This is a genomic window from Kallipyga gabonensis, assembly GCF_001286805.1.
GTDB lineage: Bacteria > Bacillota > Clostridia > Tissierellales > Peptoniphilaceae > Kallipyga > Kallipyga gabonensis.
In genome coordinates this window covers 1,209,337-1,267,007 of record NZ_CXYV01000002.1, presented here as the reverse complement: position 1 = coordinate 1,267,007, position 57,671 = coordinate 1,209,337, and the positions used below count along the sequence as shown (strand labels likewise).

General features: G+C 45.1%; 53 protein-coding genes and 10 tRNA genes (2 of these 63 only partly in view). 60 read left to right on the top strand and 3 right to left on the bottom strand.

Features of this window, described 5'->3' with window-relative positions:
• The 17 genes from BN2373_RS07300 to BN2373_RS07220 all read left to right on the top strand — a co-directional run.
• A protein-coding gene (locus BN2373_RS07300) for a hypothetical protein (protein ID WP_053943418.1) crosses the window boundary here: on the top strand, positions 1 to 1,015 show its 3' portion. The gene continues 104 nt to the left of window position 1, outside the view; the window shows 1,015 of its 1,119 coding nt (coding positions 105-1,119); its start codon lies off the left edge, out of view; it ends in the stop codon at positions 1,013 to 1,015.
• Positions 1,016 to 1,122: 107 nt separating this feature from the next.
• Positions 1,123 to 2,073: a ribose-phosphate diphosphokinase gene (locus BN2373_RS07295; RefSeq protein WP_053943417.1), complete on the top strand. Its 951-nt coding sequence runs from the start codon at positions 1,123 to 1,125 to the stop codon at positions 2,071 to 2,073.
• On the top strand, positions 2,073 to 2,774 hold the full coding sequence (gene pth, locus BN2373_RS07290; protein WP_074017985.1) for an aminoacyl-tRNA hydrolase: 702 nt from the start codon (positions 2,073 to 2,075) through the stop codon (positions 2,772 to 2,774). Before BN2373_RS07295 ends, pth begins: the two co-directional genes overlap by 1 nt.
• Positions 2,771 to 6,295: a transcription-repair coupling factor gene (mfd, locus tag BN2373_RS07285; protein WP_053943416.1), complete on the top strand. Its 3,525-nt coding sequence runs from the start codon at positions 2,771 to 2,773 to the stop codon at positions 6,293 to 6,295. The genes pth and mfd overlap by 4 nt, the downstream gene beginning before the upstream one ends.
• Positions 6,296 to 6,306: 11 nt before the next feature.
• Entirely contained in the window at positions 6,307 to 7,296 is a 990-nt protein-coding gene (locus BN2373_RS07280; RefSeq protein ID WP_053943415.1) for a peptidylprolyl isomerase, read from the top strand.
• Positions 7,297 to 7,491: 195 nt separating this feature from the next.
• Complete coding sequence (gene gap, locus BN2373_RS07275) at positions 7,492 to 8,502, top strand: type I glyceraldehyde-3-phosphate dehydrogenase (RefSeq protein WP_053943414.1); 1,011 nt, start codon at positions 7,492 to 7,494, stop codon at positions 8,500 to 8,502.
• 106 nt (positions 8,503 to 8,608) lie between these two features.
• The gene (locus BN2373_RS07270; protein ID WP_053943413.1) at positions 8,609 to 9,805 is read left to right on the top strand and encodes a phosphoglycerate kinase; all 1,197 of its coding nucleotides are present in this window, start codon (positions 8,609 to 8,611) and stop codon (positions 9,803 to 9,805) included.
• A gap of 9 nt (positions 9,806 to 9,814) precedes the next feature.
• Complete coding sequence (gene tpiA, locus BN2373_RS07265) at positions 9,815 to 10,570, top strand: triose-phosphate isomerase (protein ID WP_053943412.1); 756 nt, start codon at positions 9,815 to 9,817, stop codon at positions 10,568 to 10,570.
• A 9-nt stretch (positions 10,571 to 10,579) separates the two neighbouring features.
• A complete protein-coding gene (gene eno / locus BN2373_RS07260) occupies positions 10,580 to 11,893 on the top strand; it encodes a phosphopyruvate hydratase (protein WP_053943411.1) in 1,314 nt (437 codons plus the stop codon).
• A gap of 241 nt (positions 11,894 to 12,134) precedes the next feature.
• Positions 12,135 to 13,274 carry a glucose-1-phosphate adenylyltransferase gene (locus BN2373_RS07255; RefSeq protein WP_053943410.1) on the top strand — a complete coding sequence of 380 codons (1,140 nt, stop codon included), beginning with the start codon at positions 12,135 to 12,137 and terminating at the stop codon, positions 13,272 to 13,274.
• A 9-nt stretch (positions 13,275 to 13,283) separates the two neighbouring features.
• A complete protein-coding gene (gene glgD / locus BN2373_RS07250; protein WP_053943409.1) occupies positions 13,284 to 14,414 on the top strand; it encodes a glucose-1-phosphate adenylyltransferase subunit GlgD in 1,131 nt (376 codons plus the stop codon).
• Between the two features lie 72 nt (positions 14,415 to 14,486).
• A complete protein-coding gene (gene glgA, locus BN2373_RS07245) occupies positions 14,487 to 15,914 on the top strand; it encodes a glycogen synthase GlgA (RefSeq protein ID WP_053943408.1) in 1,428 nt (475 codons plus the stop codon).
• Complete coding sequence (gene pulA / locus BN2373_RS07240) at positions 15,898 to 17,886, top strand: type I pullulanase (protein ID WP_053943407.1); 1,989 nt, start codon at positions 15,898 to 15,900, stop codon at positions 17,884 to 17,886. Before glgA ends, pulA begins: the two co-directional genes overlap by 17 nt.
• Complete coding sequence (locus tag BN2373_RS07235; protein WP_053943406.1) at positions 17,876 to 19,570, top strand: phospho-sugar mutase; 1,695 nt, start codon at positions 17,876 to 17,878, stop codon at positions 19,568 to 19,570. The genes pulA and BN2373_RS07235 overlap by 11 nt, the downstream gene beginning before the upstream one ends.
• Positions 19,571 to 19,670: 100 nt before the next feature.
• The gene (locus tag BN2373_RS07230) at positions 19,671 to 20,174 is read left to right on the top strand and encodes an FHA domain-containing protein (protein ID WP_053943405.1); all 504 of its coding nucleotides are present in this window, start codon (positions 19,671 to 19,673) and stop codon (positions 20,172 to 20,174) included.
• The gene (locus BN2373_RS07225) at positions 20,167 to 21,438 is read left to right on the top strand and encodes an FtsW/RodA/SpoVE family cell cycle protein (protein ID WP_053943404.1); all 1,272 of its coding nucleotides are present in this window, start codon (positions 20,167 to 20,169) and stop codon (positions 21,436 to 21,438) included. Before BN2373_RS07230 ends, BN2373_RS07225 begins: the two co-directional genes overlap by 8 nt.
• A 1-nt stretch (position 21,439) precedes the next feature.
• Complete coding sequence (locus BN2373_RS07220) at positions 21,440 to 22,831, top strand: peptidoglycan D,D-transpeptidase FtsI family protein (protein ID WP_053943403.1); 1,392 nt, start codon at positions 21,440 to 21,442, stop codon at positions 22,829 to 22,831.
• Positions 22,832 to 22,889: 58 nt separating this feature from the next.
• On the opposite strand, the gene BN2373_RS07215 is transcribed toward BN2373_RS07220, so the two are convergent.
• Positions 22,890 to 23,696 (bottom strand): NAD(+)/NADH kinase, encoded by an 807-nt coding sequence (locus BN2373_RS07215; protein ID WP_074018043.1) that lies wholly within the window; start codon positions 23,694 to 23,696, stop codon positions 22,890 to 22,892.
• Between the two features lie 239 nt (positions 23,697 to 23,935).
• Here BN2373_RS07215 and BN2373_RS07210 point away from each other — a divergent pair, with 239 nt between their 5' ends.
• The 17 genes from BN2373_RS07210 to BN2373_RS07130 all read left to right on the top strand — a co-directional run bounded on the left by BN2373_RS07210 (position 23,936) and on the right by BN2373_RS07130 (position 40,321).
• Positions 23,936 to 25,411: a GH25 family lysozyme gene (locus tag BN2373_RS07210; protein WP_053943401.1), complete on the top strand. Its 1,476-nt coding sequence runs from the start codon at positions 23,936 to 23,938 to the stop codon at positions 25,409 to 25,411.
• A gap of 362 nt (positions 25,412 to 25,773) precedes the next feature.
• Entirely contained in the window at positions 25,774 to 26,277 is a 504-nt protein-coding gene (locus tag BN2373_RS07205) for a YtxH domain-containing protein (RefSeq protein WP_053943400.1), read from the top strand.
• 11 nt (positions 26,278 to 26,288) lie between these two features.
• The gene (locus tag BN2373_RS07200; RefSeq protein WP_053943399.1) at positions 26,289 to 26,750 is read left to right on the top strand and encodes a hypothetical protein; all 462 of its coding nucleotides are present in this window, start codon (positions 26,289 to 26,291) and stop codon (positions 26,748 to 26,750) included.
• 155 nt (positions 26,751 to 26,905) lie between these two features.
• Positions 26,906 to 27,916 carry a LacI family DNA-binding transcriptional regulator gene (locus BN2373_RS07195; RefSeq protein ID WP_053943398.1) on the top strand — a complete coding sequence of 337 codons (1,011 nt, stop codon included), beginning with the start codon at positions 26,906 to 26,908 and terminating at the stop codon, positions 27,914 to 27,916.
• 66 nt (positions 27,917 to 27,982) lie between these two features.
• A complete protein-coding gene (locus BN2373_RS07190; protein WP_019134488.1) occupies positions 27,983 to 28,243 on the top strand; it encodes an HPr family phosphocarrier protein in 261 nt (86 codons plus the stop codon).
• A gap of 91 nt (positions 28,244 to 28,334) precedes the next feature.
• Entirely contained in the window at positions 28,335 to 30,041 is a 1,707-nt protein-coding gene (gene ptsP, locus BN2373_RS07185) for a phosphoenolpyruvate--protein phosphotransferase (RefSeq protein WP_053943397.1), read from the top strand.
• Between the two features lie 161 nt (positions 30,042 to 30,202).
• Positions 30,203 to 31,195 (top strand): metal ABC transporter substrate-binding protein, encoded by a 993-nt coding sequence (locus BN2373_RS07180; RefSeq protein WP_053943396.1) that lies wholly within the window; start codon positions 30,203 to 30,205, stop codon positions 31,193 to 31,195.
• On the top strand, positions 31,192 to 31,869 hold the full coding sequence (locus BN2373_RS07175) for a metal ABC transporter ATP-binding protein (RefSeq protein WP_053943395.1): 678 nt from the start codon (positions 31,192 to 31,194) through the stop codon (positions 31,867 to 31,869). Before BN2373_RS07180 ends, BN2373_RS07175 begins: the two co-directional genes overlap by 4 nt.
• The gene (locus tag BN2373_RS07170; RefSeq protein ID WP_053943394.1) at positions 31,863 to 32,678 is read left to right on the top strand and encodes a metal ABC transporter permease; all 816 of its coding nucleotides are present in this window, start codon (positions 31,863 to 31,865) and stop codon (positions 32,676 to 32,678) included. The genes BN2373_RS07175 and BN2373_RS07170 overlap by 7 nt, the downstream gene beginning before the upstream one ends.
• Positions 32,679 to 32,830: 152 nt before the next feature.
• Positions 32,831 to 33,721, top strand: coding sequence for a YitT family protein (locus BN2373_RS07165; protein ID WP_074017983.1), 891 nt, complete (start codon positions 32,831 to 32,833; stop codon positions 33,719 to 33,721).
• 10 nt (positions 33,722 to 33,731) lie between these two features.
• Complete coding sequence (locus BN2373_RS07160; protein WP_053943392.1) at positions 33,732 to 34,568, top strand: CvfB family protein; 837 nt, start codon at positions 33,732 to 33,734, stop codon at positions 34,566 to 34,568.
• Positions 34,569 to 34,705: 137 nt separating this feature from the next.
• A complete protein-coding gene (locus BN2373_RS07155; RefSeq protein WP_053943391.1) occupies positions 34,706 to 35,110 on the top strand; it encodes a DUF1292 domain-containing protein in 405 nt (134 codons plus the stop codon).
• Positions 35,111 to 35,170: 60 nt separating this feature from the next.
• Positions 35,171 to 35,590 carry a P-loop NTPase family protein gene (locus BN2373_RS07150; RefSeq protein WP_053943390.1) on the top strand — a complete coding sequence of 140 codons (420 nt, stop codon included), beginning with the start codon at positions 35,171 to 35,173 and terminating at the stop codon, positions 35,588 to 35,590.
• Positions 35,591 to 35,697: 107 nt separating this feature from the next.
• Entirely contained in the window at positions 35,698 to 36,660 is a 963-nt protein-coding gene (locus BN2373_RS07145) for an RluA family pseudouridine synthase (RefSeq protein WP_053943389.1), read from the top strand.
• Positions 36,650 to 37,339 (top strand): response regulator transcription factor, encoded by a 690-nt coding sequence (locus BN2373_RS07140; RefSeq protein ID WP_053943540.1) that lies wholly within the window; start codon positions 36,650 to 36,652, stop codon positions 37,337 to 37,339. The genes BN2373_RS07145 and BN2373_RS07140 overlap by 11 nt, the downstream gene beginning before the upstream one ends.
• A complete protein-coding gene (locus BN2373_RS07135) occupies positions 37,321 to 38,778 on the top strand; it encodes a sensor histidine kinase (protein ID WP_082338261.1) in 1,458 nt (485 codons plus the stop codon). Before BN2373_RS07140 ends, BN2373_RS07135 begins: the two co-directional genes overlap by 19 nt.
• A 10-nt stretch (positions 38,779 to 38,788) precedes the next feature.
• A complete protein-coding gene (locus tag BN2373_RS07130; RefSeq protein ID WP_154826145.1) occupies positions 38,789 to 40,321 on the top strand; it encodes a hypothetical protein in 1,533 nt (510 codons plus the stop codon).
• An 8-nt stretch (positions 40,322 to 40,329) separates the two neighbouring features.
• On the opposite strand, the gene BN2373_RS07125 is transcribed toward BN2373_RS07130, so the two are convergent.
• Together BN2373_RS07125 and BN2373_RS07120 are read right to left on the bottom strand one after the other, a co-directional pair.
• A complete protein-coding gene (locus BN2373_RS07125) occupies positions 40,330 to 40,635 on the bottom strand; it encodes a GIY-YIG nuclease family protein (RefSeq protein ID WP_053943387.1) in 306 nt (101 codons plus the stop codon).
• Positions 40,622 to 41,266 carry a regulatory protein RecX gene (locus tag BN2373_RS07120; protein WP_053943386.1) on the bottom strand — a complete coding sequence of 215 codons (645 nt, stop codon included), beginning with the start codon at positions 41,264 to 41,266 and terminating at the stop codon, positions 40,622 to 40,624. Before BN2373_RS07120 ends, BN2373_RS07125 begins: the two co-directional genes overlap by 14 nt.
• Positions 41,267 to 41,420: 154 nt before the next feature.
• On the opposite strand from BN2373_RS07120, the gene BN2373_RS07115 reads away from it, so the two are divergent.
• The 26 genes from BN2373_RS07115 to aspS all read left to right on the top strand — a co-directional run.
• Entirely contained in the window at positions 41,421 to 41,645 is a 225-nt protein-coding gene (locus tag BN2373_RS07115) for a YdbC family protein (RefSeq protein ID WP_053943385.1), read from the top strand.
• A gap of 24 nt (positions 41,646 to 41,669) precedes the next feature.
• Entirely contained in the window at positions 41,670 to 42,221 is a 552-nt protein-coding gene (locus BN2373_RS07110; RefSeq protein WP_053943384.1) for a class IV adenylate cyclase, read from the top strand.
• 86 nt (positions 42,222 to 42,307) lie between these two features.
• On the top strand, positions 42,308 to 42,787 hold the full coding sequence (greA, locus tag BN2373_RS07105) for a transcription elongation factor GreA (RefSeq protein WP_053943383.1): 480 nt from the start codon (positions 42,308 to 42,310) through the stop codon (positions 42,785 to 42,787).
• 46 nt (positions 42,788 to 42,833) lie between these two features.
• Positions 42,834 to 44,753 (top strand): lysine--tRNA ligase, encoded by a 1,920-nt coding sequence (gene lysS / locus BN2373_RS07100; protein ID WP_053943382.1) that lies wholly within the window; start codon positions 42,834 to 42,836, stop codon positions 44,751 to 44,753.
• 164 nt (positions 44,754 to 44,917) lie between these two features.
• Complete coding sequence (locus BN2373_RS07095; protein ID WP_053943381.1) at positions 44,918 to 45,757, top strand: DegV family protein; 840 nt, start codon at positions 44,918 to 44,920, stop codon at positions 45,755 to 45,757.
• Between the two features lie 160 nt (positions 45,758 to 45,917).
• Positions 45,918 to 45,990: transfer RNA gene (locus BN2373_RS07090), tRNA-Asn, on the top strand.
• A gap of 3 nt (positions 45,991 to 45,993) precedes the next feature.
• Positions 45,994 to 46,080, top strand: a tRNA-Leu gene (locus BN2373_RS07085).
• Positions 46,081 to 46,097: 17 nt separating this feature from the next.
• A tRNA-Met gene (locus BN2373_RS07080) sits at positions 46,098 to 46,169 on the top strand.
• 34 nt (positions 46,170 to 46,203) lie between these two features.
• Positions 46,204 to 46,277, top strand: a tRNA-Met gene (locus BN2373_RS07075).
• A 4-nt stretch (positions 46,278 to 46,281) separates the two neighbouring features.
• Positions 46,282 to 46,353, top strand: a tRNA-Glu gene (locus BN2373_RS07070).
• An 11-nt stretch (positions 46,354 to 46,364) separates the two neighbouring features.
• Positions 46,365 to 46,439 (top strand) — tRNA-Asp (locus BN2373_RS07065).
• A gap of 10 nt (positions 46,440 to 46,449) precedes the next feature.
• Positions 46,450 to 46,531, top strand: a tRNA-Tyr gene (locus BN2373_RS07060).
• A 9-nt stretch (positions 46,532 to 46,540) separates the two neighbouring features.
• Positions 46,541 to 46,612 (top strand) — tRNA-Gly (locus BN2373_RS07055).
• A gap of 81 nt (positions 46,613 to 46,693) precedes the next feature.
• A tRNA-Gly gene (locus BN2373_RS07050) sits at positions 46,694 to 46,764 on the top strand.
• Between the two features lie 24 nt (positions 46,765 to 46,788).
• Positions 46,789 to 46,862 (top strand) — tRNA-Arg (locus BN2373_RS07045).
• Positions 46,863 to 47,003: 141 nt separating this feature from the next.
• On the top strand, positions 47,004 to 47,729 hold the full coding sequence (locus tag BN2373_RS07040; RefSeq protein ID WP_053943380.1) for a hypothetical protein: 726 nt from the start codon (positions 47,004 to 47,006) through the stop codon (positions 47,727 to 47,729).
• On the top strand, positions 47,726 to 48,220 hold the full coding sequence (gene ruvC, locus BN2373_RS07035) for a crossover junction endodeoxyribonuclease RuvC (protein ID WP_053943379.1): 495 nt from the start codon (positions 47,726 to 47,728) through the stop codon (positions 48,218 to 48,220). The genes BN2373_RS07040 and ruvC overlap by 4 nt, the downstream gene beginning before the upstream one ends.
• A 2-nt stretch (positions 48,221 to 48,222) precedes the next feature.
• Entirely contained in the window at positions 48,223 to 48,816 is a 594-nt protein-coding gene (gene ruvA / locus BN2373_RS07030; protein ID WP_053943378.1) for a Holliday junction branch migration protein RuvA, read from the top strand.
• Between the two features lie 32 nt (positions 48,817 to 48,848).
• Positions 48,849 to 49,946: a Holliday junction branch migration DNA helicase RuvB gene (gene ruvB / locus BN2373_RS07025; protein WP_074017982.1), complete on the top strand. Its 1,098-nt coding sequence runs from the start codon at positions 48,849 to 48,851 to the stop codon at positions 49,944 to 49,946.
• 12 nt (positions 49,947 to 49,958) lie between these two features.
• The gene (gene queA / locus BN2373_RS07020) at positions 49,959 to 51,017 is read left to right on the top strand and encodes a tRNA preQ1(34) S-adenosylmethionine ribosyltransferase-isomerase QueA (RefSeq protein ID WP_053943377.1); all 1,059 of its coding nucleotides are present in this window, start codon (positions 49,959 to 49,961) and stop codon (positions 51,015 to 51,017) included.
• Positions 51,010 to 52,131 (top strand): tRNA guanosine(34) transglycosylase Tgt, encoded by a 1,122-nt coding sequence (gene tgt, locus BN2373_RS07015; protein ID WP_053943376.1) that lies wholly within the window; start codon positions 51,010 to 51,012, stop codon positions 52,129 to 52,131. The genes queA and tgt overlap by 8 nt, the downstream gene beginning before the upstream one ends.
• 97 nt (positions 52,132 to 52,228) lie before the next feature.
• Positions 52,229 to 52,645, top strand: a complete 417-nt coding sequence (gene yajC, locus BN2373_RS07010; RefSeq protein WP_053943375.1) for a preprotein translocase subunit YajC — start codon at positions 52,229 to 52,231, stop codon at positions 52,643 to 52,645.
• Between the two features lie 65 nt (positions 52,646 to 52,710).
• Entirely contained in the window at positions 52,711 to 54,516 is a 1,806-nt protein-coding gene (gene recJ / locus BN2373_RS07005; protein ID WP_053943374.1) for a single-stranded-DNA-specific exonuclease RecJ, read from the top strand.
• Between the two features lie 105 nt (positions 54,517 to 54,621).
• Positions 54,622 to 56,814 carry a RelA/SpoT family protein gene (locus BN2373_RS07000; protein WP_053943373.1) on the top strand — a complete coding sequence of 731 codons (2,193 nt, stop codon included), beginning with the start codon at positions 54,622 to 54,624 and terminating at the stop codon, positions 56,812 to 56,814.
• Positions 56,815 to 56,833: 19 nt separating this feature from the next.
• Positions 56,834 to 57,496 carry an MBL fold metallo-hydrolase gene (locus tag BN2373_RS06995; RefSeq protein ID WP_053943372.1) on the top strand — a complete coding sequence of 221 codons (663 nt, stop codon included), beginning with the start codon at positions 56,834 to 56,836 and terminating at the stop codon, positions 57,494 to 57,496.
• Positions 57,496 to 57,671: the 5' end (the start) of an aspartate--tRNA ligase gene (gene aspS / locus BN2373_RS06990; protein ID WP_053943371.1), read on the top strand. The gene runs 1,603 nt beyond the window's last position; 176 of the gene's 1,779 nt are visible here — the first part of the coding sequence; the start codon lies at positions 57,496 to 57,498; the stop codon falls past the right edge of the window. Before BN2373_RS06995 ends, aspS begins: the two co-directional genes overlap by 1 nt.

Here is a 57,671-nt window from a genome sequence, read left to right as displayed (position 1 = left end):
GAATGCTTGTCGTGATTTCGGATTGGAGACTGTCCCACTTTCTCAGCTAAGGGGTGAGGAAGAGGAAGTTTTTTTTATTTCTGCAGGTTTTCCCCTCCCCTTGGCAGGAACCATTCATGATTTTTTTGAGATGGCGTATACGGCCATCCGCGATGAGGGTCTGGAGATTGTTGCTTACCTCTGGGTGAAAGAGGAGGATAATCCGGACCTTCTTCATCAAATCCGGGAAAAGGATCTTGTTTTTGAAGACCTTATTCCTCTTTTTGATAGTCAACTGAAGGAGTGTAGAAGCTTAGATTTTAACCTTCCTCATATTTGTGACTTTTCCACTTTGGCCATGGCCGGTCATGCTATCCATGGTGAATATAACAAGCGACTGATGAAAGCCGGTGTTCGGATTGACCGGCCCTTTGATACGATTATCGATCCCGATGTTCAAATTGGAAAAGGGACCTGGATCCAGGGCTGCGTTCAAATTACCGGAAAAACGGTGATTGGAGAAAATTGCCGGATCACCGATGGCAGCAATATCGATCAATCGACCATAGGCGATAATGTCGTCATTCGTTCTTCAATCATTGAATCCTCCACTATGGAAGACGGATCCAATATTGGCCCCTTTTCCCACCTTCGTCCCCATGCCCACCTGGGCAAAGGGGTCCATATCGGAAACTTTGTTGAAGTAAAGAAGGCAAGCCTGGGCCAGGGAACCAAGGCCGGTCATCTTGCCTATATCGGGGATGCCGAGGTTGGGAATGATGTTAACATTTCTTGTGGGGTTATCTTCTGTAATTATGATGGAAAGAATAAACATCAGGCAAAAGTAGGCGATGGGGCCTTTATCGGGTCCAATGCCAACCTGGTGGCTCCGGTAGTGGTAGAAAATGAAGGCTTTATTGCTGCCGGTTCAACGATTACCACCCGGGTAGAGGAGGGGAGTCTGGCTGTTGAGCGGGCAGAGACAAAGATAATTCCGGGTTATGTGGCAAAGAGGAAGGAAAAAGGAACCCTGTAAAGACGTCATCATTCTTAAATTAGGGAGAGGTAGGGAAAAAGGTCTCCTTCCTCCGCCCTTGGTATATAATAGATAAGGATTTGTCGCTTATAACGTTAGGAGGAAGCATGGATGCACGTGGAATGAAGATCTTTTCAGGATCTTCGAACCCAAAGTTGACGGAAGAAATTTGTTCCATATTGAAAAAACCTTTAGGCGATATGGAACTCAGCCATTTTGCGGATGGAGAAATTCAAGTCAAGATCAATGAAACGGTACGTGGATATGACATTTTTTTGGTTCAGCCCACATCTTATCCCGTCAACGAACATTTGATGGAAGTCCTCATCATCTGTGATGCCCTGAAGAGAGCATCCGCTAATCGGGTTAACGTTGTTATTCCTTATTATGGTTATGCTCGTCAGGACAGAAAGACGGCAGGCAGAGAACCGATTACGGCAAAATTGGTCGCTGATCTTCTGGAAACCGCAGGTGTTGACCGTGTAATCACAGTCGACCTTCATGCCGGACAGATTCAAGGTTATTTCAATATTCCTGTGGACCACTTGGCCGCCGGCCACCTCCTGGCCCGTTATTTCAAACCTCTCGTTGAAGAAGCTCCCGATCAGTGGGTGGTTGTCTCTCCTGATCTTGGTGGAGTTACCCGTGCCCGGAAATTTTCTCATGATCTTGATCTTCCTATTGCCATCATTGAGAAAACACGTCCCCGGCCTAACGAATCCGTTGTTGAAAATATTATCGGTGATGTGCAGGGAAAGAATTGCATCATCATCGATGATATTATCGACACTGCCGGTACCATCACCAATGCCGCCAATTTCCTCGCTGAAAAAGCGGGAGCTAAGGATGTTTATATTACCGCATCTCATGCCCTCCTCTCCGGACCGGCTGTGGAACGAATTGAAGGCTCGGCCGTTAAGAAGTGTGTGGTAACCAACTCTGTCCATCTGCCGGAAAGCAAGGATAGTTCAAAGATGGAAGTGGTTTCTATCGGACCCCAGCTGGCGGAAGCCATCCGGCGTATCTATAACTATGAATCGGTAAGTGAGCTTTTCTAATGAGTGATCTTTATGTCGTTGTTGGCCTGGGCAATCCCGGAGACCGTTATGCCCATACCCGTCATAACATGGGCTTCCGGGTAATTGATCGCTTAGCCCAGAAGTGGTCGGTGAATGTTAACCAGGTCAAGTGGAAGGCCCTGGTTGGACAGGGTCGCCGGGAGGGTCAGAAGATCCTCCTGGTCAAGCCACAAACCTATATGAACGAATCCGGTCAAGCTGTCCAGGCCATTGAAAACTTTTACAAGCTTGAACCCGGACACCTTATCCTTGTTTACGATGATATTGACATCGAGCTCGGAACCATTCGAATAAAGGGGCAGGGAAGTGCCGGATCGCACAATGGGATGAAGTCCATTGTCTCCTCGCTTTCAAGAACAGACTTTCCCAGAATACGCCTTGCCGTAGGCAGGAGGTTGGCCAGCCAGGATTTGGCGGACTTTGTTTTATCCACCTTCACTTCTGATGAAGAGAAGGTGATTGATGATGAAGTGGATAAAGCTTGCCAGGCGATTGAGCTTATTCTGGATCAGGGTGTAGAAGCCGCTATGAACCATTTTAACGGTTGGATTTCTGATAAACTCCCTAAACCGTCAAACGAGGAGAAAAAGGAGATCACCCTGGAAGATCAAGCACGGTTAAACCAAGCGGCTTTTATAAAAAAGGCCGGACGTTGTGGAGAGAAAAAAACTAGAGAATGAATGTTATTACAAACCTTCTTAAATCGGACCGCTATGTTAATCGCTTCCTCCAGGCAGTAGAGGGAGGAGCGAAGAGGATTTACCTCCATGGCCTTCTTCCGGAATCAACAGGTCATTTCCTAGCCTTCCTAGCGGAGACGATGAATAGACCTGTTTTTCTTGTGGCCTCAACCGAGAAAAGGGCGATTGAAATTACTGAAGGCCTGGAGTCGATTACGGAAGGCAGAGCCTATTACTTTCCCAATGAAGAGATTAATTTTTTTCGTGCGGATTCCGTCATCTCCTCCAATCGACAAAAGCGTATGGAAGTGATGGAAAGATTGCTCTCCGGAGGCTCTCTCATTGTTACCACTACTCTTCAGGCTCTTGCCCGGCCCATTAGCCCTCCGGAAAATCGATTCGCTCACCGTTTAACTCTGGAAGTCGGCCAGGAGTACCCGATCGAGGATCTGATTGAAAAGCTGGTGGCCATGGGCTATGAAAGGGTGATGACGGTCGAACACCGAGGACAATTTGCTCTTAGGGGAGGAATCGTCGACCTTTTTCCTCCCTCGGAGAAAAAAGCCTACCGGATGGAGTTTTTTGACATTGAAATTGACTCCATACGGACCTTCTCTGTCGAGGATCAACGATCCACCGACCATTTGAATAAAATTGAAGTCGGGCCGGCAGAGGAGGTCCTCCTGACCTCCGGGGAAATACAGGAGGCCATTAAGAATTTGAAGAAAGAATCCGTCTCCATGATGAAGAAGAATCAGGAACTGGAGGAGGGTCACCTTCGTGAGGTTCTCAACCAGGTGGTGGAGGACTATGAAGAAGGAGGAAAGACTGCTCCCACAGACTTTCTTCTACCATTTTTGCCCCCTGAGACGCTTGCCTCTCTTTCAGCCTATCTTCCTGATGATAGCATGGTGGTTTTTGAGGATCTTGACCGTATGTTGGAAAAAGAGGAATACCGGATCCGACTCGAAGCGGAGGACCTGACCCACCAGATGGCCCGGGGAGATATTCTTCCTTCTCATCTGCATTTTTTGAAAGAAAAGGAGGAGGTTTTAGCCGGTTTTCAGGACCGGGTACAAGTTAACCTTTCTCAGATTCTCAAACAATCGTCTCACTTTCAGGAAGACCAGCTTATTCAGATTCGGTCTATGGGAGTTGAGTCCTTCAAAAATCGCTGGGATGACCTGGTCGCTACCGTCAGGAGGAGGCTGGGACAAGGTTATCGTATTCTTTTTTTAGCCGGCTCCTCTGCTCAGGGGATTGCTGACCAATTCTGCGAATCCGGTCTTGACAATCACCTCATTCTTCTTTCTGATTCAGGGATCGGTCAGAAGATAGAGGCGGAAATTCCGATCGGTTCGCTTCTTATCGTTAACCGATCCTATCCTCAGGGCTTCCGATACCCCGATTCCAAGTTAGCCATCCTTACCATGACCGAGCTTGCCGGGGCAAAAAGGCGGAAAAAAACCCGTTCCAAGAAAAAAACAAGTAATTTTCTCAATTATCAAGACCTTGATTTGGGTGATTTTGTGGTCCATGAGCTTTATGGAGTTGGTCAATTCAAGGGGACGGAAACCATGTCCATTGGGGGAATTACCAAGGATTTCCTCAAAATATCTTACCGTGCCTCGGATATTCTCTATGTACCAACCGATGAGATGGGGATGGTGTCCAAATATATTTCCAAGGAATCCAAAGCACCCAAATTAAACAGCTTGGGAACCGCCGAATGGAAAAAATCTAAGGCCAAAGTAAAAAAGGCTTTAGACGCTATTGCAGAAGATTTGGTTGCTCTATATGCCGAACGAGCCAAGGCAGAAGGATATGCTTTCGCTTCGGATAGTCCCTGGCAGGTAAAATTTGAGGAGGATTTTCCTTATGAAGAAACTCCCTCACAGATCAGGGCAACGGCTGAAATTAAAGAGGATATGGAATCCGTCAAGCCCATGGACCGCCTCCTTTGTGGAGATGTGGGCTACGGAAAGACTGAAGTTGCTCTTCGTGCTGCATTTAAGGCGATCATGGATGGCAAACAGGTAGCCTTCCTCTGTCCAACGACGATTCTGACTCAGCAACACTATCAGACGATTAAGGACCGTTTCCGTAACTTTCCGGCCAGGGTGGAGTATCTATCCCGATTTAAGACCACAAAAAAGCAGAAGGAAGTGATTCAACAGATTGAAAAAGGAAGCGTGGATATTGTGGTGGGGACCCACCGCCTCCTCTCAAAAGACATTCATTTTCATGACCTTGGCCTCCTGATTGTGGACGAAGAGCAGCGGTTTGGAGTTAAGGATAAGGAAAAGATCAAAAAGAGGTGGAAGAATGTGGATGTTCTTACCCTGTCCGCCACACCGATTCCCAGAACCCTCCAGCTTTCTCTCACCGGGATAAGAGATATGTCATTATTGGAGGAGCCTCCCGAAGAACGTTACCCTACGACCACCTACGTCATGGAATATGATCCCGGTGTTGTCCAGGATGCCATCGAGCGGGAACTTGACCGAGACGGTCAGGTGTATATTATCCATAACCGGGTCTATGACATCAATAAAGTAGCCGGCCATATCCAAAGTCTGGTTTCTGAAGCCAATTTAGCCATTGCCCATGGTCAGATGACCACCAACCAGCTGGAAGGGGTTATGGAATCTTTTGTTTCAGGGGACGTGGATATCCTTCTCGCTACCGCCATTGTGGAGACAGGAATGGACATTCCCAATGTTAACACCCTGGTTGTATTGAGAGCAGACCGGATGGGCCTCTCCCAGCTTTACCAGCTAAAAGGGAGGATTGGCCGGGCAGACCGGAGATCCTATGCTTATTTTACTTACCAGAGGGATAAAGTTCTTTCGGAAGATAGTGAAAAGCGTCTTAAGGCGATACGTGACTTTACCGAGTTCGGATCCGGCTATAAAATTGCCATGCGTGATTTGGAGCTTCGTGGAGCCGGAAATATTTTAGGGGAGTCCCAATCCGGTCACATCGAATCCATCGGCTATGATCTCTATGTAAAGATGCTGGAGGAGGCGGTTTCCCGGGTAAAAGGGGAGGAGGCAGAAGAGAGAATCAGGGAGATCAATGTGGATATCAAAGCTTCTGCCTATATTCCGGATTCTTATATCGGCCAATCGTCAGAGAAGATAATGATGTATCGACAAATTGCCTCCATAGACAACGAGGAAGAGTATAGTATAATCATTGAGGAACTCATTGACCGTTTCGGTGATCCACCCAGGTCAGTCATTAACTTGATGGATATTGTTTTGATCAAGCGATGGGCTTCACAAGTGGGCTTCAGCCAGGTCAAAGAAATCGATGATTTCATCGAGTTGAGGTATGATAGTTTTGATTTGTTTAGTGTTGAGGAATTGAAAGAGATTGCGGAGACCTTCTCTGGCCCCCTTTCTTTTGATTTTCAAGCTCAACCCAAGTTCAAGGTTAAGTCAACGCCTAACAAGATTAGGGAGTTAACAAACCTGGTGAACTTTGTACGAAAGCTTAAAGCGGAAAAGAAGAACTAACGGAGGAATGAATGAAAGATCAATTGAAGAAAGTCCTGGCAGGAGGCCTTGCCCTCTCTTTACTCTTAACCGGATGTGGTGCCGGCGGGGGAACCTTCGCCACCGTAAACGGGGAAAAAGTTGCTCAGGAACGCTATGATGTTCAGCTGGATGTGATCAAATCGATGATTGCTGCCCAGTACCAACTCCCTGAAACGATTAAAAAACAGTTGGTTCAGGAAGTGGTTATGCGTCAGGATCTGGAGAAAAACGAGATCAAACTGACGGATGAGGACTACAAGGAAGACTTTGATAAGGCTGTTAAAGCTTATGGCGGTGCCGAGGGCTATCGGAGAACCTTAGAAGTTCTGAAAATTTCCGATGATCAAATGAAAGAAATGCTGAAGTTTGAGACGATCTCTCGCAAGCATAAGGAAATGTATGCGAAAAAGAATGCTCCTTCCGAAGCCGACATCAAGAAGTATTTTGAGGATAATAAAGAGAAATTGGTGAAGGTGGATGCTTCTCATATTCTCGTTTCCACGGAAGAAGAAGCTAAGGAAGCCAAGAAGAAGATCGATGGGGGAGAGTCCTTTGAAGATGTGGCAAAAGCTGTTTCTAAAGACGGATCTGCTCAAGCGGGTGGTGCTTTAGGCATCCAAAACCCCAATACGTATGATCCGGTCTTTGCGAAGGCTCTTTTGGCCTTGAAAGAGGGAGAGATTTCCGATCCGATTAAAACACAGTTCGGCTATCATATTATTCGCCTCAACAAGAACTATAATACCGTTGATTCCGTCAAGGATGAGATTCTAACGGCTCTTACGGAAGAACCCTACCAGACCTACCTCCAGAAACTTGTCGACGAGGCGAAGGTAGAATACCCCGGAGAGAAGAAAGCGGAAGAGTCCGGTAAAGCTTCTGAAGAATCCGGGGCAGATTCCGGTGAATCTAAGGAAGCAAGTTCCGAACAGGAAAGTGCGACATCCGGTAGTCAAGAGTCATCGGCTGAATCCAAGTAAGGGGAGATTGACAAGGCTGAGGCCTATGAGTCTCCCTAAACCGGATCTATACCACATTCGATTCATCGAAAAAAATCTAAAAAACGACCAAGCTTTTTTCTGCTTGGTCGTTTTTATTTCTCCATTTGGGTATAATAAACCGTGAATGTAAAAAATGGAATTTTAGGAATGCAAGCAAAACTTAGGAGGTTATGCATGGCAACAAAAGTAGCAATTAATGGTTTTGGACGTATCGGACGTCTGGCTCTTCGTCGTATTCAGACCCTCAATGATATTGATGTCGTAGCAATCAACGACCTGGTTGACAAGAAGTTTTTAACCTACCTGTTTAAGTATGATACCATGCAGGGAACCTTCGATGGTGAGATTGAAGAGACGGAAGAAGGCTTTGCCGTTAACGGTGACCATATTAAAGTATTTGCGGAACCGGATGCTTCTAAACTTCCCTGGAAGGAATTAGATGTGGATGTGGTTTTGGAATGCACAGGTTTTTATACTTCCAAGGACAAGGCCCAGGCCCATATCGATGCCGGTGCCAAGAAAGTTTTGATTTCCGCCCCGGCGAAGGGTGAAGGCGTCAAGATGGTTGTCTATGGCGTAAATGAGGATGTCATCAATGCTGACGATATTATTGTTTCCGGTGCCTCCTGCACAACCAACTGCCTCTCGCCAATGGTCAAGGTTCTGAAAGAAAACTTCGGCATTAAAGTGGCTCAGATGTCGACTATCCACGGATATACCGGAAACCAGGCTATTCAGGACTCTCCCAACAAGGCCAACAACTTCCGCAGAGGTCGTGCTGGTGCTCAAAATACAGTTCCCACTTCTACCGGAGCAGCTAAGGCTGTTGGTAAGGTTATTCCTGAAGTTGAGGGTATTGTTGATGGAACTGCTCTCCGCGTTCCTGTTGCCACCGGCTCCATCACTGAGCTTTATTCCGTCCTTGAGAAGAAGGTAACTGAGGAAGAAGTTAATGCAGCAATGAAAAAGGCGGCCAATCCCTCCTTTGCTTATAACGAAGATGAGATTGTTTCCTCCGATGTGATCGGAACCACCGCAGGATCCATCTTTGACGCCACCTTAACCAAGGTTGTTGAAACCGGAGATAACCAGCTTGTTAAGACTGTTGCCTGGTATGACAACGAATACGGATATACTTGCCAGTTGGTCCGGACTCTGGAATACATCACCAAGCTTTCTAAGTAATTTGCCCGAAAGGCGGAAGAGGTTAGGCCTTTTCCGCCTTTTTTCTGCAATATTTTGAGAAGCTCTGTATCAATGAGATTTTCATTACCTTGCGAAAGGAGATCCTATGACCAAAAAAAATTTAGAAGATTTGAATGTAAAGAACCAAAGAGTTTTGGTCCGGGTGGATTTTAACGTCCCCATGGCCAAGGATGGGTCCGGAAAGATTATGGATGATGCTCGGATTCGGGCGGCCCTTCCTACCATCCACTATCTAATGGATCAGGGAGCGAAAGTTATCCTTCTTTCTCATCTCGGACGTCCAAAAGGGGAGCCTTCCGAAGCTTTTTCATTGAAGCCTGTTGCAGATCATCTTTCCCAACTTCTGGGTCAGGAAGTCCTTTTCGCCGATTCCGACCGTGTGGTTGATGATGAGGTCGTAAAAACCCTTAAATCTCTGGAATCCGGGCAAGTTGCCCTTCTTCAGAATACTCGCTTCCGCCCTGAAGAAAAGAAGAATGATCCTGATTTTGGCAAGGACCTCGCAAAGTTGGGTGATGTTTTCGTCAATGATGCCTTTGGCACCTGTCATAGAGCTCACGCCTCTAATGTTGGTCTTGCCGAACTTTTGCCTTCCTGTTTGGGCCGGTTGGTTCAAAAAGAGGTGGAAATTATGGGCAAGGCTTTGGACAAGCCTGTTCGACCCTTTGTTGCCATTCTTGGAGGAGCCAAGGTATCGGATAAAATCGGTGTAATTGAAAATCTTTTAGATAAGGTGGACACCATTCTTATTGGCGGAGGCATGGCCTATACTTTTTTGAAGAGTCAGGGCTTGGAGATTGGAACTTCGCTTTTAGAAGAAGATAAGATGGAATTGGCAGGAAATCTTCTGAACAAAGCGAAAGAAAAAGGGGTTAAATTCCTTCTTCCTCTTGACGGCGTCATTGCCGATCAAGTTGCTGATGGACAGACTACCCAAGTCGTCAAGATTGACCGGATTCCGGTAGATAAAATGTCTTTAGATATTGGTCCGGAAACCGCCAAACTTTTTGCTCAGGAGATTAAAGCCGCCGGAACTGTGATTTGGAACGGACCTATGGGGGTTTTTGAATTAGATGATTTTGCTCAAGGGACCTTTGCTGTTGCTAAAGCCCTCGCTGAATGCCAAGGGGTTACCATCGTTGGCGGTGGAGATTCCGCTTCTGCAGTAGAAAAAGCCGGTTATAAAGATAAGATTACCCATGTTTCCACTGGGGGAGGTGCTTCCCTGGAATTCTTAGAGGGAAAGGTCTTACCCGGGATTGCTGCCATTAGCGACCGATAAGGAGGACGTATGAGAAAACCATTAATTGCCGGAAACTGGAAAATGAATAAAACGCCCTATCAAGCCGGGCTTTTAATTCAGGAGATTAAAAACTTGGATCTGGATAGTGAAGTGGAAGCCTTGGTTTGCGTTCCCTCCATCGATATTCCTTCTGTTCGGGAAGCGATGGAAGGCTCTTGCCTCCGCCTGGGGGCGGAAAATTTTTTCCATGAGGCAGAGGGAGCATATACCGGCGAGATTTCAGGCCCCATGCTCAAAGACTATGAAGTAGAATATATTATCATCGGACACTCCGAACGCCGAACCATTTTCAAAGAAGATGATGATTTCATTCAGAAAAAGGTTAAGGCGGCTTTGGACCAGGGATTTAAGCCTATCCTTTGTGTCGGTGAAAGCCTGGAGGAAAGAGAAGGTGGCTTGGCTCAGAAAAAAGTTTCCGACCAGCTCGCCTCTGACTTCCAAGGTCTACATGAAGATGATTTTGAAAAGATTGTTATCGCTTATGAACCCATCTGGGCCATCGGAACCGGCAAGACCGCTTCTTCTGAAGACGCGGAGGAAATGTGTGCTTTTATTCGGAAGGAAATTACCGCTTCCTTCGGAGAAAAGGCGGGACAGTCCGTTCGGATCCAGTATGGTGGGTCTGTAAAACCGGGCAATGTTAAAGAAATTATGAGTCAGGAGAATATTGATGGTGCTTTAGTTGGCGGAGCCAGCTTGGAAGCGGAATCTTTTGCCCGGCTTGTAAATTATAAGAAGAATTAAGGAGGATCCATGTCTGCGATTATTGATATTTATGCACGTCAAGTTCTTGATTCCCGGGGCAACCCTACTGTTGAGGTAGAAGTAACGACGGAAGAAGGCGGCTTTGGCCGGGCAATCGTCCCCTCAGGGGCCTCAACAGGCCAATTTGAAGCTGTTGAACTTCGCGACGATGATGAGACCTATTACGGAGGAAAGTCCGTAGAAGAAGCGGTCGAAAACGTCAATGGCGAAATCTTTGAAATGCTTTTAGGCTGGGAAGTAACCGACCAGATCGGCATTGACAATATGATGATTGAAGCCGATGGGACGGATAATAAGGCTCGTTTAGGTGCCAATGCTATCCTTGGCGTTTCTTTAGCCTGTGCCCGTGCTGCTGCTGATGAGTCCGGTCTTCTCCTCTACAACTATCTGGGCGGATGCAACGCCAAGACCTTCCCCGTGCCTATGATGAATGTCATTAATGGCGGAAAGCATGCCGATAACTCCGTTTCCTTCCAGGAATTCATGATTATGCCGGTAGGAGCAGAATCCTGGTCTGAGGCCCTGGAATGGTGCGTAAATGTCTTCCATACCCTAAAGAATGTATTAAAGGAAGACGGATTCTCCACCACTGTCGGTGATGAAGGCGGTTTTGCCCCTAACTTTAAGACGGATGAAGAACCCTTTGAATACCTGGTTAGAGCGATTGAAAAAGCAGGGTATACTCCCGGAGAAGATTTCATGTTGGCGACCGATCCGGCTACGACAGAACTTTATGAAGAAGCCAAAAAGATCGGTAAGGAAGGGTACTATTTCTGGAAAACCGACCAGTTCAAGACTGCCGATGAGATGATCGATTTCTGGGAAGAAATGGTCAATAAGTATCCCATCATCTCCATTGAAGATGGTCTGGCAGAAGAGGACTGGGAGAATTGGAAGAAGCTGACTGATCGCTTAGGCGATAAGGTTCAATTGGTCGGTGATGACCTCTTTGTCACCAACCCCCAGCGTCTGAAGAAGGGGATTGATATGGGCGTTGCAAACGCCATCCTGATTAAGGTCAACCAAATCGGGACCCTGACCGAGACACTGGACGCTATCGAAATGGCTAAGCGTGCAGGATATACAGCCGTCGTTTCCCACCGGTCCGGTGAGAGCGAAGATACTACCATTGCAGATTTAGTTGTGGCAACGAACGCCGGTCAGATCAAGACCGGGGCTCCTTCCAGAACTGACCGCGTCGCCAAGTACAACCAGCTCCTTCGGATTGAGGACTATGTCGGAGAAGATGGAAGATATGACGGAATTGATAGCTTCTATAACATTAAGCGGACAAAAAAATAGACGTGAATAGGGTAGAGGGGAAAGGGCATAGGCCTTTTCCCCTCTTTTCTTTTTCTGTCTTCAAAAGGCTTTCCCACCCACTCACTAATTTTCTATTTTCGTTTTCTTGATAAGAAAAGCTTGTTTTACTGCCATCTCCCTGAGTGGAATCGCCCTTTTAAGGAAAACCTTTCATATGGTCGAATCTTAGTGTAAAAAATGGTAAAATAAGGAAGACGATTGACTTGGATTGGAGGTTCTTATGAGAAACCAAAATCAAATATGTGCCATGCTCCTGGCCGGTGGTCAAGGATCCCGGCTCAAGGACCTAACCAAAGATACACCTAAACCGGCGGTTCCTTTCGGTGGTAAATATCGGATCATTGATTTCGCCCTCTCCAATGCCACCCATTCGGAGATTCGGGATATTGGCGTTCTCACCCAATATAAGCCCTTCAAGCTGAATGAGCATATCGGGATCGGGGATGCCTGGGACTATGACCGGACAAAGGGTGGCCTCCGCATGCTTTCTCCCTACTATAATGAAGAAGGGGGACGGTGGTATGAAGGAACAGCCAATGCCATCTATGAGAACATCGATTTTCTCGACCGGATTGACCCCCAATACGTTCTTATTCTTTCCGCTGATCACATCTATAAAATGGACTATAACGACCTCCTTCTTCTCCATAAAAAGAAGGGAGCAGAGTGTACAATAGCCGTTATGGAAGTACCCTGGGATGAAGCTCCCCGGTTCGGCATCATGAATGCTGACGATTCAGGGCGGATTATTGAGTTTGAAGAAAAGCCGGAAAAGCCCAAGTCCAACTTAGCTTCTATGGGAATTTATATGTTCAATTGGCCAACCCTTCGTCGTCAATTAATCAGAGACTATAATGATAAGAATTCTTCCTATGATTTTGGGAAGGACATCATTCCCCACATGTTGGAAGAAGATCTTCCACTATATGCCTACCGTTTTGATGGCTATTGGAAGGATGTCGGAACGGTCAGGTCGTATTGGGAAGCCAACTTAGAGATGATCGATCCTCATAATGGTCTCGACATCTATGATAAGTCCTGGCAGATCTATACCTCGGCAAAAAATCTACCTCCCCACTACTTGGGTAAGGAATCCAAGGTGACCAACTCTCTGGTTAACGAAGCCTGTAATATCCTGGGGCAAGTAGAACATTCCGTTCTCTTTGCCAACGTGACTGTGGAAGAAGGGGCAGTGGTCAAGGATTCCGTCATCCTTTCCGATTGCGTTATTAAAAAAGATGCAAAAGTCAGCCGGGTGGTGATGAATGAAGGAGAAACCATCGAAGAAGGGGTTGAAATCGGTAGTGAAGATCCGTCTTCAGTCTACCTTGTATCTGATGGCAAGGTGAATAAAGAATAGGAGGCCAAGATGAAAAACTGCAGTGGAATTATTCTGAGTCCGGGGAATGATAAGGATTTTGGCCCCCTGGTGAATACCCGTCCCGACTATATGATTCCTTTTGGAGCTCGTTATCGGATTATTGACTTTTGTTTATCGAACATGGCAAACTTCAATGTCTCTCATGTCATGCTCTATGCCGGTTCTAATATTCGCTCCACCATTGACCACATTTCCGACGGATCGGACTGGGAGCTGAACCGGAGGTCAAATGGTCTTTTGATCAACCCCAGGGTAGAGAATCCTCAGACAGGTAAGCACTCCAACATTGAAACCTATTACGAGTCCTTGCCTTTTTATGAGAATATGGCCCATGATAACCTCTATATCGAAAACCCCATGGCTATCTCCAAGGTCAACCTTCAGCAGGCCTATAATACCTTTATTGAAGGAGATTATGATATTCTCATTCTTTATTCAGAAGAAAATGATAAGGATGGCCGCTACAACGGAATGAACAAACTGATTTTGGATGATAGTGGCCGGCTGATTAATATTGGCTACAACTTGGGAACCAACCCCAAGATCGAACTCCAAATCGGCCGCTATTTTATTAAAAATAAGGTCTTTATTGAGATGATCAAGGATGCGATGGAGAAGGGAAATGCCAGCACTCTGATTCAAGCGGTTCTCAATAACAAGAACCGTCTGAAAATCGGAACGTATAAGGTGGAGTCACGCCTTTTCTACATTCACGATATTGACTCTTATTATCATGCCAATATGTCCCTCCTTGATGCTGACGTTTATCATGAAGTCTTCCATAATAATGGAATGGTATACACAAAGTCCAAAGACGAGCCGTCCACCCTATATGCGGAAACAGCAAAGATGTCCAATTCATTAGTGGCCAATGGCTGTATTATCGAGGGAGAAGTGGAAAATTCTGTCCTCTTCCGTGGCGTTCATATTCATAAAAATGCCATCATCCGAAACTGCATTATCAACCAGGGAACAGAAATTGAAGAAAATGCTGTCTGTGTGAATACCATTACGGATAAGAATGCCTTGATCGAATCAGGCGTTACCGTTGCCGGTTCATCCAATAATCCCTATGTCATTGGAAAGAATCAGGTCATCAACAATCCCGGCCTACTATAGTCAAAGGCACAAATTTTAATTATAGTCCACTTATCGCTATTGGCAATTGTTGAACCGGGTAAAGGAGGAAGCTTGAATATTTTATATGTAGCAGCGGAGGCGACACCCTTTATTAAAACCGGAGGTCTGGCTGATGTGGCCGGATCCTTGCCCCAGGCTCTGGCCAAGCTTGACCAGGATATCCGGGTCTGCCTTCCCCTCCATGGAAAAATTCCTGAAGAGTATAAGGCTAAATTGAAGAAGATTACCGATTTTTATGTGGATATTGGTTGGAAGCATGAGTATTGTGGAGTCTATGAACTGGTTGATGAGGGAGTCACCTTTTATTTCTTAGACAATAAATACTACTTTAACCGGCCCAGTCTTTACGGTCAGTTTGATGACGGCGAAAGATACATTTTCTTTGCCAAGGCAGCTGCTCGTTTACCAAGAATTTTAGATTGGCCGGTGGATATTGTTCATGCTAATGATTGGCATTCCGCTTTGGTTCCTGTCTTTATCAATGATTACCGAACGGGGGATAGTTTTTACAAGGATGTCAAGACGGTTCTGACCATTCATAATCTCAAATATCAGGGGCAGTTTTCCATGGATCTTTTTTATTGGACCAACCTTAACGGTTTTTATGCTTCTGACTATGATTTGAAGTTTTACGACACCATCAATTTCCTTAAAGGGGGAATCGTTCATGCGACCAAGGTCAATACCGTTTCCCCCACCTACGCTGAGGAAATCCATTATCCATTTTTTTCTGAAGGAATGGAAAATGTCATCAATGCCCATGCCTATAAGATTTCCGGTATTTTGAACGGGATCGATATTGAAAAGTGGAATCCGGCGACTGATCCTCATATTGCAGCCAATTATTCTCTCCAAAATATGGAAGGAAAGAAAATCTGCAAGAAAGCTATTCAGGAGCTTTGTGGCCTTCCTGTTCGTCCGGAGGTTCCCCTCTTTGCCATGGTCTCTCGACTAACGGCCATGAAAGGTCTTGACCTTGTTCGCTATATCATGGACGAATTCCTTCAGGAAGATGTCCAGTTTGTTGTTCTGGGAACCGGGGACGCAACCTACGAAGAGATGTTCCGCTATTTTAGTCGGAAGTATCCGGATAAGTGTGCAGCACATATTTATTATTCCGATCAGGAAGCTAACCGGATCTATGCCGGGGCCGATCTTTTCCTCATGCCCTCCGTATCCGAACCTTGCGGACTCTCTCAGATGATTGCCATGCGCTACGGAACAGTACCCTTGGTTCGTGAAGCAGGCGGACTGATGGATTCGGTCGATGCCTACAATAAATATGAAAAAAACGGGGATGGCTTCCGCTTTGCCCATGTCAATGCCCATGAACTTCTCTCAATGATGAAAAATGCAGTAAATGTCTACACCAATGAGGAAGATGATTTCCATATGCTCATGAGAAACGGGATGAAGAAGGATCTATCTTGGAATGTATCCAGTAAGGAATATTTGAAGCTCTATGAATCGCTCTGGTAAAGTGGAATGGAAAAATTTGACTAATCCTGTAAGATCTTCTCTAAAAGCGATCGAGCTTTACGATAGGGCGGAGAAAGTTGAAGATTCTTGCCATCTCGGCCTGGATTATCGGGCAGACCGATCAATTTTCAGAGTATGGGCCCCCAATCGGGAGGAGGTTGGACTTCATCTATACCGCGATAGGGAGGATCGGGAAGGGACCTGCCTTCCCATGGAAAAATTCGAGGAAGTATTCCGGATTCAGATTGATCGAGACCTTAAGGGTTATTATTACACCTACCGTGTGGGGAATCAGGAGGTAACGGATCCTTATTCCAAAGCCGTCTCGATTAACTCTGAACGCACGGCTATTATCGACTTGGATGAGACCAATCCACCCGGTTTTTCCGAATCTTCATATGTCAACATTGCCCCGGATCAAGCAATTATCTATGAGTTGCACGTCGGTGACTATACTTTTGACCGGAGTTCAGGTGCTCATTTTCCCGGAAAGTTTTTGGGGATGGCGGAGGAGGGGAGCAAGTATCACTTTACCTCCACCGGACTCGACCACCTGAAAAAATTAGGGATTACCCATGTCCACCTTATGCCGATTAATGATTTTATTACTGTTGATGAGTCTCCGGATGCTTTTGGCAAAGAGGATAATTATAATTGGGGCTATGATCCGGAACTCTATAATGTGCCGGAAGGGTCCTATGCTGTACGGCCGGATGATCCCAAGTCCCGAATATGGGATTGTAAGTCCATGATTCAGGCCTTTCACGAAGCAGGTATTGGCGTTATCTTGGATGTTGTCTACAACCATACTTGGAAGTCCTATAATTCCAACTTCAACATCTTAGCCCCCGGTTATTACTACCGATCTCATCAAGGTCTCTTTACCAATGGATCCGGGGTGGGGAATGAGTTAGCTTCTGAACGAAAAATGGTCCGTGAGTTTATCATTGACTCCCTCCTTTTTTGGCAGAGGGAATATAAGGTAGATGGATTCCGCTTTGATCTTATGGCCCTGACGGATCGAGAAACGATCGATCTTGCTGTACAACGTCTCAAGAAAGTCAATCCTTATGTCCTGATCTATGGAGAGCCCTGGACCGGAGGACCTTCGGCACTTGACCTCGTCGATCAGGTCCGTTGGTCAAATCAATCGGGCAGGGGGTTTTCCCTGTTTAACGAAGTCTTTCGTCAGTTGGTCAAGGGGGATAATGATGGCTTAGGGAAGGGCTTTATCCAAGGGAATACCGACAATAAAGATCTTTTGATTAATCGCCTTCTGGGTTCTATACGAACTGAAGCCATTGATGGAGGTGTCCAAAATCCTCCGGAGTCCATTAATTACTTTAATGCCCACGACAACCTCATCCTCGAAGATAAGCTCAGTCTGACCAATCCGGAGAAGAAGTACAATGATCCGATGACCCGTTTAGCGTTTGGACTTCTTCTTACCGCTCAGGGAATTCCGTTTTTTCATGCCGGCAATGAATTTCGCCGTTCAAAGCAGATGAGTCCCAACTCTTACAATGCCCCTTATTCCATCAATGCGGTGGATTGGACGCTAAAGCTCAAAAATCGATCCCTATATACCTACGTTCGCGACCTTATACAAATTCGTAAGGATTTTTCGGTCTTTCGCTTACGAAAGGCGGAGGATGTTGGACGAAGGGTTAGGGTCGTTGAAAGTCAAGACCCCAACATCATTAGTCTGGTTTACCGGATTAGGGAAGATAATGACCAAACCTACCTCCTGGTCATTCATCACAACGGATGGCAGAACGGCTTATTATCTTCCGAATGCATTTTTCGCACATTGGATGCGTATCGGCTTTCTTTTCAACGGATTTTCGATCCGAAAGGCAGGGTAACCTGCAACAAAGTGGAGGGGACAGAATCGGAATTGCCGAAGATCCATCTGGCTCCCTTATCCACCACTATTTTTATTGTTAATAAAGGAGGATCTTATGGAGTATAAAAAAATCTACCAGGCCTGGCTTGAAGACCCGGCTATCGATGACAGATCAAAAGAAGAGTTGAAGGCTTTGGAAGGTAATGAGGAGGAAATTAAAGATCGCTTTTATTCACCTCTTGCTTTCGGGACTGCCGGTCTTCGCGGAAAACTGGGTGCAGGAATTAACCGTATGAATATGTTTACGGTTGGGGCCGCCTGTGAAGGCCTTGCCCGCTTTATTGAAGGTCAAGGACAGGATGCTAAGGATCGGGGTGTCTCTATTGCCTATGATGTCCGCCATTTCTCCAAAGACTTTGCCATCCTCTCAGCGGAAATCCTGGCTGGACATGGAATCCACGTTTATATTCATCGGGAATGTCAACCGACCCCGCTTCTTTCGTATACCGTTCGAAAGACGGATTCCTTTGCCGGGATCATGGTGACGGCTTCCCATAACCCCAAGGAATATAACGGCTATAAGGTTTATAATTTTGAGGGATCACAGATTCTTGACGATTGGGCAAAATCTATTGAATCAGAGATCAAGGGAGTGGATTCCTATGGAAATATCCGTCGCCTTTCCTATGAGGAAGGCAAAGCAGGGGGATTCATTGAGGAGATTTCTCAAGACCTGATCGAAGAATATATTCATGACATCTTAAGCTTACCTATCCACGATCAATCCATTGACAAAACAGTAAAAATTGTTTACTCACCGCTTAATGGAACCGGGAATAAACTGGTTCGTCGGATTCTCAAAGAAAGAGGATTTGAAAACATTTATATTGTTAAGGAACAAGAAAATCCCGATCCTGATTTCACCACCATCGGCTATCCTAATCCGGAAGATCCTAAAGCTTTTGCTCTTTCTGAGAAATTGGGAAAGGAAGTGGGAGCCGACCTTCTTTTCGCTACCGATCCGGATTCGGACCGCTGTGCTTTGGAAGTTCGAAATGAAGCGGGGGACTATATCTTCTTTGATGGAAACAAAGTCGGTGCCTTAATCGGCTACTATATCCTGTCCGAGCGAAAGGCAAAAGGCGATCTTCCTGAAAACGGTGCAGTCATTAAATCAATTGTTACCGGAGATCTTTTGGCGGCTATTGCTGAAGACTATGGGGTGGAATGCTTTGAAGTCCTGACCGGTTTCAAAAATATTGCCGCTCCGGTTAATGAGTGGGATGAAACGGGGGAATTTGACTACCTTTATGGATTTGAAGAATCCATCGGCTACAATCCCAGTAAGTTTGTCCGGGACAAAGATGCCGTATCCTCAGCAATGATGATTGCCGAAATGGCCGCCTTTTACCGGGCTCAGGGGAAGAGCCTGATTGATGTTCTGCATTCTCTATATGAAGAGTATGGCTTTTACAATAACCAACTCAAATCTACCGTCCTCGAGGGGATTGATGGAAAGGAAAAAATTAACCGGATCATGGAAGAGTTCCGAGCCAACCCCTTGGAAAAAATTGCCGATATGACCTTAGATGAGGTCATTGACTATGATCAAGATGATACCGGCCTGCCTAAATCCAATGTTTTACGCTACTTTTATGATGACGGTTCCTGGTATGCCATTCGCCCATCCGGGACCGAGCCCAAGATCAAGGTTTATATGTATTCGGTGGGGACCAGCCTTGCCGATTCGGAGAGAAAACTTCAAGCTTTTGAAAACGCGACAGATGACGTCTTCGCTAGCGTCCAATAGAAGATCACTATTTCTGAGCCCTGCCTTATGGCAGGGCTCTTTTTATCAAAATTTCTCCACACAGCCTATGCTATAATTGCCCTGTAAGATAGGAGGGATTATGGATAAAGTTTTTGACTTGTTGGAACAAGTTTTTTTTAGGGATCTTTTTGGTGAAATCAACCTCTATATCATTTTATCTACGGTTATTAAATTTGTCTTTGTGATTATTGTGCTGGCTTTTATTGCACGGATTGTCAAGATGATCTCGATGGATATTCGCTCATCCTACAGCCGACCGGAGTCGGATAATCCTTATCTCCGCTTTCTGGGTGATCCGTCTATGGTCAATTTCCCTGTTCGGGATGAATATTACTTAACTGATAATACCCGGATTGGTCGGGCTGATGATAATAATGTTATTTTGAAGGATCGGACGATTTCCAAGCACCAGGCTGTTCTTATCCAAGAGGGGACAAATTTTCTCATTGATGATTTAGGTGCAACCAATCCAACCCTGGTTAACGGCCAGGTCGTCGACCAGCCTATGCCGGTTCATGACCGGGACATCATCCGCCTCGGTCAATTGGATTTTATGTTTATAGAGGGGAAGGATAATGAATAAACTATTGGTTTGGAAGGAAGATTTTGATGATCATCGATCGGTACAAAGCCACCACAAAGGGATTTTAGGCCTCCTGGTTTCCTTTCAAGCCCTGGCTTTGGCCTTGGTCTTTATCTATCATATCCAGGACTTGTCCATAGATTCCCTATTTTTTGCCGGAGGACTGATTCTTACCTCTTCCATCGCCATCGTTATTATTAGAAAAGTATCTACTGGAGACCCCTATCCTTTGATGATTGTCAATATGATTTTTTCGATCGGGGTCATCATGATTTATCGGATTACCCCTGATCTGGGGGTAAAGCAGATGGTTATCTACCTCATGGCCCTTTTTGCTTATTTTTCCTTCTATTTCATTTTGAAGGTTGGACATCGTTTTTGGGAGGGAAGAATCATCTTTTATTATGGAGTAACTTTGGCCCTGTTTTTAGCGACCCTGGTCTTCGGCAAAGCTTTATATGGAGCAAAAAACTGGATTGAGATAGGGGGAATACAAGTTCAACCTTCTGAATTTGCAAAAATTTCCTTTATTTTTTTTGTTGCCTCCTGGTTTATGCGGTATGAGGAATTTCAGACTTCACTTCTTAAAAAACTTTCCTTAACTATAGCTACCTTTTTCCTGATTGGTCTTTTTTTCATCCAGAGAGAGTTAGGTACGGCCGTAGTTTTCTTTGCTGTTCTCCTGGTCGCCCAGCTGGCGTATGAGAAAAACCGCTGGATTCCGGCCATGAACCTGATTTTAGCGGTTCTTGGTCTCTTCGTGGCTTACCATATCTTTTCTTATGTTCAGGATCGCTTTACCATCTGGCAGGATCCATGGGCAGACTATAACAATAAAGGTTATCAAATCATTCAGGCTGCTTTTGCCCTGGCTTCCGGTTCTTTCTTTGGGACGGGTGTCGGCTTGGGTCAACCCGGACGAGTTCCTCTCGGTCATTCCGATTTTATCTTTGCTTCCGTTGTAGAAGAGTTTGGTTCTATGATGGGGATCTGCCTTATTCTTCTTTTCGTCATCCTCCTCTATCGAGGTTTTAAGACGGCCATGAACCAGGAAAGAGACTTCTATTCAGCCCTGGCCCTTTGTGTTGTTGTTATTTTTGCTGCACAGGCCTTTATTATGTTTGCCGGAACCATGAAACTTATTCCTCTGACAGGGATCACCATTCCCTTCCTCACCTACGGAGGGTCCTCTTTAGTATCTTCTTTTGTTCTCCTGGCTGCCCTTCAGGTTGCTTCGGAGGATTTGATGGGAATGGAGGCCTAATATGAAACGGTCTAGAAATCGGATGTTAGTCTTATTTTCTATCATGATGGTTGCCTTCCTTGGTTTAGCCCTTTATCTCGCCTATTTTGAAGTAGTTAAGGCACCTGATCTTCGTGCACATAACCTCAATCCCCGAAACTGGGTCGATGAATCTCATTTCGGTCGAGGGCGTTTTTTGGACCGAAATAATCGCGTTTTGGTTGAACGGCAGAAAAAAGAGGACGGAACATATACTCGTTATTGTAAGTACCCTGCACTCTATGCTCACCTGATTGGCTACAATTCGGACACCTACGGGAAATCCGGTTTGGAAAAAACCTTAAATAACAGCTTGCTTAATTTGGGACAGGACAATCCCATTGCAGAACTTCGCGGAAAAGTATTGAATGAAGGGGTGGGAAATGATGTTCAATTGACCATTGATCATGATCTGCAAGCTTACACCTACCAGCTGCTCAAGGGGAAGAAAGGATCGGCTGTAGCCATTAATCCGCAAACCGGAGAGATTTTAGCCATGGTTTCCGTCCCTTCTTTTGATCTTAATGAAGTAGATGAGTCCTGGAATGACCTTCTGGAGACTGAGGGAAATGTATTAGTAAACCGTTCTATTAACGGTCGTTACACGCCCGGTTCTGTATTAAAAGCGATTTCGGCTATGGCTTTGCTGGACGCCGGAAAAGCGGAAAATTACGAAGATAAGGGGAAGACGGTTATTTCCGGTTACTCCATTGAAAACTATGAAGGGAAGGCCTATGGGGACATCGGGCTTCGAGAGGCTTTGATTCACTCTTCAAATACTTATTTTGCTGACCTCTCCCAGAAAGCTGGACCTGAGGCTTTCGGCAGGATTTTTGAAGATTTTCATTTTAATAAGGAGATTCCTTTTGACTTGAAAGTGACTACCTCCCGGGCTCCTTTTACTAGTGGAATGGATCCTACCCTTCTTGCCGCCAATTCTTTTGGCCAAGGAAAAATAACCATTTCTCCTCTCCATCTGGCCATGGCTTATGGTGCAATTGGCAATGAGGGAGTGATGATGGCTCCAACACTTGTCAAATCCATTATTTCACCGAATGGGGGCCACCTCCGTGATGCAAAATCAAAAATTCTTCAGAGCCTTGATAAGAAGAATGCAGGGATAGTGGCGGAGGATCTTCATGATACGGCTCAGGCGAATGGGGCTCAGGACCAGGTGTCTATTCCTATAGGCGGGAAATCAGGTACCGCACAGATTGCCGGAGGATCAACCAATGCTCTTTATTGTGCATTTGCTCCCCTGGATAAGCCGACTATTGCTATTTGTCTTGTTCTTGAAGACGATGGTCGAATGGGTTATCAGGCGGCTCAACCCTTAGTTTTATCCATGATTAATTATTGGAGTTCCCAACAGTAAGAGCCACTCAACCGGGAAAGAAAAAGAGGTCGGGAGAAAATCCCGACCTCTTTTTCTTTTATGATCCGATTAGTTTATCTTTTAAGTTGTACCAGTACCAGTTGGAGTTGAAGAGGATACGATGGATTATCTTATCGGTCTGTCGAAAGGAGATTTTTTTCAACCCCAGGAAATGTTCTTCCATTCCATCAGTCACTAAGATCGCCTTATCTTTTTCATCAGGGGGAAAAGAAACTACCGTTTCAGCTGATGAGGGAAGGACGATAGAGGAGGGAAGGGCTTCATAGGTTTTTGATCGTAACTGGTTAAGAGGAGTGACTTGATAACCCTTCAATGTCTGATAGAGGATGGAACCGCCTGATGATAAGTTATAGGCGGTGGATCCGGAGGGGGTTGAAACGATAAGACCATCACCGGCTAAATGAAGGAGAGGGATATTGTCTACCGAAAGGGTAAAGTGGACCGTTTTTCTTTTGGAAGATTGGACAGAGAATTCGTTCACACACCACCGATGATAGGTCCAGGATGAGGTCTCTATTTCTGCTTCCACCAGCAAGAGCTTATCAACGTGGTAGTTTCCCTCCACCAATTTTTTCAGATTTTTATCCAAAGTCTGGAGGTCTGATTCTTGAAAAAAGCCCAGGGTTCCCGTATTAATCCCGCAAAAGGGTATAGTAGAAAAACTGGATTTATGAACAGCGTGAAGGAAGGTGCCATCGCCTCCAATGACCACATTGTAGTCGGCATCATCCAAATAAACCGGACTAATGCGGAAACCGTGAGGTTGGAGAAATTCAACAATCCGGTCCCGTATGGCAAGGGCGGGTTGACTGGGTTTGATAAAGAGGTTGACAGTTTTCGTCATCGTATAGACTCCTTTAATCATTGGATGGATAAAAGAATTCTTTCTGACCATCTTTCTTCTATTCTATACTACTTCTTAAATAAGAGCTTGTGAAAGTCTTTTCCGCTTGTTATAATAATTCTGTAAACGTCTTGTAACCTTTTAAGGAAGTTTTATAGCCTGCAAACTTCCTTACGCTCTTATTTAAGGGATACAAATCTCATTTTGTCGTGATCATTCATTGATAAAAGGAAGGTGCCATGAATAAAAACGTGTTACGCTCATCTCTTGGAGGTCTGGCTTTCGTTCTTCTCCTCACTTGTCCGGTAACCACTATCCAAGCTTCAGAGGCGGATGATTCCCTGTCTTCTGAGGGAATTCAACAATCTTTACTTTTGGATATTCCCCAAGACATCCCTCAAGAGAATGAAGAAGGGACTCAATCTTCACATTCCGACCAGGCTAAGGATCAAGACTCATCACCAAATAAAGAGGATAAGGTTGATGAGAATACAAAAGATGATAAGAAGGTTCAGCCGAATCCTTTGCATCCTACCAATCCCTGGTCCATTCGTTCCTATTCAACGGATAAATTCAATAAAAATTCTGCATGGTCCATGGGAAGATCCAATGAATCCGGTCGTATCAATCCCAAACGGGAAGCCTATCAGAATGCCCAAGGTAAAATCGTAAAAAAAGGGAATAACTTTGTTTATCAGGAAGGATCCAGGACCGGTCTTGCAAAAAATGCATGGGTTATCGTTAATGGTAAGTCATATTTTGCTGATCCCAATGGAAATCTTTATACCAATAAGCTTCTTGTCGTTGAGGGAAAGTACTATTACTTTGGACCTCAGGCCAATACCTTATCGGGAATGGTAAATATTAATGGTAAATCCTATTATTTTGATGAAAAGAACAATAATGCTATGATTCGGGAAGCCCGTACCTTAACCAGAGGGAACAGTACATATATTATTGATAAAGATTTTACCGTTTCCATCGATGAACGGGTTTCCTCTAACCAGGAAACCGATGATGAAGGACAACTGGAACTCATCCCCAAATATAATAAGGATGGAGGCATGCTGGTCATTGATATTTCAAAATACCAACGACCAGAAGACATCGACTATGACCTTCTTTGTCAAAATATCACCGGTGTTATCCTTAGAGCAGGACATTCCTGGCAGGATCGTGAGGTTCTAGCCCCTAACGAAGATCCTACATTCAAAATCCACTATGAGGAGTTTCGGAAAAGAGGCATTCCCGTTGGTTGCTATTACTTTTCTACAGCGGTGAACTACGATGAGGGTGTTCAGGAAGCCTATAAAACGATGGAGATCCTGGGCAGTCGCAAGCTCCAACTCCCGGTTTATTGGGATACTGAGGATCAGTATAAGCAGGCAAAAATTCCCCGAAAGCAATTGACGGAAGCCGGTAAGGGATTTTTAGAGACCTTGGCGAAGAGGGGGTATGTTGTCGGTGTTTACGCGTCAGCTTCCTGGCTTAACTACCACCTCAATATGGATGAACTCGTAGATTATGAAACATGGGTCGCCCACTATGGCCGCACTAAGGATGGAAAGAGTATAAAAATTGTTCGACCGAATTATAATCGGTCTTATCAAATGTGGCAATTTGAAAGTCGTGGTCGGGTACCGGGTTTCAAATATCAGTTGGATGTCAACTGGATGTATAAAAACTATCCCAAAACGATCGGAAATCAACCTTAATGAAAAGATGGCGGGGAAATGTTTGCACAGGTCCGGACTTTCTGTTATAATATAGATGTCCTTGATGTTGCCCGAACATTAAACCTACGCCGCTTATAAGGGATTGCGGAGTTTATCCTTCGATGACATGCCTCCGATGAGTGGACTTCTGAGATGGATGACAGCAAACCCACCTTCACAAACAGAAGGTATTAAATTATTAGGGATCAAGGATCAACATATTCAATGTTGTGCACCCGGTCGAAAGGCCGGGTGTTTTTTTCTAATAAAGGATGCGATTTGATATAATCAAAGAATAGTTTGGGTATAGATAACCTATAACAAGAAAAGTACATTGGTTAGTACAATTTAAGGAGGAAAGTATGGGAATTATTGATTACATCGAAGCTAAAAATAGGGAAAGAGTAATGAAGGCTCGTGTTGAGGATGCCTCTAAAGTAGGCATCGGAGTTCTTATGGGTCTTGTCATCGGTGGTGCTGCCGGTGTGCTTTATGCACCGAAGGCCGGCGAGGAAACCCGCAAGGATCTGGCTAAAAAGGCACAGGAAACCACGGATAAGGTGAAAGCCGGTGCTCAGGATGCGATCGACAGAGCTGCTGAATATCGTGACGAGCTTCAGTCCAAGGTGACAGCTATCGGTCCGGCTATTGAATCCGGTCTTTCCGCTGCTCAAAAGTCACTGGATGATAACGAGAAGTCAATTAAGGAGAAGGTGGAAAAAGTTGGTGAATCTGCCGGAAAGACTGCTGATGATGCTAAAGAAGCAGCTAAGGAAGTGAAAGATTCTGCCAAGGATACCGCAAAAAAAGCTGGTGACGCTGCAAAGAAGGAGTACAAAAAAGAGGAAGATAAGAACACCAAGTAAGGAGGAGAAGCGTGGGTAACGATTTAGTTTTTTCTGTTTCTCTGACTGGACTATTACTGACTGTCCTCATTATTGTTGCAATAGTCGCTCTTATTTTTCTCATCAAAGTTCTATCAAAAGCCTCCAAGGCTGTTGAAGCCATCAGTGAGGTTTTAGAGAAAAATAAGGAAGAACTGGATGCAACATTAAAGACTGTTCCGGCTGTTGCAGGGAAGGCAGACGAAGCTCTAGGTCAAGTCACCAATATTTTAGAAAGTTCTTCGCCGGATATTGTTGATTCCATCAGCGGAGCAAGGGATACCATCATTAATGTATCTCGTTTATCCACAGATGCAGCAGATACCGTTGAATATCTGGCTACGACAGCTATTGACACAGCGGATTCCCTTTCATCGGGAGTTTCCAAGACCAATTCCACCTTGGGTTATGTTCGTGAAATTGCGAAGATTGCCCGCGATGTGGTGGGTCGATAAAATTAAAGAACAAACAAAAAGCCATCGAAAAGATGGCTTTTTGTTTGTAGAATGACTCATTTCATCGTGGATTCTGTCAATATCTAGGATTGTTAACGTTTTTATGGTAAAATATAGATGATTCCTGAAACTATTTTTTTGAATGGAGTGTTCGCATGGGACAACCTACCATAAAAGATGTGGCAAAAATTGCCGGTGTATCTATTTCAACCGTTTCACGGGTGATGAACAAATCCAAGCCTGTTAGCCCCGAAGCACAGAAAAAAGTTGAGGATGCGATCGATAAGCTTGGATTCAAGCCCAATGAACTTGCTCGCAGTCTGGTCATGAAAAAGTCCAATTCTATAGGTATTCTTATCAAGGATATTGGTATTGACTACATGGCCCAGATGGTGCGTGGTGCTGAAGAAATCGGTCGTATGTATAAGTACGATATTCTTCTGACTTCCAGCTATGGTGACCTGGAATTGGAAAAAAAGGCAGTGGATTTTCTTTACCGCAAACAAGTCGAAGGAATTATTTTAGTAACAGAAAAAATCGATCCGGAAATCATCGTCAAAATACGTGATTACCAAATCCCTTATATGCTTTTGGACCGCTATTATCAATCAAAAGAGGTTCATACTGTCGCTATCGACTATCAGAGTGCGATGAAGGAGATGGCTGAATATGTCGCTAATCTGGGGAATAAAAAGATTGCCTATCTTTATGGCAGCAATTCCTATGAGTTCGCCCAGGAAAAATTGACCGGATATGAAGAAGCAATGACCGGACATGGACTTTCCACCTATCCTATTATGGCTGGAGATACGACAACAGAGGCCGGCTATCGGGCGATGAAAAAACTTTTTGAAGAAAAGAAAGACTTGGTTGATGACCTGGATTGTCTCCTGTGTCAAAGTGATCAATTAGCTTTTGGTGTTCTGTCTTATTGTTACGATAATGATATTAATGTACCGAAAGACCTTCAGGTCACAGGCGTTGGTGGATCCCATTTCACTCAAATTATCCGACCCAAATTGACCACTATCCAGGAACCTTATTACGACATGGGTGCTGTGGCTATGCGGATGCTAACAAAGATCCTCCAAAATAAGGAGGAAATGAAAGAGCCTATCCGTCTTCCGGTTCAAATTTTAGCAGGTCAGTCAACGGCAAAACGGTGATTATTGAAACACATCGTCGAATATACACTATTTGAAATGATGATCAGTGAATAAGGAGGTTATTGTATGGCAGAGAAAAAAGTTACCGTCACCAACGAAACCGGGCTTCATGCTCGTCCTGCAGCAGCCCTAGTCCAGTTCGTTAAGAATATCCCCGGGGATGTTGAGCTGGTGAAAGACGGAAAAGTGGCTAATGCTAAATCCATTTTCAACGTGATGAGCTTAGGCATCTCCAAGGGAACGGAAATCCTTGTCCGAGTTACCGGTGAGAACGAAGAGGAGTATGTCGATCGGGTGGTAGACTTCATCCAAAGCCTGACTGAATAAGAAAGACACAAAAGGGGTTGCCTTTAGGCCCCCTTTTTTTATTCTCATTATTAATATTTTTTTGAAAAAGATAAAAAAGAAAGGCCAGACTATGTTACAGAAATATAAAGGCTTAATTGCCTCTCCCGGCATTGCCATGGGTCCGGCAAAAATTTATTCTAAAGCTGACCTGGTGATAAAGAAAAAAAAGCTGGAAAAGGGGATTGAGGAAGAAATTGAAAAATTAAAGTCAGCCTTTGAGACCTATCGGATACGACTGGAGAATATAAAGGCGGACAACGAGGCTCAGGCTTCCGTTACTCAAGCCCATGTTGAGCTTCTATGTGATCCCTATTTCATCGAAAGTGCTTCTACTTTGGTCAGGGAAGAGGCGGCGAATGCTTCCTGGGCTCTACAAAAAACGGTTGATCAAATGGCCGCAATGATGGAGTCTCTTGATGACCCTTATCTCAGAGAAAGAGGGGCGGATTACCGGGATATTGGTCAAAACCTCCTCTATATTTTGGAGGGTGTTGACGGAGGAGATCTCTCTCAACTAAAGGAAGACTGCATTATCATATCATCGGAGCTGACCCCTTCGGACACCTCCACTATGGATCGGGAACAAGTTTTGGGCTTTGCCAATGATTTAGGCGGGAAGACTTCCCATGTTGCCATTATTGCTCAAACTCTTGATATTCCTGCTTTAGTTGGGATGAAAACGATCACTCAAGAAGTAAAAGATGGGGATGATTTGATTTTAGATGCTGACCGGGGTCTTCTCCTCATCAATCCGGATGATCAAACGAAGGAATGCTATAAAATAAGAATCCGAAAGTGGGAAGAGGAGAAAGCCCGGTTAGAGGAAGTCAAGGATAGGGCGGCAGTAACCGAGGACGGAAAAGAAATTGAAGTTGTCTGCAATGTCGGTAACTTAGAAGATTTGGAGGATGGTCTAAATCGTGGAGCCGATGGGGTAGGCCTCTTTCGAACGGAATTCCTTTATATGGGAAATGATCATTTTCCAAGTGAGGAGGAACAGTTTCAGGTCTATAAAGCTGCAGCCTCACGTTTAGGCCAGTCGCCTCTTCTAATTCGGACTTTGGATATTGGGGGGGATAAGTCTCTTTCCTATTTTGATTTTCCTAAAGAGGACAATCCCTTCTTAGGTTGGAGGGCTCTGCGTATCTCCTTTGATCTTCCTGATGTTTTTCAGGACCAGGTCCGGGCAATTCTTCGGGCATCGGCGTTCGGGAACGTCAAGTTATTCTTACCTATGGTAGTGTCAGTGGAGGAAATTCTTGAGGCTCAAGACCGTATTGCCTCCATAAAAAAAGATCTTCGACAGGAGGGCATTCCTTTTAATGAGGCTATGGAGGTGGGAATCATGATTGAAACGCCTGCTTCCGTTCTCATTGCTGAAGAACTGGCTAATTATTGTGATTTCTTTTCTATCGGGACGAATGACCTGACTCAGTATATTCTTGCTGCTGATCGAGGGAACGAAAAGGTGGCGAATATCTATAATTCCTACCATCCGGCGGTTCTTCGGGCAATAAAAAAGGTGATTGATGCAGCTCACCGTTCAGGAAAGTGGTGTGGAATGTGTGGAGGATTTGCTTCCGACCCACAAGCAACCTATATGCTCATCGGCATGGGATTGGATGAGTTCTCAGTGGTGGGGTCTAAAGTAGCCAAGGTCAAGGACCTGATCCTTCGGTCCAAGCTTGATTCCGCTCAAGATTTTGCCAATAAAATATTGGCAACGGGTCGTTTGAATGAAGTGGAAAAGCTGATTGAAGAAAATCCCTTCCGGTAAGTCAAACATTTGAAAGTTTCTTTGAAAGATTGAAGGAAGCCGTCTATTCGTTACAATAGAAGAAAAGAATAGTGAAGAATGAGGAAGCCTATCGCTTCCTCATTCTTTGTCTTTTGGACATTTGATCAGACTATCCAATGTAGAATAGAAGGAGTTCAATCATGCGTAGAAAGAGTATTCTTTCCTTAATTCTTGTTTTTTCCTTAGCCCTGGTTTTGGTGGGATGTGGGAATAAACCAGGAAACGATACGGATAAATCCAAAGAAGCTAAAAACCATCTTCGCATTTATGTCACGACACCGGCTCTTTATGATTTTGCCCAGACCATTGGGGGAGAGAATGTTGAAGTGGAAAACCTGGTTAAGGGAGGGGGCGACCTCCACCATTGGGAACCCAGTCCTGACTTGATTCGTAAGATTAATGATGCAGACCTCTTGTTGATTAATGGAGGAGGACTGGAAGGATGGATGGATACGATTACTTCTTCCTTGGATCCTCAGCTTAAAGTTGTCGACACCAGCCGGGGCATCGACTTGATTATGGATGATGAGGAAGAAAACGAGGACCACGATGAGGATCATGACCATAAAGATGACCATGGCCATGGAGGGAAAGATCCTCATTTTTGGACATCTTTAACAGCCGGAAGAATTCAGGCACACAATGTTTACCAGACCCTGGTGGATATGGCCCCTGATCACAAAGAGGACTTTAAGGATCATTGGAGCAAGTTGGAGGGGGTTTTTCAGGATTTTGAGGACTACTATTCAAAGAAATTAGCGGGGAAAGAAGGAGAGACACTGATTGTGCCTCACCTGGCCTTCTCCTATCTTTGCCGTGATTACGGTTTGCAGCAAGTAGGTCTCCAGGGGCACCACGCCGATGGACAGCTTTCTGCAGGAAGGATCCGACAAATCGTGGATATCGCTCAGACTAGGGGAGTAACGACTATTTTTTACGAAGGTTTTGGGGACGATTCGACCGCACAGAACTTGGCCATGGAGATTGCGGGCAAAGCCCTTCCCCTGTATACCTTAGAAAGCATTGATGACAAGGAACGGGCGAAAGGCGAGAACTATTTTACCCTCATGAAGAAGAATTTGGATGCCATCATTCAATCCTTCGAAGAGGAAAGCGGGGAGAGTGACTCATGACAAAGCAAGCTATCTATCAAATTCAAGACCTCTCTTTTTCTTTTGAGTCAACTCCTGTCCTTTGTGGAATTAATGTTCAGATTGATCAAGGAGACTACGTGGGTATTGTGGGAGAAAATGGCGGAGGAAAATCAACCTTCCTGCGAATATTGACTGGTGAGCTCCGCCCTGACCACGGGCAGGTTCTTGTTTTTGGAAAGAATATTTTTTCAAAAGAAGTCCGTCAAAAGATTGGTTATGTTCCTCAAGTGGATCCTCTTAATCAATCGGCCTTTCCCATTTCCTGTGAGGAGATGGTAGGCTTAGGTTTATCTGGTGAAATTTTTCCACGCTTTTTCCATACCCAGGAGGAAAAAGAAAAGATTATCTATTCCCTACATCATTTGGGAATGGGGGATTACGCCGGTAAGAATTTTCACGATTTATCCGGTGGGCAGAAGCAGAGAGTGCTTATCGCAAAAGCCCTGGTCAAGGAGCCTGAAGTTCTTCTTCTCGATGAGCCTACTGTGGGGGTCGATGAAACCCATAAAAAAGTTCTTTTTGATATCCTGGATCACATGAACCGTGTCCATGATATGACCATTATTATGGTGACCCATGAAACTGCTTTAGGCGGGGCTCATTGGGGGAAAAGCTATGAGATTTCTAACCATAGATTGGAGAGACGATGTTAAGTTATGCTTTTATGCAAAGAGCACTAGTGATTGGCTTCCTTCTTGGCCTCGTTATTCCTATGATGGGGGTGGTTGTCGTCAACCGAAGAACCTCAACCATTGGAGATGCTCTTGCCCATAGCTCTTTAGCCGGAATTGGCTTGGGATTAGTTTTAGGGATTACCCCTATGTATGGGGCGATTTTTCTGACCTTGGCTGGTGCTTTTACGATTGAAGGACTTCGCCGAAAATTCCCCAAAAATGGAGATCTGGCCACTGCCATGGTCCTTTCTACAGGAGTCGGACTGGCCTCTCTCTTTACCGACTGGGTGCCTATGGGTACCAATATGGAGTCTTATCTTTTCGGATCCATTGTTTCCAGCTCTGATCAGGATGTCATCATTGTAGCGGTCCTATCTCTGGTAATCAGTCTGTCCTTTCTTCTATTTTATGGTCCTTTAGCTTATTTGAGCCTGGATCCGGTGGGGGCAAGAATTTCCGGACTTCCTGCGGATAGGATTGACTCCTTCTTCACCCTTCTCCTCGCCCTGACCATTTCCATAGCATCGAAGACTATTGGCGTACTTATGGTCTCCTCCCTGCTCATCTTGCCTGTTGCAACGGCAATGGTCACTTGTCAGTCCTACGGATCAGCTGTCCGGCGGTCCATCTTCCTGGGTGTATTTTTTGTTTTCTCCGGTCTCAGTGCGTCCTATTACCTCTCTATGAAACCCGGGGGAGCCATTGTCCTGGTTGGTGTGTTTGTTTTTCTGATCAGCCTTATGACGAAAGCAATCAGGATAAAGGGAAAGCAATATAGAAAAATTTAAGGATATGGTTTGTTGAAAGTAGGAATGGGGCTTTTTTTTGAAAACGGTTCTATGATAGAATAGAAATCGGACTGACTTCCCATTGAAGTGGCAGGTCTGATTTCTTATTCTTTGTAAAGATGGATTGATATGAGGAGAAGGAGGAAAATTTTGTGCAGGCGACCTTAAAAAAAATGTTCTTAATTTTTATCGGTTCTTTTATCATGTCCCTTGGTGCAACTTATTTTTATGTGCCCTATAATTTGGCAGCCGGCGGGGTATCCGGACTTTCTATTATTCTTAACCAGATTTTTCCTTTTCTGCCGGTGGGATTGTTAATGAACCTTGGTAATATTCTTTTCTTCATTTTGGGTTTCATTTTTCTGGACAGGTCTTTTGGAATTTACACCTTGTTTGGGGCATTTGCTTATTCGCTTCCTGTCTTTTTTATGGAAAGATATTTTATGCCCGACCAACCCCTAACCGATTCGCCCATCATTGCTTTAATCATTGGTGCCAGCCTCTACGGTGTTGGTTTGACCATCGTCTTCCTACAAAATGCATCGACGGGTGGGACGGATATTGTTACAAAAATCCTTAATGTCCACTTCGGTCTCAGCTATTCAACGGGGTTTTTAATTTCAGATGGCATTGTCGTTCTTTTATCCGGAATCTTTATCTCGCTTAACAAGGCTCTCTATGCAGTTGTTGCCATCATGGTTCAATCCGCAATTCTGGACTATGCCATAACCGGTTTTGATCGAAAGATGGTTCTAAATATTATCACCAAAAAGCAGGATGAAGTTTGTGCCTTCATTATTAATGACCTTAAACGTGGGGTGACCCTGATGTCCAGTCGTGGTGGTTTCACTCGTCAGGAAAAGGAAACCATCGTGACCATTGTTGGAAAGCAGGAGTACACCAAGATTAAAACGCTGGTTGAGAGAATTGACCCCACTGCTTTTTTCTATGTTTACAGTGCCAGTGAAGTGATGGGCGAGGGTTTCACTTACCCAAAAACGAAACAGGTTGAAAAAATTATAGAAAATGTTCTTGAACCTTAGGGAGTGAACGATGGAGCTTGGAAAACGACAAGGCTTAAAAGTTGAAAGCATCCGGCCTATTGGAGCAATTTTGGAAGGTAAGATCCTTCTGCCCAAGAAGGAATGCCCTGAAAATATCCAAGTTGGTCAATCTATTGATGTTTATTTATATACAGACAGCGAAGACCGCCTTATTGCCACCACTAAAGCGGTTAAAATTGACCTGGGCGGGTTGGCTCTTTTGGAAGTAGTGGATACAGCTAAAATCGGTGCTTTTCTTGATTGGGGTCTTCCCAAGGACCTCTTCCTTCCTCGTAATGAAATGGTAGGAAAGATAAAAAAAGACGATCTGGTTTTGGTTGCTTGTTATATGGACAAAGAAGGTCGTTTGGCTGCTACAATGAAAGTGAATCCCTACTTTAAGCCTGCAAAACATCTAAAAGAAAATGATCAAGTTCAGGCTGTAGTTTATGCCAAGAATAGGGATTATGGATCATTCTGTTTAGTGGAAGGTCAGTTTAATGGACTGATTCCAACTGATAAAACAGAGGGAATTTTACAAGTCGGGGAAGAAGTTACCTGCCGAGTGACTCATGTTAAAGAAGATGGGAAGGTTGATCTTTCCATGAAGACCAGGGCTTATCAGAGGTTAGATGAAGATGCCCGAAGGATTTACCAAACCCTTTCTGCCAATCACGGCTTCCTCCGTGTCAACGATAAATCGTCTCCCGCAGATATTAAGCTTTTATTTGGTCTATCTAAAGCCCAATTCAAACGATCTGTAGGACGTCTTCTAAAAACAGGTGCTGTACATTTTCAAGATGATGGATTAGCGATCGATCCAACGAAAGACCATCATCATCGTTGATCGAAAACAGGAATAAGGAAGATAAAGTTACCCTTCTAATTGAATTGGTCAAAGAATTTACATCTGGGGCTAGGGAAGAAGAAGCGGAAAGTGTATAATGAGAGAAAGCATGATCTTAATCTTTGATGGAGGAGACGATGACGGAAAAGAATAAAATTGACCGGGTCCAACCGGAAGAGGATGGGTTTCAGGTTGCTGAAGACCCAGGTAAAAATGACCATGATTGCAATTGTGGGCATGACCATCATGACCACGAAAAAGAGACTCTTTTATTGACCCTCGAAGATGATAGTCAGGTTGAATGTGAAGTCTTAGCCGTCTATCCTTTGGAGGAAAAAGAATACATCGCTTTGTTAGCTGTTGACGATGAAGATGGAAGAGTCCTTCTTTATGAATATCAGGATTCACCCAATTCGGACGAAGTTGAATTAACCATGATAGAATCCGAAGAGGAATTTGACCGGGCTGCTGAAGAATTTACCCGTTTGATCGATGAAGAAGAAATGGAAATGGATGAATTTGATGATGAGGACATCGAGTAAACTGATGGTCTAACATTATTTTCATCGCAGAAAAGAAGTAGAAAAAGAAAGAGGATAGCCATGCTGACATTTGTTTTAGGACCATCCGGATCCGGAAAAACCAATTATCTCATCCAGGAAGCGAATGAAGAAAAAAGATCCGGAAATGGAAATATTGTCTTTATTGATTCCGATAATGCACAGATTTTTTCCCTGGATCATGATGTTCGTTTGGTCGATGCTCATGAATTTGGGGTTGACAATTTAGACTTAATGGAAGGTTTTTTAGCAGGCATCATTGCTTCTGACTATGATATTGAAAAACTCTATCTTGATGGTCTTTATGACCTGATTGATTTTTCTGACAAGCTTCATGATCTGATTCCTCGTCTTCGTCAACTAGCTGATAAAAATAACGTTCAGATCTATATGGGTTTAGCTTTGAAAAAGGAAGACTTCCCTGTGGATGCGGATCTTCAATTTGTGGAGTTGGACGATTAGATCCCGGGTTAATGAGCCAGCGCTTCCTAAGGAAGCGCTGTTTTTTTACCCTTTATCTGCTTGTCATCTGGGGCTTTTTTTATGGAATATCGAGAAAGGAGGGTCAAGTGAGGGAGATTGAAATTGGTCCAAATGATGAAGGACAGCGTCTGGATCGTTTTCTATCCAAATATTTACCGAAAGCCTCCCCATCTTTTTTGCAAAAGCAGATTCGAAAAAAGAAAATTAAAGTCAATAAAAAACGAGCTCAGCCTGAACAATGTTTGGATTTGGGTGACCATATCCAGTTTTATCTTTATGAAGAAGTCCTCCGGCCCTTAGAGGAAGGGCCCCGTTCGGCCCGGTCAAAAATTCATCTCTCTATCATTTTTGAGAATAAAGATATTTGTGTTATCGATAAACCTGCAGGTCTCCTCTCTCATGCTGCCTCAAAAAAGGACTATGGGAATAATGTTGTTGACGCTCTCGAAGCATATCTGATTGACAAGGGGGATTACCTTCCACGTCTGGAACATTCCTTCCGTCCCGCCTTGGCTAATCGCTTGGATTTCAATACAGCAGGGCTATTAATCGGGCTCAAATCTCACCAAGCCGCCTTGGCTATCAATCGTGGTCTTCAGGAAGGTCAGATCGACAAATATTACCGGGCCTACTGCCATGGCTATTTAGAAGGAAGCTTCGTGATCAATCGTTCTCTGGATAAGGTTGGTCAGACTATGGAGGTTTCCCCAGGTGGACAAGAGGCTGTCACCGAAGTAGAAGTGTTGGAAAGTCACCCGGCCTGGTCTTATGTGCGTATTTGTTTACGCACCGGTCGTTACCATCAAATTCGAGCTCATTTTGCCTCTATTGGTCATCCTTTAGTTGGGGATCGGAGATACGGCAACAAAAAAGATCCGCTTTTTTCCCATCAACTTCTTCTCTCATCCGGCCTTGTTTTCCATCGTATTGAAGGAATGGAAGAATTGGAGGGGAGAAAATTTTTCTCCAAGAAGAGGGGCGAATTTGATAGACTGAAGGAAGAAATAAGGGATGTATTCCAAAATGAAAGGGGGACCCATGCCCGTTAAAATTCTTTTAGTAGAAGATGAGGAAGCGATTCGGAAGTTCACCCGGATTAACCTGGAACAGCAAGGTTGGAAAATCTACGAAGCGGAGAGTGGAGAAGAGGGGTTAGAAATTGCCCGAAAGGTCGAACCGGACCTGGCTATTCTTGATCTTATGCTTCCCGGAATTTCCGGATATGAGGTATGCGAGACGCTTCGACGAGAAAGACCAAAAATCGGCATTATCATGCTAACAGCAAAAAGTCAGGATGTAGATCGAATTTTGGGACTGGAGAAGGGTACAGACGATTATATGATCAAGCCCTTTAATCCTCATGAATTGGTTCTCCGTATCCAATCCCTTATTCGTCGTTTGGATATTCAACAAGAAGAAAGTCTACGGATTGAACAAGGGCCTTTTGTTTTAGACTTGGAAGCAAGAACCCTTTACAAAGATGGCCAGGAAATTGATTTGACTCCTACCGAGCTTTCCATTATCAAGCTCTTTTTCGAGGAGTCGGGTAAGGCCCTGAGTCGTGATTCCATTCTTTCTGTAATCTGGGGTGAAGATTATAATGGAGAGACGAAAATTGTTGATGTCAATGTCAGAAGAATACGAGCAAAGGTAGAGGAAAATCCTGCTAAGCCCGTTTATCTGGAAACTGTTTGGGGAGTCGGATACCGGTGGAAGAAGATCAAGTAAAAATTGAATCCAGAAGCAAGGAATTTCGGAGAAACACCCACACGATAACGGACACGATCTCATTCCGGGTGATGGGTCTTTTTGCCGTGGTGATTTTTGCCGTCATTGTCGTTTTTGAACTTTTTTACGTCCATTCTACCCAATCCTATTACTATGATAATGTCGTAGCAACTCTTTCCACCCAGGCTAATTATAACTCTGACCTCTTTCTGACCTATCTCTCCAACCAGGATCTAAATGCGATTGTGATGGAGAATAAAAATCAATTCTACCGATCAAATGCGTCTCAAGTTCAGATTCTTTCCAATTCCGGCAAGGTTTTGTTTGATTCCATCGCTTCCGACCAATTAGGTACAGTCTTGGAAACACCGGATGTCAGAGAGGCTCAGGAGAATCGGACAGGTCATGTGGTTTACACACCTTCTTACACTGATGAACCGGTTATGTCGCTCTCTCAGCCCCTTTGGAATCAAACCAACCAAGTGGGAATTCTTCGCTTGACCACTTCCCTGGATGCAGTTAATTCGATGATTAACCAAAGAAAGCTTCTTTCCCTTGTTTTTGCCGTTTTCGCTCTTATTATGGGCATCACTATTTCTTTTTTTGTTTCCGCATCAATTCTTAAGCCGATCAAGAACCTGACCAAGGTAGCCAATAAGCTTGCTGATGGCCAGCTGGATGTTCGAGCAGATGAAGATAATATGGGGGAGATCGGAGAATTAGCTCGAACGATGAATATCATGTCGGATAATCTTCAAGAAAAAGATAAGCTGAAAAACGACTTTATTTCCTCCATTTCTCACGAGCTGAGAACGCCGATGACGTCCATCAAAGGTTGGTCAATCACACTTCAGACTCCGGGAATAGGAGAAGAAATTCAAGAGGAAGGCTTAAAAATTATTGAGAAAGAATCCGAGCGTCTTTCCGCTATGGTGGAAGATCTTCTCGACTTTTCCCGCTTCTCTTCCGGTCGTATTAAGCTCTCCAAAACTGAAATTGACCTTGTCGACGTTGCCAACCACCTTATCTCCCAGGTTCGTCCCCGAACCAAGGAAAAAGATATTGATGTTGTTTACCGCTATAGCTCCAATGTCATTCCCATTATGGCAGATGAAAATCGAATCAAGCAGATGTTCCTCAATGTTCTGGATAATGCGATTAAATTCTCTAATGAAGGAGGAACTATTTTCTTCGAGATTCGGGAGGAGGATAATCTGGTTATTGCTTCTATCACTGATACCGGAATCGGCATTTCGGAAGAAGAAATCCACCTGGTGACAGAAAAATTTTGGAAGGGATCTTCTTCTCAGTCCCACTCCGGCTTAGGACTTTCGATCTGCGAAGAAATTGCTAAGGCTCATGGTGGATCCCTGACGATCAAGTCAAAGTTAGGGGCGGGTACTACAGTAACCATGATTTTGCCGGTATCTCGGGTTTAGGAGGACACGTATGCGGCATTCATTTTTTCGATCGCTAATCAAAGGAAGTGCTTTGCTTCTTTTCTTCTGTCTTTTCCTGACCGCTTGTGCGTCTGAATCAGGGGATTTGAATACGGTTACGGTGGATACCATTGAAGCTCCAAAAAATAAAACAATTCCTTTAACCGGCCTTTGGCGAATATCAGAAATCGTTCCGGTAAATGAACAGGATGGAGGCAAAACCACCTTCAAAGAAGATGATGTCTTTTGCTTATCCTCTCAAGTGGTAGCGATTAGTGATTACATTACGTCAAAACCTACTTTTTCTGCGAAGTATGTTCGTCTTGACGATTATTTGAAAAGTCGCCTTATCAATAAATCAGCTAAAGAGTTCAAATCTGAAGACGCAACAGTATTAATGATTAGAGATACTGATGTTTTTTCTTTGGATTTAGTTTCACTTGCGGACGATAGAGTTTTCTTTATTTATGACTCTTCTATCTATTTTTTGAAAAAAGAAAGTGATCAGGTTCCTCTTGATCTGGTAGAACGCTATCTTAAATTTTCAGCGATTAAAGAAGTGAAACAGCCGGGGTCAACCAATAAGAATCAACGACTGAGCCTGGTTGGCGTTCGGGAGTCAGTGGAAACCGATGAAGGGACCTCTGTTGATTCCTATTCCACCTATTTGATTTTTGATGATCCGAAATCAGACAAGCCTATTATTTCAAAGACAGCAGGGCTATTTACGGTGGATAGTGAAAATCAAGCCTATATCCTGGCCTATGAACCCTCTCGAATTAACCCACAGACGGAACTCCGTCAGGGGAAGTTTATTTACTATTCGGCATCGGATCCACAAAGAAAAAAAGCAGCGGTTCTTATGGATCAGAATGCCCGTCAAGTCACTTATTTAGGAAACAACATGGTTTCCTTTTCGAGGAAGAATCCCGCGGAAAAAAAAGAAGCCCCACGAAAATATGAACTCCGCCGCTTGGATGAATTAGCGGTTCCCTTATCCTTATCGGTTAAAGATATTGCTTCGCTTAAAGAGGTACAGGCCTTTAAGGAGCAAATTCAAACGCAAAAATCCTTTACTGATCCTCAGGGTTTAATCAAGGATAATAATGAGGAAACAGATTTATATAATATTGGAGTTATTCGAGAAACCGTCAATTGGTCTTTTGCTACTTCAAAGTATTGGAAGGTAGGGGAGAGGTATGTTCCATCTCTCATTCCCATCAACTTAACGACGGATATTCCCGTCTTCGATACGCCTAAGAATCCCGTATCCTGGTCTAAGGTGACGACTCGATTTACAGGAGCCCAGACGGCTTCATCACCGCCGGAAAGGGATCGAATGTTGGTAAAAACAGAAGATGAACTCCATTACTTCCATCTCATTCAGGGATCAATGGATTCCGATTCCGCTGTTTCCATACAACTCAAGTCCGAGTCTTCCGTAGTATCCATATCCCACTACAGCGGAGATACGGCGACAATTATTCGGGATCAGTTTCTCCATCAACGACTTTCCCAACCCCAAATCATCTACACCCACTAGTTATTGATTCAGGAACCTTGCAAAAAGTCCTCCTCCATTTGCCGGGGTGAGGGCTTTTTTTTAATGAGTTTCTCCTTCTGATGACGGCTACACTTTTTTATTGCCGCTTCTACTTTCATGGCAGTAGATCGAGAGGGAAAAGTCCAAGAGGCTATGACCCGCACCGGCCGACGAGACCGGGTATATTTTGCTCCGAGACCCTCTTGATGTAGGCGTACACGATCTTCCAGACACCGGGCATAACCGGTATAGTAGCTCCCATCACTACATTGCAGGATATAGGTGGTATAGGTTTTTCCTTTAGAATTTTTCATTGTCAGTATCCTCTTCCACCTTGGTTTTCATCACTTTAAGAACCAGTCCGGAGGGAAAGCCTCTCCGAATCAGGGCCTGATAGGTTCGGTTGAAATCCTTGGGATCTTTAAGGTCTCTTCTGCCATATTTCTTATCCAGTATCGTTTTGATGTTTTCACTCTCCACCGTATCATTCAAGTTGTTCAAGGCTCGATGAATAAGGTCAGGTGAAAGCCCTTTTTGACGAAGCATAGCAAAGATCTTACGTTTGGACCATGATTTTGTAGAGGATTTTTCCTGAGCATAGCGACTAGCGTATCGGGAATCATCGATAAGTCCACGTTTTTCCAACCAGTTCAGGACATCCTGGCGAACATCTTCTCGAATGCCTTCCTGTTTTAACCTTTGATCAATTTCAAAAGTTGTCCTGGGCTGATAGAGGGCATAAGCTTCACCCCGGTATCGAGCAAGATTTTTTTGGTCCTCATCTTCCATAAAATGGTAAATTTCTGAACTGATGGATTGCCCTTTGTGGATACCTAATTTAATGTAGTTTTCATAGGAAAGGCGGAAAACATCACCACTGGATAGTTGATAGACAAACCAGGCTTTTTTCTCATCGTATTCAATCATTTCGATTTTTATGGTCATTGTCTATCCTTTCTTTTCCTCTTCAGATTTGGCCTTGTCGACACTCTACTTTATGATACACTAAAAAGACGGTTCAAACGGTAAGTCCAGTAGAGAGAAGACGGTTTATGGTTAAGAAGGCCATCTGTTATGAGATTTTAATAAGGAGGTAATAATGGCAGAGATTAAATATGATCTGGTGGAAAGATTGGGTGTTTTAAGTACTGATGCGAAAGGTTGGACCAAGGAAATTAACTTAGTATCATGGAATGAACGCCCGGCCAAGTATGATATGAGGTCCTGGAATCCTGACCATACCCGGATGTCCAAGGGAATTACTTTTACTGAAGAGGAAGCTCAGGTTCTTCTAACCATCCTTCAGGATGAATTCAAAAATTAAGATAAAGCAAGGAAGCAAGGCAGGATGAAAGAAAGAGAAATCAAAATTATAGGTTATCATGAAAAAGCTCTTATTCAGGCTCTCCTTGATAAGGGGGCAGTTGATGCTGGGAAAGAGGAGCAGACGAATATCCGGATTTCTTCATCCTCACATCCGGTTCACAGTGATGCTTACCTACGTCTGAGAAAGGTAGTCAAAGGGGGAAATACTCTCCCTTTGGAGTTTACTTACAAGGAACGTCAGGGAGGATCTCAAGCCCGAATTAACGAGGAAACCACAGTTCATATTCAGCCGAAAGAAGGGGAGGTTCTTCTCCGTCTTCTAGCCAAGTTGGGCTATGATGTTCAGGAAATGGGCTTAAAATCTCGTCACACCTTTCTCTACAAGGATTTTCGGGTCGAGTTTGATACTTGGGATGCCCAAACTCTATCTTATCCCTATATTGAAGTGGAAGGCCCCTCTGTGGAAGCCTTAGACTGTTTTCTAGAGGAGTTCTCCATTCCCCGGTCCTTCGTTTCGACCAAATCCATAGGAGAACTCAGGGCAGAGGAAGAGAAGAAGAGAATCTCCTCCTAAATGCATGTCATTGACAAGAATGCCCGCTAAACCTATAATCGAGCTAGCAGGAGTGGACTCCTGCTCTATTTTTTAAGGAGAGTAAAATGGAACAACAAAAGAATATCATTACCCGTCAAGGTTATGAGGAACTGAAGAATAAGCTCAATTATCTGAAGACTGTTGAAAGACCTAAGGTAACTGAAAAAATTAAAGTCGCTAGAGGTTTTGGAGACCTTTCTGAAAACGCAGAATATGATGCGGCTAAAGAGGAACAGTCCAAGCTTGAGGGAGAAATTCAGGAGATTGAAAGCATCCTGGAGAGATCTGAGATCTTTGATAAGGATCCGGCCACCAGTACGGGAGAAATCACCCTGGGATCTGAAGTGGTTGTTTTGGATAAGGAGTTTGATGAAGAACTGACGTTAACGATTAAAGGCGTTACTGAAGCAAACCCGCGTTCCAATATCATCTCTTTGGAATCACCTCTGGGCAAAGCTCTTTTAGGTCATCGTGAAGGAGAAACTGTTTTAGTTGAAGCTCCCGTTGGAAAGATTGAATATCAAATTTTGAAGGTAATCAGCTGATTTTACGATCCTGATTAGAAAAGATATTATTTTGAAAGGAGCGGGCATGGCCAGGAAAGATCTGACAGATAATGAGCTCATACGGATCCGGATGGATAAGCTCAATCAATTAAAAAACGATAATAAAGATCCTCATGAAATCACCAAATTTGAGGTGACCGCACATAACAATGACTTGGTTGAGCACTTTAATGACTACAAAGGGAAAGAAGTCACCATTGCCGGTCGGATTTTAGCAAAGCGAGGTCACGGAAAGATCTCCTTCATGGATGTCCAGGATGGCTTTGGTAAAATCCAAATTATCGCTCGATTCAACCAATTGGATGATTTCTCCGTCATTGCTCTTTTGGATATTGGGGACATTGTCGGTGTCTCCGGAGAGGTGGTGGAGTCGGACAGGGGAGAGAAATCTATCGCGGCAAAGAACGTTACCCTCTTAACCAAGTCTCTTCGTCCTCTACCTGAAAAATTTCATGGATTAAAAGATCCGGACCTTCGCTATCGTCAACGGTATGTTGACTTGATCATGAATCCTGAGGTGAAGGATGTTTTTCTCAAGCGGTCTCGAATTATTTCAGCCATCCGTGAATTCCTGGATGGTCGGGGATTTCTTGAAGTGGAGACGCCCATCCTCAATACCATCGTTGGGGGAGCCAATGCTCGTCCTTTCATTACCCACCACAACAGCCTAAATATTGATATGTACCTGCGTATTGCCAATGAGCTTTATTTGAAGAGACTCATCGTTGGCGGATTTGATCGGGTATATGAAATGGGTCGGATGTTCAGAAATGAAGGCATGGATGCCACCCACAATCCCGAATATACCGCTATGGAACTCTATCAGGCTTATACGGACTACGAGGGGATGATGGAGATCACTGAAAATATGGTGGCTTTCGTCTGTGAAAAGATCCATGGAAGTACAAAAATCAATTACCAGGGTCAGGAAGTTGATTTCAAACCGCCCTGGAAGCGAGTTACCATGACTCAAGCGGTCAAGGAATATGCCGGTGTTGATTTTTCGACTATCCGTAATGACCAGGAGGCGAGAGCCCTGGCTGACAAACACGAGATTGAATATGAGAAAACAGACGGATGGGGAAAGATCCTTTCCCGCTTCTTTGATGAATATGCCGAGGAAAAGATGGTTGAACCCACCTTTGTTTATGAGTATCCGGTCGAAATTTCCCCCTTGTCTAAGCGTTCTCCTGAAGACCGCGACATGACCGAGCGTTTTGAAGCCTTTGTCTGCGGCTGGGAAATTGCCAATGCTTTCTCCGAGCTCAATGATGCTCAAGACCAGCATCAACGCTTCCTTCACCAGGTTGAACTTCGTGAAGGCGGTGATGATGAAGCAGGAATGATGGATGAGGATTTCATTAATGCTTTGGAGATCGGCCTTCCCCCTACCGGAGGGTTGGGGATTGGAATCGACCGCATGATCATGGTTCTGACCAACCAGGCCTCTATCCGCGACGTCCTCCTTTTCCCGACCATGAAGCCCCTGGGACTTGGCGATGGGGGACAAAAGGAAGAAAAATCTAAAAACGAAGACATGGAACTTCCCTTTATGAAAGCGGAAGACATTGATTTTTCCAAAGTTAAGGTTGAACCCCTTTTTGAAGACATGGTCGACTTTGAAAACTTCTCAACGATGGATCTTCGTGTAGTTAAGGTTAGGGACTGTCAGGAAGTTCCGAAGAGCAAAAAGCTTCTTTTATTCCACTTGGATGATGGGAGTGAAGAAGGCCGAACAATCCTAAGCGGGATTCGAAATTACTATACTCCTGAAGACCTGATGGGAAAAACTCTCTTGGCGATCTGTAACATTCCGCCCAGAAAGATGATGGGAGTGGATTCAGAGGGGATGCTTCTTTCTGCTATTCATGAAGAAGAGGGGGATGAGGTACTCCACCTGATTATGTTGGATCCTCGGATTCCGGCAGGAGCCAAGCTCTACTAGGTCTTTTCACTTTCCTGACGGATAGGTCTTATTAAACTTGTCCGTCAGGAAAGTGTTGAGCTTTTTGAAAAAAACAAGTAACATAGATGAGGTGCTGAAAATCGAAAGACGGATCATGATTTTTTCATGGCCCTACTGTATATCCTGCATAAGAAGGGGGAAGGATGATCATATATACGGATACAGCTTCAGATATGACACAAAAAGATGCAGAAGTCCGCAATCTTTCCCTTTTTGATATTGGTGTTGACTTTCCGGATGGTTCTTTTTCCTTTCAGTCTGAAGAAGATAAGGACCGTTTTTTTTACCGTCTCAACAAGTCCGGCATAGCCAAAACATCTTCTCCGCCAATCGGAACCATGATTCAGGTTTTTGAGGAGGTGAAAGAAGCTGGAGAAGAAGTCGTCTACATCACCATGTCCTCCTATTTATCGTCGACCTATGAGACTGCTCTTCAAGCAAAAGAAATTGTCGCTTATGAGGGAATTTATGTCGTCGATTCCCATATGGTGTGTAAAGGGCAAGCCTTGATGGCTGAATGGGCTGTTAAGATGAAAGAAGAGGGAAAGTCCTGTCAGGAGATTGTTGATTGGGTTGTTAAACGACGGGATGACTTTCGTTATATGGGGACTTTCATGGGCCTTGACCACTTAGTTAAGGGAGGGCGTTTGCCTGCTGCCGTAGGCCTGGCAGGAAAGGTGCTGAATATCAAACCCGTTGTCTCCATGGATGGGGGAAGACTCGGCCTTTATGGAAAGGCTCGGGGGATTCGTGCGTCAATCAAGAAGATACTCGATCGCTACCATTCGGAGGAAGTGGACCCGGATTTTCCGGTCTATTTTATTTACACTTATCCCGAAGAAGAGGGGAAGAGCTTTATTGATTACGCCCAGACCCTTTTAGATGACCACAGGGGTGAAATTGCTCAGATGGGTCCGGTGGTGGGCACACACATTGGACCCGGCTGTTTTGGCCTAGCCTATGTTGTTCGTCATGTGGACTAATTGGAGTTCTTTGAAAAGGCACTAAAGAAAAGGCATTAAAAAAATATGTGAATTGCCCTTGCATTCCAAAGACTCACCTGTTATACTATGTAAGTCACTGTGATGGAGGATCGGTCCTGAAAAACCTCTAAAAGGCCTTTTTGGGAGAAGCGTCCAATATGCCTTGTTAGCTCAGCTGGTAGAGCGCGCGGCTGTTAACCGCGTTGTCGTAGGTTCGAGTCCTACACAAGGCGTTTGCCGGGGTGGCGGAATTGGCAGACGCAAGGGACTTAAAATCCCTCGATCTGGATAAGATCGTACCGGTTCGACCCCGGTCCTCGGCATCGGCAGTTCTTACATGCGCGGGGTGGAGAAGAGGTATCTCGTCGGGCTCATAACCCGGAGGCCGCAGGTTCGAATCCTGCCCCCGCAATCATCTCCGCCACCACACTTACTTTAATATGTCTGGCGGAGTAGCTCAGCTGGCTAGAGCATTCGGTTCATACCCGAAGTGTCAGGGGTTCAAGTCCCTTCTCCGCTATTAAGGCCCTATGGTCAAGCGGTTAAGACATCGCCCTCTCACGGCGGTATCCCGGGTTCGAATCCCGGTAGGGTCATGGCCCAATTTGGCCCGGTAGTTCAGTCGGTTTAGAATGCCAGCCTGTCACGCTGGAGGTCGTGGGTTCGAGTCCCATCCGGGTCGTTTTCAATTAGGGCGAGTACCGAAGTGGCCAAACGGGACGGACTGTAAATCCGTTAGCTTAGCTTTCAGTGGTTCGAATCCGCTCTCGCCCAATTTAATATGCGGCAGTGGCTCAGAGGTAGAGCATCGCCTTGCCAAGGCGAGGGTCGCGGGTTCGAATCCCGTCTGCCGCTTTTACTTGAAATAAGTGTCAGTCTATCCTATAATGTTTAAGAGGTTAGGGCTCCACTTAATAAGCAAACTATACCGCCTATGCGGGTGTAGCTCAGTGGTAGAGCTCCAGCCTTCCAAGCTGGCTACGAGGGTTCGATTCCCTTCACCCGCTTGTTTCAAGTAAAGATTAGCTTATGTGCCATTAGCTCAGCTGGATAGAGCGTCTGGCTACGGACCAGAAGGCCTGGGGTTCGAATCCTCAATGGCACGGTAAACCGTCTGATTGTTCAGGCGGTTTTTTTATTGGCAAAAACTTAATGATTCTCTCCAAAATCTTCCGGATATGGGGTGATTTTTTGATATACTATTAAATACCGTAATCAAATCAATCTAAAGGAAGGGGGAAAAACTTTGCTTGACCGTTTAGAAGAACTTGAAGAAAGTTTAGAATATCAATTTCTTTATGAAAGCGATAGCGATTCTATCCACCTCCTTCTTTCCATGTTGGATCTGGACCATCCGACTTCCAACCTTCAGCCTCGCTATGTCCTTATGAAGGCCATCAATACCTCGCTCTTCCGTGCCCTGTCGGACCGAAAAGACCGGTATTTTATTATGCGAGCCATTCAAAAACTGATCAACGATGACGTTCATCGCTTTGAATTGGCCATCTGCTTGAAAGCCTATCCCTTGGGCAGAGAACAATCCATGGACTGGGTGGATAAGTTGGAGAGGGTAGCATTGGAAGCTTATACGCCTCAAGAGCTTAAACACCAGCAAATCCTCTTTCAGACAGCGAAGAAGGGCCCCGCTATGAATGTCCAGAGTCAGCTTTACCATTGGCTCAAAGTCCAGACCCACAATTATAAAGACTTATATCGCTTCTGTAACATATTTAGTCAGAAAGTGGTTAAAACAAAGATCTATCGAGCAAACCACTACTTAGACCGACAGATTGTATTGGACTTTGACCATCTTTCTCAATTAACTTCGGAAGAGTCCATCCTAACCATTAAGGATCTTAATTTTATCTATCGAAAATTCCGCCAATACCTGGCATCCAATGCTTGTCGGATTTATAAAGATAACATTTGGAATGGGGTTAACGATGCCGTTCTGGAAAGGTATATGCGGTGATCCTTTTAGGGATTGACCCCGGATTGGCTTTGGTGGGCTATGGGGTTATCCAACTTAAAGAAGGAAGGGTCACTCCTTTGGAGTATGGTTGTATTGAAACTCTAGCGGGGATGTCCTTGCCGGAGAGATTGGCCATCATTGACCAGGAAATGGAAAAGCTTATTGATGACTACCAGCCGGACCAGATAGCCTTTGAAGAGCTTTTTTTCTACCGGAATAAGACCACCATTATTTCTGTAGCTCAGGCCAGGGGTGTAGAGATCCTGGCCGGAGTAAAACGAGGCTTACCTATTTATGAATTTACCCCCTCCCAAATTAAGCAGGCGGTAACCGGCTATGGGAGAGCAAATAAACTTCAAATTCAACGCTCGATTCAGGCTCTGCTCGGTCTGACGGAGCTTCCTAAACCCGATGATGCAGCTGATGGACTGGCAGTGGCCATGACTTTGGCTTTTTCTCAGCGTTTTAGAGAAGAATATCGAATGGAGTAAGTATGATTTCATACATTAAAGGCGAGGTTACCTATCTGGACGAAGAGGGCCTGGTCATCGAAAACAACGGAGTAGGTTACCAGCTTGCGGCATCAGTTCAATCGATGTCGCATTTTCGTGTGGGTGAAAGGTATAAAATTTATACTGTTCAGGTAGTTCGAGAAGATGATATTAGCCTATATGGCTTTTATGAGGAGGAGGAAAGGGTCATTTTCCTCCTTCTTAACCGGGTTTCCGCCATTGGGCCTAAGGTTGCCCTCTCTATTCTTTCCACCTTAACTGTAGATGCCGTTGTCGGAGCCATCCTCAATAATGATCCCAAAACCCTATCCAGGTCCCCCGGAGTCGGAGCAAAGACCGCTTCCCGGATTATTTTAGAATTGGTGGATCGGGTGAAAAAACTGGGCTACCAGGTCAGACCGGAAGAAATCCAACCGCCGGCTGATCCAATGAAATCGCAGAATTATCAAGTTGCGATTGAAGCCCTTCTTAACCTGGGCTATGCCCGTAATGAAGCTGAACATGCTCTGAAAGATTGGAACCCTGAAGAGACTTTGGAGGAAGGAATCCGCCACGCTCTCCGCCGTCTTTCCTAGATGGTTGATTCATTGACGGGAAAGGAGGAAAGATGTCTGAAAGAAATGGCCACCGGATAGTCGGCCCCGGACTGGGCAAGGAAGAAGCTCCTTATGAGGGGTCCATCCGTCCCCGTTGGCTTAATGAGTATATTGGACAAAAGAAGAATAAGGAACAGCTGAAGATCTATATCGATGCTGCCCTAAAAAGAGGGGAAGCCCTCGACCACATATTATTAGCCGGACCACCGGGTTTGGGCAAGACCACCATGGCCACGATCATCTCTAACGAGATGGGAGCAAACATCAAGATTACTTCCGGTCCGGCCATCTCCAAACAAGGGGATCTGGCTTCCATCCTGACCAATCTCCAGCCGGGAGACATCCTCTTCATTGATGAGATCCACCGAATTAACCGAAATGTGGAGGAAGTTCTCTATCCCGCCATGGAAGACTATGCCCTGGACCTTATGGTAGGGAAGGGAACCATGGCCCAGAGTCTTCGTCTCGACTTATCCCCTTTTACGCTCATTGGAGCAACCACCCGGGCCGGCATGCTTTCTTCTCCATTGCGGGACCGATTTGGTGTCCTCATGTCCCTTCAACTCTACAACAGTGAGGATCTAGCTCAAATTGTCAGCCGATCCGCTTCCCTATTAGGAGTCGAGATGGATCAGGATTCGGCCCATGAGATCGGTCTTCGTTCTCGAGGGACTCCCCGAGTGGCTAACCGCCTTCTTCGGAGGATTCGAGACTATGCACAGGTCAAGGGAGACGGTCAAATTAATTTAGATTTGACTCGGCGTGCTTTGGATATGTTGGAGGTTGATCGGCTGGGTCTGGATAAAAATGATGAAAAAATCATTCGGATCCTGGCTACCCACTTTGGAGGTGGCCCTGTAGGGATAGATACTATGGCGGCTTCAGCCAATATGGAGGCGGGAACGATCGAAGAAGTGATTGAACCTTATCTTCTTCAAATCGGCTTTTTAGTTCGAACGGCTCGGGGAAGGATGTTGACAGCGAAGGCCTATGACCACTACGGCCTCCCCAAGCCCGATAATATTGGCAGTGAGAAGATAAATCCGCTTCCCAGTCCGTCCTCCCGTGAAGTTGACCAGGTTGAAATGAAAATTCGTGAAGAAGAATAAGAAAGAAGTCTTATGAAAACCAGTGAATTTGATTATCAGTTAGATCCGGAGTTGATTGCCCAACACCCTACCGACCGGCGGGAAGATTGTCGACTTATGGTGATGAATCGGTCGACCGGGGATCTCCAGCATGGCCATTTTTATGATTTACCTCATTTTTTAGAACCGGGAGATACCTTGGTTTTAAATGATACCAAGGTAATCCCGGCCAGACTTTTCGGTCATCGGGTGGGCAAGGATGAAAAGGTAGAAGTTCTCCTCCTTCGAAATCGGGAGGGAAGCGTTTGGGAATGTCTGGTTAAGCCGGGGAAGAAGGTGAAAGAAGGACAGGTCCTGGAATTCGGTGAAAAGAAGGAATTGACCGGGAAGGTATTGGGGATTATTGAAGAAGGTCAGCGCCTTATTGAATTCCACTTCGATGGGATTTGGGAAGAAGTTTTGGACCATCTGGGGAATATGCCCCTCCCACCCTATATTACGGAGAAATTGAAAAATAAGGACGATTATCAGACTGTTTATGCCCGGGTTAACGGCTCCGCTGCAGCACCTACAGCCGGCCTTCACTTTACTCGAGAACTTTTGAATAAGTTGTCCGCTAAAGGTGTCAATATTACTTACCTTACTCTCCATGTGGGCCTGGGAACCTTCCGTCCTGTTAAGGAGGAAGATATCGAAGACCATGCCATGCATTCGGAGTTTTATGTTCTCCCTAAGGAAACCGCGGAGAAGATTCGACAGACAAAAGCAAATGGGGGACGGGTTATTGCCGTAGGGACCACGGTTACTCGGACCCTGGAATCCGTTATGAAGAAGAAAGGGAAAATGGTGGAGGATTCCGGCTGGACAGATATTTTTATTTATCCGGGCTTTCGCTACGAAGCTATTGATGGCATCATAACAAACTTCCATCTTCCAAAATCTTCTTTAATTATGATGATTGCCGCCTTTACCGGTAAAGATAGAATTATGAAAGCTTATCAGGTCGCCAATGAAATGCGTTATCGATTTTTTTCCTTTGGCGATGCCATGCTGATCACAAATCCTGGTCCGGAAGAGGATGATCATGAATAGACCGGTCCGCTTTGAACTCCAACATCAATCAAAGGATTGTGGAGCCCGAGCGGGGATCATCCATACTCCTCATGGAGATATTAAAACCCCGGTCTTCATGCCGGTGGGAACCAAGGCTACGGTCAAGACGATGACGCCGGAGGAACTCAAGGATTTGGGGGCTCAGATTATCCTGGGTAACACCTACCACCTCTTTCTTCGTCCGGGCATGGACATCATGGACAAGGCGGGTGGTCTCCATAAATTCATGCACTGGGATAGGCCGATCTTGACGGATTCCGGAGGTTTTCAGGTCTTTTCCCTGGCGAAACCCCAGGATATGACGGAGGAGGGAGTGACATTTTCCTCCCATATCGACGGCTCCCTCCAACATATCAGCCCGGAAGTTTCCATCCAAGTCCAACAGGTTCTGGGATCGGATATTATGATGGCTTTTGATGAATGTGTATTTTACGAAGCTGATCAAGCCTATACGGAGGCTTCTATGGAAAGGACACTCCGGTGGTTGGATAGATGTATGGAGGCTCATACTCATTCCCATCAGGCACTTTTCGGCATTGTCCAGGGTGGCTTTTATGAAGATTTGAGGGATCGGTCCCTCCGGGAGACGGTGGCTAGAGACTTGGATGGCTATGCGATTGGCGGTATTTCCGTAGGGGAACCCCATGCTGATTTTACAAGGATCCTCAATTACACTGCTCCCAGACTCCCCCAAGATAAACCTCGCTACAATATGGGGATAGGCAGTCCGGACTATCTTTTTGAATCGGTTCAAGCAGGGATAGACATGGCTGACTGTGTACTTCCTACCCGAGTAGCTCGAAATGGTTTAGCCTTAACCCATCGAGGGAAGGTAACGGTTAGAAATGCAGTGTATAAAGATGATATGGGTCCCCTTGATCCGGATTGTACGTGCTATACCTGTCAGAATTACTCCAGAGCCTACATCCGCCACCTCCTCAATGTGAATGAAATTCTGGGTGCCCGCCTCTTAACCATCCACAACCTTCATTTTCTGATTACTTTGATGAATCAGATGAGAGAAGCCATATTTGATGATCGTTTTTTAGCATTCAAAGAGGATTTTCTTAAGGCCTATGATGAGGACCGGTGATTCCTTGCCAGAATCTTCAGTCTTTGGATATAATAGATTTGATGTAAAAAAACGGATAAGATTGTATTCGTTTAACCTGTGAAAAAGGAGAGATATTATGCCCCAAGGTGGACAATCCATTATAATGCTGGTTGCAATGCTGGCAATTTTTTATTTCCTTATCCTCCGTCCTCAAAAGAAGAAGACGGAAGAAGCTCAAAAAATGAGAGAGGGAATGAAAATCGGCGATACTGTTGTTACCATCGGCGGAATACGAGGTCGAGTGACTCGGATGAGTGAGGACTCCTTCTTTATCCAATCCGGCCAAGATGGTCATGAGATTGAGTTTCTCAAACAGGCCTTATCCTATGTGGTTAAACCGGTAGAGGGCTTCAACCCGGAAACGGTTGAGGAGTCAAATGAGGATAATGCCGACCGCCTGGACAGAGAAGAGGAAGAAAACGCCCTCAATTCTGATCAGGAGGATCAGGGTATTGAAAACGAAGCAGAGGACAATCGCAAGGATTTTTTCTAAGAAGTGCATAGAATAGAAAAAGAGGCGGAATAATTCCGTCTCTATTCTTTTTCAGAGGAGGTAAAGTGGCAGATTGGTATATAAAAAATCATCGACAGGAAGCAGAGCGCCTAAAAGAAGAAACCGGTATGTCAACTTTGGCCTCCATTCTTTTGGCGAATCGGGGGATCCGGACATTTGAAGAAGCTAAGACCTACTTTTCTCCGGACCTTTCCGGACTTCACAACCCTTATCTTTTTCAACAGATGGAATCAGCGGTTTCTCTTATTATGGATACTCTTTCTTCGGGCCTTTCTATCCGGATTGTTGGCGACTATGACCAGGACGGCGTAGCGGCTACGACGATATTGGTCAAAGGTCTTCGGTCTTTGGCCGAGGAAATGGGCCTAGACCCCTATCAGGCGGTCTCCTACGCCATACCGGACCGAGTGGTTGACGGCTACGGAATTAACCGTCGTTTAGTGGAAGAGGCAAAGAAAGAAGATGTTGCCCTAATCATCACTTGTGACAACGGAATTGCTGCCTTTGATGCTCTGGACTATGCTCAGGAAGTGGGCATTCCCGTCATTATCACTGACCATCATGAGATTCAGGAAGACGAGGAAGGGGGAGAGAAGGTGCCGGCCTGTGTGGCCTACCTCAATCCTCACTCCAAAAACTCAGGCTATCCCTTTCCGGACTTGTGCGGAGCCGGAGTTGCCTTCAAGCTTATCCAAGCGATCTATCAGGAGCTGGGGGAGGATTTTGCACGAATCCGTCCTCTTTTAGCCTATGCCTGCTTGGGCACCATTTGTGATGTCGTTCCCCTTCAAGGAGAAAACCGGGTCCTGGCCAGCATGGGTCTTCAGGTGATCAACGAAAAACCTGACCCCGGTATTGCCGCTCTCCTCCGCTATAACCATTGGGAGAGGGAAGTGGATACCTACGTGGTTGGTTTCATCATCGGACCCTCAATTAACTCCTCCGGTCGTCTCATGACGGCCCGGCTGGGTGTGGAGCTTTTTTTAGAGGACGATCCGGAAACGATCGAAGCCTATGCGGCAGAACTTGTCGCTCTCAATAATGAGCGGAAAGAGATGACTCGGACCGGTGTAGAAAAGGCCACAGACTTGGTTAGAAGTCAAAGTGACCTTGACCAGGTACTGGTTCTCTACCTCCCCGAAGTCCATGAATCCCTATGTGGTCTCATTGCCGGGAGGATAAAAGATCTATTTTATCGACCATGTCTGGTTTTTACCGATGCGGAAGAGACAGGCGAAGGGGAGAATTTAGTCAAGGGATCAGGACGGTCCATCGAATCCTATAACATCTTTGAAGCCCTTCAGCTTCACCGGGAAGACTATGTCGCTTTCGGCGGGCACGCCATGGCCTGCGGCATGACCCTTCGTAAAAAGGATCTGAACCGGATGAAGGTAATGTGGAATCGTGATGCCAAGCTGAGTACCGAAGACCTGACCCCTAGAATCGGTCTGGATGCCTCCCTTCCTCTTTCAATGGTTAAAGCCCCCCTTATGCGGATTATCGACCATATGGCTCCTTTTGGAATGAAGAATCCTAAACCGGTATTTGGAGCGAAAAATCTCTCTATTCGCCAATTTCGCCTGGTTGGAAAAAATAAGACCGTTCTCCAGATCCGTTTCGAGGACCAGGGAAGCTTTGTTAACGGAGTTCTCTTTCAGGCTGATGAAAAATTGAAGAGCCTGGAAAAAGAAGGACCCGAAGGAGTTATTGAGGATCTTCTCTCGGGGAAGGATCTTCCTGTGACTTTTGACATCTGCTATCAACCGGGTTGGAATGAGTTTCGGGGGACAAAATCCCTTCAAATTAAGCTGGTGGACATCCGCTTCAGTCGGGGCTTTTCTCGGTCATAAGTCCTGTCAATGTGGTATAATTAACAGATAATTCAAGTTTTATTCATCTTTTTCCGTCCAATTCATTGGACCCGGAATCCTGCCCAAATGGAGAAAGGAGGGACCATGACGATTGACAGCTTGCTCGAAAAAATCCGGACCTATAATCCGGATTGTAATGAGACGCTGATCCGTAATGCTTATGACTACGCCGATCAGGCCCACCAGGGGCAAATCAGAAACTCCGGTGAGCCCTACATTACCCATCCTCTCCATGTGGCCTTTATTTTAGCCGAACTCAAGATGGATGACCCCACCATTTGCGGGGGCCTTCTCCATGATGTTTTGGAAGATACAGCAATCACCTATGAGCAGATGGAGGATGATTTCGGTTCGGAAATCACCACCTTGGTTGATGGGGTGACCAAGCTAAAAAAAATCGCTTCGCGGTCAAAAATTGACAACCAGGTGGATAACTACCGGAAGATGGTTATGGCCATGGCCAATGATATCCGGGTCATCATCATAAAATTGGCGGACCGACTCCATAATTTACGGACTCTGGACTATAAAGAACGTCCCAAACAAATTGAAAAAGCAAAAGAAACGATTGAGATTTATGTACCCATTGCCCACCGTTTGGGGATTTTTGCCATTAAATCCGAATTGGAGGACCTCTGTCTCAAGTACTTGGATCCTCAGGCTTATTATGAAATTGCGGAGCTGGTCAATAAAAAATTGGAAGACCGACGGGAGGAAATTGACCGGATTGAGGATACGCTGAAGAAAAAATTGGATGAGTTGGGGATGACCTATGAAATAACCGGTCGCCCTAAGACACTTTACTCCATTTATAAAAAAATGTATAAGCAGGATAAGTCCTTTAACGAAATCTTCGATATAACAGCTATCCGGGTCATCGTGGATGACGTATCCGAATGTTACTCTGTTTTAGGCGTAGTCCATACGCTCTGGAAGCCCATCCCCAAACGCTTCAAGGACTATATCGCCATGCCTAAACAGAATATGTACCAGTCCCTCCATACCACTGTTATCGGACAGGACGGTCAGGTTTTTGAAGTACAAATTCGAACATGGGAAATGCACCGGACAGCGGAATTTGGTATTGCAGCCCACTGGCAATATAAAGAGGGGGGCAAGAAAAAATCGGACTTCGATGAAAAGTTAACCTGGGTTCGTCAGCTCATGGAATGGCAGAAGACAACCACGGATTCCCAGGAATTTTTGGAAACGTTGAAAGGAGACTTTTTCTCCGATGAGGTCTATGTCTTCTCACCGAGAGGGGATGTGATTGAGCTTCCACGGGGTTCAACGCCTATTGATTTTGCCTACCGAATTCACTCCGATGTAGGCAATGCCTGTGTCGGTGCCAAGATTGACGGCAAGCTTTTGCCGCTTGATACCAAGCTGGAAAATGGAAATATTATCGAAATTATTACCTCAAAAAACACCGCCGGTCCATCCAGAGATTGGCTGGATATTGTCCAATCCTCCGGAGCCCGATCAAAAATTCGGCAATTTTTCAAGCGGGCTAACCGCGATGAACACATCGAAAATGGAAGAGATATGATCCTTCAGGAAGTCAAGAAGGACGGTTATCCGACCAAAAAAGTGATCACCCCTGAAGCCTTGGAAAAATTGGTCGATCGGATGTCTTACTCATCTCCGGAAGACCTTTTCGCTGCTGTCGGGTTCGGCAGTCAGTCCCTTTCTGCGATCGTTTCGCGTTTGGAAGATCTATACGATAAGGTCCAAAAAAGAAAGGAATTGGAAGCCATGGCGGAAAGTGCCATGGTAAGTGCTGAACAGGAAAAGTCCCATCACGACAGTCAAGATGTTCAAGAGAAGACAAATGCTGTTTCAGTAGTTGGAGAGGGGACAGACAACCTGGAAGTCAAGTTCGCTCAGTGTTGCTCACCGGTTCCCGGTGACGATATTGTCGGCTACATTACCCGGGGGCATGGGATCACGGTTCATCGGAAATCCTGCCCAAACATTCGTTCCAATCAGTCTCCGGAGAGGCTTATTGCTTTGGAATGGAATAAAATCAACCGAACCACCTTTGATGCTTCGCTCACCATTGAAGCAATGAACGTGTCCGGCTATGTCGCTGAGTTGGCTCAACTTATTGTCCAACTGGAAATGGACATGAATGGGATTGAAGCAAGGTCAAGAGAGGATTCCACTGTCATCATTAAACTAACCGTTCGGGTAGAAGATAAAGATCGGATGGAGCTCTTGATCCGAAGAATTCGAGAATTGGAGCCAACCCTGGCAGTTTACCGGGTACGGCATTAAATGGGAAGAAAGGACCCCCATGAAGATTGAATGCTTTTCAACCATGGCATCGGAGAATATCTATCTATTGTCTGATCCGGAAGCCAGGCAGGCCGTCATTATTGATCCCGGAGCCCCCTCACGTCTCCTGGAGGAAGAAATTGATGAGGCCGGCTTAACCATAGAGGCGATTTTATTAACACATGGACATGTTGATCATTTTGGGGGAGCTGACCATTATCGGTCTTTGTATTCGGCCCCAATTTGGGCCAGCGAAAAGGAGAAGGACCTTCTTTTAGATCCTGAAAAGAATGTTTCGATTGCTTTTTTCGGTCAAGCAGAGAGCCTTGCTTGTGACCATTACTTCAAAGAAGGTGATTGTGTCAGCTCTTTTAACCTCCGGGTAATGGAAACTCCCGGTCATACAGCCGGATCGGTCTGTTTTCTGGGCGAGGATATTTTGTTTTCGGGAGACACCCTTTTTCAGGGTTCCTGTGGTCGTTGGGATCTTCCTACCGGGGGAATGCATAGCCTATTTCGTTCCCTGGGAAGGTTGTTTCGTCTGACCGGGGATTACCGGATTCTTCCGGGACATGGACCTGAGAGTCGACTATCCATAGAGAAAGAATCATCACCCATTATGGAATATGTAAAGATGCAAGAAGATCTTGATCGAAAGCAAGGCAAGGAAAAGGAGTTGTGATGGAATCGTTGAAAGGATTAAAGCGGACTCACTATTGCGGTGACCTGCGTTTGGATGATCAGGGGAAAGAAGTTGTTCTCATGGGTTGGGTCAACAAAACCCGTGATCTTGGTGCTCTCTCGTTTGTGGATCTTCGGGATAAGACCGGAATTACCCAATTGGTCTTCAATAAGGA

Excerpts from the sequence above, each read along its gene's own strand:
- BN2373_RS07295 (WP_053943417.1), top strand. The coding sequence starts at position 1,123 with ATGGATGCACGTGGAATGAAGATCTTTTCAGGATCTTCGAACCCAAAG.
- pth (WP_074017985.1), top strand. The coding sequence starts at position 2,073 with ATGAGTGATCTTTATGTCGTTGTTGGCCTGGGCAATCCCGGAGACCGT.
- mfd (WP_053943416.1), top strand. The coding sequence starts at position 2,771 with ATGAATGTTATTACAAACCTTCTTAAATCGGACCGCTATGTTAATCGC.
- BN2373_RS07280 (WP_053943415.1), top strand. The coding sequence starts at position 6,307 with ATGAAAGATCAATTGAAGAAAGTCCTGGCAGGAGGCCTTGCCCTCTCT.
- gap (WP_053943414.1), top strand. The coding sequence starts at position 7,492 with ATGGCAACAAAAGTAGCAATTAATGGTTTTGGACGTATCGGACGTCTG.
- BN2373_RS07270 (WP_053943413.1), top strand. The coding sequence starts at position 8,609 with ATGACCAAAAAAAATTTAGAAGATTTGAATGTAAAGAACCAAAGAGTT.
- tpiA (WP_053943412.1), top strand. The coding sequence starts at position 9,815 with ATGAGAAAACCATTAATTGCCGGAAACTGGAAAATGAATAAAACGCCC.
- eno (WP_053943411.1), top strand. The coding sequence starts at position 10,580 with ATGTCTGCGATTATTGATATTTATGCACGTCAAGTTCTTGATTCCCGG.
- BN2373_RS07255 (WP_053943410.1), top strand. The coding sequence starts at position 12,135 with ATGAGAAACCAAAATCAAATATGTGCCATGCTCCTGGCCGGTGGTCAA.
- glgD (WP_053943409.1), top strand. The coding sequence starts at position 13,284 with ATGAAAAACTGCAGTGGAATTATTCTGAGTCCGGGGAATGATAAGGAT.
- pulA (WP_053943407.1), top strand. The coding sequence starts at position 15,898 with ATGAATCGCTCTGGTAAAGTGGAATGGAAAAATTTGACTAATCCTGTA.
- BN2373_RS07235 (WP_053943406.1), top strand. The coding sequence starts at position 17,876 with ATGGAGTATAAAAAAATCTACCAGGCCTGGCTTGAAGACCCGGCTATC.
- BN2373_RS07230 (WP_053943405.1), top strand. The coding sequence starts at position 19,671 with ATGGATAAAGTTTTTGACTTGTTGGAACAAGTTTTTTTTAGGGATCTT.
- BN2373_RS07225 (WP_053943404.1), top strand. The coding sequence starts at position 20,167 with ATGAATAAACTATTGGTTTGGAAGGAAGATTTTGATGATCATCGATCG.
- BN2373_RS07220 (WP_053943403.1), top strand. The coding sequence starts at position 21,440 with ATGAAACGGTCTAGAAATCGGATGTTAGTCTTATTTTCTATCATGATG.
- BN2373_RS07215 (WP_074018043.1), bottom strand. The coding sequence starts at position 23,696 with ATGACGAAAACTGTCAACCTCTTTATCAAACCCAGTCAACCCGCCCTT.
- BN2373_RS07210 (WP_053943401.1), top strand. The coding sequence starts at position 23,936 with ATGAATAAAAACGTGTTACGCTCATCTCTTGGAGGTCTGGCTTTCGTT.
- BN2373_RS07205 (WP_053943400.1), top strand. The coding sequence starts at position 25,774 with ATGGGAATTATTGATTACATCGAAGCTAAAAATAGGGAAAGAGTAATG.
- BN2373_RS07195 (WP_053943398.1), top strand. The coding sequence starts at position 26,906 with ATGGGACAACCTACCATAAAAGATGTGGCAAAAATTGCCGGTGTATCT.
- BN2373_RS07190 (WP_019134488.1), top strand. The coding sequence starts at position 27,983 with ATGGCAGAGAAAAAAGTTACCGTCACCAACGAAACCGGGCTTCATGCT.
- ptsP (WP_053943397.1), top strand. The coding sequence starts at position 28,335 with ATGTTACAGAAATATAAAGGCTTAATTGCCTCTCCCGGCATTGCCATG.
- BN2373_RS07180 (WP_053943396.1), top strand. The coding sequence starts at position 30,203 with ATGCGTAGAAAGAGTATTCTTTCCTTAATTCTTGTTTTTTCCTTAGCC.
- BN2373_RS07175 (WP_053943395.1), top strand. The coding sequence starts at position 31,192 with ATGACAAAGCAAGCTATCTATCAAATTCAAGACCTCTCTTTTTCTTTT.
- BN2373_RS07170 (WP_053943394.1), top strand. The coding sequence starts at position 31,863 with ATGTTAAGTTATGCTTTTATGCAAAGAGCACTAGTGATTGGCTTCCTT.
- BN2373_RS07160 (WP_053943392.1), top strand. The coding sequence starts at position 33,732 with ATGGAGCTTGGAAAACGACAAGGCTTAAAAGTTGAAAGCATCCGGCCT.
- BN2373_RS07155 (WP_053943391.1), top strand. The coding sequence starts at position 34,706 with ATGACGGAAAAGAATAAAATTGACCGGGTCCAACCGGAAGAGGATGGG.
- BN2373_RS07150 (WP_053943390.1), top strand. The coding sequence starts at position 35,171 with ATGCTGACATTTGTTTTAGGACCATCCGGATCCGGAAAAACCAATTAT.
- BN2373_RS07140 (WP_053943540.1), top strand. The coding sequence starts at position 36,650 with ATGCCCGTTAAAATTCTTTTAGTAGAAGATGAGGAAGCGATTCGGAAG.
- BN2373_RS07130 (WP_154826145.1), top strand. The coding sequence starts at position 38,789 with ATGCGGCATTCATTTTTTCGATCGCTAATCAAAGGAAGTGCTTTGCTT.
- BN2373_RS07125 (WP_053943387.1), bottom strand. The coding sequence starts at position 40,635 with ATGAAAAATTCTAAAGGAAAAACCTATACCACCTATATCCTGCAATGT.
- BN2373_RS07120 (WP_053943386.1), bottom strand. The coding sequence starts at position 41,266 with ATGACCATAAAAATCGAAATGATTGAATACGATGAGAAAAAAGCCTGG.
- BN2373_RS07115 (WP_053943385.1), top strand. The coding sequence starts at position 41,421 with ATGGCAGAGATTAAATATGATCTGGTGGAAAGATTGGGTGTTTTAAGT.
- BN2373_RS07110 (WP_053943384.1), top strand. The coding sequence starts at position 41,670 with ATGAAAGAAAGAGAAATCAAAATTATAGGTTATCATGAAAAAGCTCTT.
- greA (WP_053943383.1), top strand. The coding sequence starts at position 42,308 with ATGGAACAACAAAAGAATATCATTACCCGTCAAGGTTATGAGGAACTG.
- lysS (WP_053943382.1), top strand. The coding sequence starts at position 42,834 with ATGGCCAGGAAAGATCTGACAGATAATGAGCTCATACGGATCCGGATG.
- BN2373_RS07095 (WP_053943381.1), top strand. The coding sequence starts at position 44,918 with ATGATCATATATACGGATACAGCTTCAGATATGACACAAAAAGATGCA.
- ruvA (WP_053943378.1), top strand. The coding sequence starts at position 48,223 with ATGATTTCATACATTAAAGGCGAGGTTACCTATCTGGACGAAGAGGGC.
- ruvB (WP_074017982.1), top strand. The coding sequence starts at position 48,849 with ATGTCTGAAAGAAATGGCCACCGGATAGTCGGCCCCGGACTGGGCAAG.
- queA (WP_053943377.1), top strand. The coding sequence starts at position 49,959 with ATGAAAACCAGTGAATTTGATTATCAGTTAGATCCGGAGTTGATTGCC.
- tgt (WP_053943376.1), top strand. The coding sequence starts at position 51,010 with ATGAATAGACCGGTCCGCTTTGAACTCCAACATCAATCAAAGGATTGT.
- yajC (WP_053943375.1), top strand. The coding sequence starts at position 52,229 with ATGCCCCAAGGTGGACAATCCATTATAATGCTGGTTGCAATGCTGGCA.
- BN2373_RS07000 (WP_053943373.1), top strand. The coding sequence starts at position 54,622 with ATGACGATTGACAGCTTGCTCGAAAAAATCCGGACCTATAATCCGGAT.
- BN2373_RS06995 (WP_053943372.1), top strand. The coding sequence starts at position 56,834 with ATGAAGATTGAATGCTTTTCAACCATGGCATCGGAGAATATCTATCTA.